The sequence below is a fragment of the Psychrobacter sp. AT9 genome (assembly GCF_047272965.1).
In the GTDB taxonomy this organism is placed as follows: domain Bacteria; phylum Pseudomonadota; class Gammaproteobacteria; order Pseudomonadales; family Moraxellaceae; genus Psychrobacter; species Psychrobacter glaciei.
Map to the genome: position 1 here is coordinate 2,652,347 of NZ_JBKOTW010000001.1, position 57,671 is coordinate 2,710,017.

A 57,671-nucleotide genomic window follows, 5' to 3' on the forward strand; every position below is an offset into this window, starting at 1 on the left:
ACGGCGCGCTTGACCTACCTTGCCAGAATCACCAAAGACAAGCTAACGGTCTATCCAAGCATTGGCTTTGAGTATTATGATGCTGACTATAATGAATACTATTATGGCGTCAGTGAAGAAGAATCAGCAGAAACGGGCGTTGCTGCTTATAAATCTAATTCGAGCTTAAATCCTTATATCAATATTAGTGCCAACTACGATTTCAATGAGCGTTGGGCAGGATTCGCCAGTCAAAGCCTAAGTTATCTGCCGACTGAGCAATACGACAGCCCAATGGTAGACTCACGTACTGAAGCCGCGACGACGCTTGGTTTGCTTTATAAGTTCTAATTGAGATTAGATTTTGGACAATAAAAAGACCTTGTCGCGTAATGCGATAAGGTCTTTTTACTGCTATATATAATAAAGCCTATATAAATAATACAACTCAGTTGAGTTTACAATCAATCAAAAACTTCCGTTGAAACAATAGAATCGATTAGTGAACTTACAACAGGAACAGATACACTATTTCCAATTAGCTTCATCCATCTTGAACGACTTTCTGGCAGCTTAAAATTTCTTGGGAAACCTTGTATTAGGCAGGCTTCTTCCTTAGTTATTTTTCTATACTGTTTAGTGAAATAAACTTCCTCTAGGAACTTTTTCTTATAACTTTCATTCGTTTCTCTATCTACGTGTTTGAGCGCGACGAAATCATTCGTGTCACTAGCCACAAGAGTTGGGAAGACATCTGAAGTAGGTAAAAATATACGGTTAATACCATCTATTCCACTGCTAATCTTTGTATTTTTAAACTCATATCTTTCCTCAATACAACTAACCACTTCTTTATTGATTAAAGAAGAAAGCAACCCTGAAAGTGATCTACTATTTAATCTTAAGGAATTTTGTGTTTTTAGGATGTCTAATTGCAGTACACCATCATGAGCAAAGTTTAAGAGTTCAGCTTCGCTATCGGTCAAGTCGGTATCACAGCAAGCTAATACTTTAAATCTATAAAGAACTTTCTTTAAAATATCCCTATGAACTAAATCTTCTAGTTCATAAAATTTGATACTAGGATCAATTTTTTGTATTTGTACTAATGAGAGAGGGTTACCATCCAGCAAACCGAACTGTTTCTTTCTTCTATTTTTTAATAACAATAGACATATATCTTTTTCTCTATCAGTCGTATCAAGGATGTCCCATGAATGAATAGTGGTTTCGCCATTCCGTAAATCATTAAATAAAAAGTAATCATTGTAGCCATTTTTACTTGAAAGACTCATTTGTTTGCTTGCTTTTTCACTGAAACCAAATAAGTCCACTTGCTCGTTATCGGTTTCAATTTCAGGGAGATCAAAATCTAGTATATCTGCTAAGACAACTTTTTTCTCGACATTTCGAGGAGGATTAAATTTATCAAAAAACTGTTTTTCACGAAACCCAACAATATAAATACGGACACGGTTTTGTGCTACTCCATAATCATGTGAATTGAGAATATAATAATTCGCATAATAACCAGCTTGCTTAATACGTTTGAGAATGTACTCAAGTGCTGACTTATTTCTGGGATCAACTAATCCTTTTACATTTTCAAAAATAAAAGCTTTAGGTTGCGATTGGTTAAGCAAGTAAATCGTGTCATTCCATAACTGACCACGGTCATCATTGAAGCCAAGGTTTTTTCCTGCAATAGACCAGCTTTGACAAGGAACTCCTGCTGTCAACAAATCATGCTCAGGTAGTTTTTCAATTTTCCGAATATCACCAAAATTCAAGGCTGGACTAACACGATAATTTTCACAGTATGTTTCAATAGCGTCTTTATCAATTTCACTAAAGCCTACACATTCGCCACCATTAGCATTGAGAGCCATCTTGAAGCCACCAATGCCTGCAAACAAGTCTATAAATTTGATTTTTGATGTTCCCATTTTAATGCAGTATATCCTCTTTATAATTTTCAGGCGGTTCGATACCTAAAAACTCACGATAAATTCGCTCTTTATAGTTTTTACCTAACGAATTAATTTCATCAATAAAAAGTTCGTATGTACCCTCTCCGCCAATTAAGTCCCAAAACTCTTCTCCGATTAAGACGGACTCATCATTGTTCATATCAAACCATCTTTTGGGAAACGCCCAATTATAATTTGCTTTTTTGCCATAAGGATTATAAGGCAGGGCAAAAAATGCGAAATCCACTTTTGGAGGTTGCATGGCCAATAACTTAAACATTTTCTCCTTACTAACTTTAGTTTGATCGCTATTAGGAAGAGGTGCTTTAATCTCGAATGCATAAGTTTTTTTTGTTTTTATACTATCAATCACAACATCGCAAACTACTGATATTGGTATCAACTTGCCCCCACCTTCTAGAATGTATTGCAACTCACCCTTCCAGTTAGGTAGACTTCGATCTTTTCCCTTGTGTTCTAGTCCATTCAGTACTTCTTGAATCCTACGTAGCCTTTCTGCTCCTATTTCACCATTAACATGAGTACCTGTCTCGCAATGCCCATGATATTCTCCAGCTACTACTTCAGCTAACCTTTCCCATACACCGCCAAAAGGTGTTACAAAGCGCCTTTCAAAATGAGACCCTTTGAATATTTCATCTGGTACTAAAGCAGCATACAATGGTTTCTTTGAATGATGTTCTTCTTTAATAAATGGGTCTGTACTCAAAACCCTATTCATTACTCTATCCATTAATTCTGTAATGACCTTATTGATACCTTCCTTTACATTGCTATCTGTCATTCATTTATTCCTTTTGAATAACTTCATCATTACAAAAAGACCTCGTCAGTTTGCACAACAAGGTCTTTTTCTATTCTAAAAAGTCTTTAGTAACTTACTTAGGATGTACCATATCAGCAGGAATTACCCACTCATCAAACTGAGCTTCAGTTAGCAATTCTAACTCAACCGCAACTTGCTTCAAGGTTTTGTTTTCTTTATAAGCAGTTTTAGCGATTTTCGCAGCGTTTTCATAACCAACATGACGGTTCAATGCCGTGACAAGCATCAATGAGTTATGCAAGAAGTCATCGATTTTATCTTTTACTGGCTCAATACCAACGGCACAGTTTTCATTGAAGCTGTTGCAGCCATCACCTAATAGTTTGATAGATTGCAACAAGTTAAACGCGATAACTGGCTTATACACGTTTAGCTCAAAGTTACCTGATGCGCCAGCCATGCTGATCGTCACATCGTTACCCATGACTTGAGCAACAACCATCGTCAATGCTTCTGACTGAGTTGGGTTTACTTTACCCGGCATGATAGAAGAGCCTGGCTCATTTTCAGGAATCGTCAATTCGCCTAGACCACAACGAGGACCTGATGCCAACCAACGTACGTCATTAGCGATTTTGTTCAAGCTAGCTGCTAGCGTTTTTAGTGCGCCTGAGGCAAATACTTCAGCATCACGAGCTGCTAGTGCTTCAAATTTGTTCGGTGAGGTGACAAACGGTAAGCCAGTCAAAGTCGCTAGTTGCTCAGCTGATTTTACTGCATAATCAGGATGGGCGTTTAGACCCGTACCAACTGCAGTACCACCTAGTGGCAATTCATATAGGCCTTGTAACGCATTATCAATACGTACCAATGAGTGATCAAGTTGGCTGACATAGCCGCTGAACTCTTGACCTAACGTCAAAGGCGTCGCGTCTTGTAAATGGGTACGACCGATTTTTACGATGCTATCGAATTCTTTGGCCTTAGCCGCTAATGTGTCGCGTAGTGCTTTTACCGCAGGAATCAACAAGCTGTTGATTTGACGAGCAGCAGCCACACGAATCGCTGTTGGGAAGCTGTCGTTGGTAGACTGTGCATGGTTTACATGGTCATTTGGGTGAATTGGTGTGTAGCTACCGCGCTCAGAACCAGCGATTTCGTTGGCACGGTTGGCCAATACTTCGTTCATGTTCATGTTTGACTGCGTACCAGAACCCGTCTGCCATACAACCAATGGGAACTGATCCGTTAGACCACCGTTGATGATTTCGTCAGCAGCTTGTACGATTAAATCACGCTTGTCATCTTCGATACGCTCAAGGCTAGCGTTGGTAATCGCAGCGGCTTTTTTGACCAATGCCATTGCTTCAATCATTGGACGTGGCAAAGTCTCGCCACCGATTTTGAAGTTTTCGCGGCTACGCTGGGTTTGTGCACCCCAATAAGCGTCAGCTGGGACTTCTACGTTGCCCATGGTGTCTTTTTCGGTACGAGTTGCCTGATTCTGTGTCGACATAACTACCCTCTTTGCTGGTTCGTTAACGGATGCGGTATCCGTAAAAAGTGCAACAGACGCTGCACATAAGGAAAATAGGAGGTAATGCGTCATTATGATAGCATGAGTTATGATAAATTTCTCATTTGCCATAAGGACTACAGATGTCCAACAATCAAATATCAGCAGCAGTCAAAACAGCTGTAACGCATGCAAGGCAGGACTTAGCAAGTAAGCAGCCCGCGCAAAAAATCAGTAGTGCTATAAATGTTACTGAAAATATGATAACCAGTATCACTGATAATGATAGCTCTAATACCAGTATTGCTGAGTCAATAAAACCCGTTAGCAATCCTCCAAGACGTTACTTTACCCGTCAGCGTCGACAGTTGACTAGCAATCAGCGCCAAAGACTTGCCCGCGATGCTAGTTTGCATCTGCTCAAATTGCAACAGCGTTTGCCTACCAATGCGCGAATCGGCCTCTATTACGATGGCTTTGGTGAGCTGCCAACACAACCAGTATTGGATTGGTGTTTGCGCTTAAATTATCAGCCCTATTTGCCCGTAGTTGGCTCCCTAGGTCGTAATAAAAAGGGCAAGGATGATAAGACTTTGCGCTTTGTGCCTATTTATCATAATAGATTAATGAACGTACCAACCCATCTCCATAGCTTAGGCATGAAACAAAATCATCATCGTCAGTTATTATGGGCGCGAGAATTGGATGTGATTGTCTGTCCTTTGACGGCAGTCGATAAGCAAGGTAATCGCATGGGAATGGGCGGCGGATTTTATGATACAACGCTCGGTAAAAGCTATCGGTCGGGCGCTAAAAAGCCATTAAAAATTGGCTGGTGTTATGACTTTCAAGTGGTTGAGCAATTAGCGCGCCAACCGTGGGATGTGCCATTAGATGGCTTAATTACGCCAAGCGGCATAAGGTGGTTTTGATGAAAAATAACAATAAAAAATTTGAAAAAGACTCTAGCGCTGCTGATTCCAGTGCAGACAGTGTGGATGAATATTTGCAAACATTAGGCAATGAGGACGCTAGGGAGCTGCGTTACTACAGTCAAGAGCAACCCTTTAGCTCTGATGAGATGACAAGGCTTGTCAATGAAGAACGCTTAAATGAGTTGCTCGCGCAAAGTGATGCATTTTTGAGTACTTTGAATGGTGAGATTAGAGATTTTGATGAATAACACATATATAACTGATAGAGCACAATTTGAAGAAACGCGGTTATAGAGTGGTTTGATTTGATCGACGCTTGCTTTTTATTGCCAGACTATTGTTTCTACATGGCCTATAAACTATACTTATCGCAAATAATTATCATTACAGTATAGGTCGTTGATCGTGGACAAAGTAAAAAAAGAGTTTATGTCGCCCGCTTCGCTACAAGTTTGTTTTTATCTGTTCGTGCTATTACTCTTGGCCACGCCTGCGGCTTATATTTATGATTACAACGGCTTTGATTTTGCTGAACTAAGAACCTTTTTGCTAGCGCTTGCAGCATTTTATACCTTCGCGCTTAGCACCCATATTGAAATACGTCATATAAAGCCCTCTAGCAGCACATCTTTTCTACGTTTTTTGGTTCCTATATCTCAATGCTTTTCTTTTATTCTGCTGTCTTTGTTTGCGTTGGCTATTGTTGAATACATCAATGGCGATTTGAGACTAGATCGTGTTTATGACCCCTTCATTATGCTGTTTTTCGTATACCTGTTGCGCAAAAATATAGAAAGTATAAAGCAAGATATCGCTACTTAAGATAACCGTCTAACTTAATTATTCTAACAGTCCTATAACTAATGCAAAAAAAAAGACGCTTACCGATAAGCGTCTTTTTTGTTGGGTACTTGGATTGAGTTAAAGGGCTGACCAAATCACCTACAGCACCATCGCCGCAATCCAACCAAAGGCCAGTAGCGGAATATTATAGTGAATAAAGGTTGGCACCACACTGTCTTTGATATGGTCATGCTGTCCATCAATGTTTAGACCAGACGTTGGCCCCAACGTTGAGTCTGACGCAGGCGAACCCGCATCACCCAGCGCGCCAGCCGTACCGATAATAGCAACGGTTGCCAAAGGCGAAAAACCTAAAGAGATACACAGCGGCACATAAATCGCAGCGATAATCGGAATGGTTGAGAACGACGAGCCGATACCCATCGTTACGACCAAACCAATTCCAAGCATGACAAAAGCGGCAATGGCTTTATTACCAGCAAACAAGTTGGTTGCCCCATCAATCAGTGGCGCAATCTCACCCGTCGCTTTCATGACTTCTGCAAAACCCTGCGCAGTAATCATAATAAAGCCAATCATCGCCATCAATTTGATACCGTCATTAAAGACGCCATCAGCATCACGCCACTTCACCACGCCGGTCGCCATAAACACACCAAAGCCAAACATCGAACCCAGCAATAGCGAATCGGTATAAAGTTGTACGACAAAAGCAGTCACGATAGCAGCTAGCGCAACCAGCGTTTTTAGTTTGCTTTGCGACTGTGCGCCAGCCGCAGTTTTACTCAATGCATCGCCTTCTACTACGGCATCATGTGCTTGCTGATCTATCGCAATCTGCTGATATACGCGCGGCTTACGATAGCTGATAAATACGGCGACTAGCAAACCAATTAGCATCCCCAGTGCGGGAATCGCCATGGCCTTGACCACAGAGATATTAGCGATATCAATGCCCGCCTCACCGACGTTTTTTAGCATGATTTGATTGAGGTAGATATCACCAAAGCCATATGGGATAAACATATAGGTGGTGACCAAACCAAAGGTCAACAGACAAGCGATCAGACGTCTATCAATATGCATTCGATTAAATGCTAACAATAATGGCGGTACAAGTAGCGGAATAAAGGCAATATGAATAGGGATTAAGTTTTGGCTAAAGCAGCTCATGGTAATCAAGCCTGCAAACAGCATGTACTTAATCATGCCACTCGTGCCCGCTGAGTCAATACGCCTAATCACCGCGCCTGCTAGTGATTGCGGCAAGCCCGAATGAGCAATGGCGACCGCAAACGCTCCAAGTAACGCATATGACAGTGCAATTTGTGCACCATTACGGATACCTTCTTGAAACGCATTGAGCGTATCAGTAATACCAAGACCCGCTATTAATCCACCAGCCAGCGCACCAATTAATAAACTGAGCACCACGTGCACTCGCGCAAGTGACAGCCCCAACATGATGATGACTGCCAGCAGTACCGCATTGATTGCCATGTGTTGCCTCGTATTCTATTTGCTTTGGTTCAATTTAAACTTATTGATATCTCATAATGTATGGATATCGCCATCGTCTTACAAACGCTTTTTCTCGAATGTGTCTATAAAGCGTTCTACGCTAAAACACACCGTTTAAGACGCGCGACAGTTTACCTTATTTTGCCTATAAAACCTATGCGTAGACCCCAATAGATATTTGATAGATGCTATTTATAAGTGATCTATAAGCATCTGTTATGACTGCTTTCTATGATTCTTGTATGGTTACTTCCTATATACAGATTCTCACCAATGACGCATAAAGCTCATAACCGTATGCCGATCTATATTCAGTTAGATATAAATATTTTGCACAGTTAAGCAGGTGAGTTTGAGTACAAGCCTTGCAATTTTATCTGGGAGCACCATTTATCTAAACATGAACCACGAACTTGACTTTACAAGTCTGGTGAACGAGGAAAAATATATGAGTGAACATAAAATAGCCCAAGACAATATCGACATAGATGTCGACGTTTCATCTACTGTTGCTGATGATAGCCAGCCAGACACTTTGTCTAGTCATGCGTCAGAAAGCGAGTTAGAGACAGCGTCTGACAATACTGAAACCACTGCCAAAGATGACGATAGTGAAAACAGTACCAGTGAAGACGACGATGCTAAAGACAGCGTTGAAGACGACACCTACTTACCGTTATTGGCACTGCGTGATGTGGTCGTCTATCCACATATGCAGATTGCCTTGTTCGTAGGTCGTGCGCCATCGGTTAAAGCGGTCGAGCTGGCACAGGCTGAGTACGGCAATAAAGTACTAGTCGTGGCGCAAAAAGACTCGCTGACCGAAGACATCGATCAAGACAACTTGTATCAATACGGTACTGTGTGCCGCATCGTCAGTACCATGCCGCACGATAGCGATGAAAATTGTATCAAGGTATTGATCGAAGGTCAGTATCGTGCGCGCGTTGACAATATAGAAGATCGCGACACGTTATTGATGGCGAAATTTGAACGTGCTGACCTCGATGTCAGTATGGATGAAAGCCAGCAAAAAAACACCATTCAAGCGCTGACCACGCTGTTTGAAAGCTATGCTGATGCGCGTCTGCGTAATGCGCGTGAGCTAACGCGTGTGGCGAAACGCATCGATGACTTACTTGAGTTGGTCTACTTTATCTCAACTCGTGTGTCGATGGATCTTGATATCAAGCAGTCGTTCTTAGAAAAAGACGATATAAAGACACATATCAATACCTTGACCGAATACTTGGTCAAACAAAGTGCTGAGCAAAATATCGAACAAGATATCCAAGAAGCTGTCCGTCAGCAAATGGAAGAAAATCAGCGCGAGTACTTCTTAAACGAAAAAATGAAAGCTATCAAAAACGAGCTGTCAGATATGAATGACGGCGCGTTCGATGGTGATGATGATGTGGCTGAGCTAGAGCAGCGCTTAGAAGATGCTGACCTGCCAGAAGATGTACGCAAAAAAGCAGAGCAAGAGTTTAAAAAGCTCAAAATGATGCCGCCTGCATCGAGTGAATCGTCAGTCGTACGCAACTATATTGAATGGATTTTGGACACGCCGTGGAATGCGACGACCAAAGTTTCGATCAATTTAGACAAAGCTAAAACGGTACTAGACGAAGATCATTACGGATTACAAGATGTAAAAGACCGCATCTTAGAATACCTCGCCGTGCAATCACGTGTGAAAAAGCTTCGTGGTCCGATTCTATGTCTCGTCGGTCCTCCTGGTGTGGGTAAAACTTCACTAGGTGAGTCGATTGCGCGTGCTACGGGTCGTAAGTTCGTGCGTATGGCGCTTGGCGGCGTACGTGATGAAGCGGAAATTCGTGGTCATCGCCGTACCTATATCGGTGCAATGCCGGGTAAAATTGTTCAGTCGCTTGCGAAGGTAGAAGTCAAAAACCCGCTATTCTTATTAGATGAAATCGATAAGATGGCGCAAGACTTCCGCGGTGATCCAGCATCAGCCTTGCTTGAAGTGTTAGATCCTTCACAGAACGATACGTTTAACGACCATTATTTAGATATGGACTTAGACTTGTCGCAAGTGATGTTTATCTGTACGGCTAACAGCATGGATATTCCAGCTGCGCTTCTTGATCGGATGGAAGTTATTCGCTTACCGGGTTATACCGAAGAAGAAAAAGTAAATATCGCACAGAAGTATCTAGTGCCAAAAGCGATTAAAAATAACGGCCTCAAAGAAGGTGAGATTGAGATTGTTGAAGCAGCGCTGCACAGTATCGTTCGTAGCTATACGCGTGAAGCTGGTGTCCGTAATCTCGAGCGTGAAGTGAATAAAATCTGCCGCAAAGTCGTTCGCGGTTCAGTCGAAACACATGGCGCACGTGCTCCGAAAAAAGCAGAACGTGAGCTAATCGTGGTTGATGACAAAAACATCGATGACTATCTCGGTGTCCATCAATATGACTATGGTCTGGCTGAAGAAGAGCCTGAGATTGGTCGTATCACAGGTCTAGCTTGGACACAAGTCGGTGGTGAATTACTCACTATCGAAGCAGTCGCCATGAAAGGCAAAGGCGAGCTTAGCTTTACAGGGTCACTTGGCGATGTCATGAAAGAGTCGATTCGTGCCGCCATGAGTGTGGTTCGTGCTCGCGGTGACAGCTTAGGGATTGATTACGAGACGTTCAAAACCACGGATGTCCACGTGCATATGCCTGAAGGCGCCACGCCGAAAGATGGCCCATCAGCTGGTGGTGCACTGACAACAGCACTAGTCTCTGCGTTAACTGGCATTGCCATTCGCCCAGATATTGCGATGACAGGTGAAATTACTTTACGCGGTAAAATCCTGCGTATCGGTGGTCTCAAAGAGAAGCTGCTCGCGGCACATCGTGGCGGTATCAAGCACGTATTGATTCCAGCGACCAATGAGCGTGATTTGGCCGATATTCCTGATAACGTGAAAGAAGGCTTAACCATTCAGCCAGTCGCGACGATTGAAGAAATCTTAAAGGTTGCTTTGGTGAGTATGCCAGTACCGCTTAAACCTGCTAAAGTGACGGTTGATAAAACCTCAAGCAAAGCACTGCATAGCTAATCTGATTAGTTACTAATCCAGTCTTACAAATTAAAGAGCCGCTCATCATATGATGGGCGGCTTTTTTTTGGCAAAAATAAACAACAATCTCTCTAAAACCCTGTGCTATATTTTATACAAATGTTTGTTAATTAGGAAAGTACAATGTTAAATCACTTAAGGGTGCCTCTAGTTGTAATAAGCACATTACTACCCCTCGCTTTGTTAGGCTGCCAAACCAACAGCCTTAATCATTCAGCACAAACCAGTACCGTTATCGACGATAAAAACTGGTCAGCGACCACACTAAAACCCAGACTGTTTCAAACGATCACCAACTACGACTGGCAATTAACGCATCTCAGTGATGGTGATGATAAACTCATAGGTCTCACTCTTCAGCCACCCCTAACTATGCACGTTCGCCCAGACCTATTAACCTTCGATGACGGCTGTTACCGATATCTCGTGACTTTTGATATGTGGTTGCCCTTACCTTATCCTTATACAGATGCATCAGTACAAGATACAGCTAAATCACCAGTCACGGCTGCTGACTGCACTTCGATATATCAAGCAACCACCCAAGACTGGCGTGGTGACACAATCATCCCTAGCGATACAGCATATCTACTAAATATGACTTTTGGGCGCTACGCAGGAACAAATTTTATATTTAATCCCGCGATAATTCAGTCCATACAGGTTAATAAAACCGTAGAAAAACAGCTCGCTTTAAAGACCAGTAAGGGGAAAACCCTTATCTTTTCGGGCACGCCCAAACCTGAACACCCCGTAGCTGGCATACCACTCACCAATGATTTATTAGAGCGCTATCGCTGGCAGCTGGTACGAGTGACGGACAAAGCAGGCGCAGTCTTGAGCGAATTTACGCAAATAAAAGAGCCTATTATGCTTTCCTATGGTTTGGATAACTATGGTGGCGATGAGGGTGACGAACAAAATGGCTTTGAGTCAGGTATATATGGTCAAAGCTTTGGTATCTCTATTGGCTGCAACGGCATTAGTGGACCTTACGCCCTCTCTATCAATCAAAGTTTACTAACTGGCAGCTTTCCTTCTACTATGATGAGCTGTGGCGATGCTCTTGATGATGTCGAATCACGGCTTCGACGTATGATGACCCATAGTAAGAGTCGACTGATCTTAACGCACGCAAATAATAAGGCAAAGACAACTACAGAGCAGTCAGAGCCAAACTACTTACTCACCCAAACGCTAGATTCTGGCGAAACACTGATATGGAAAAGTAAAGCAAAGAAAATACCCTAGCTCTCTATTTATGTTTATCTATTTTGACAAAGGATTAACTTAATGTTTTTACTCAATAAAGCTCGTCCATTGATTCTTACCAGCCTATTTGCAGCCTTCGGTGTAGTAGGTTGTCAGTCCACGGCTACCACATCCACCCTTCAAACGGATAAAAATGAAGATATTAACCACTTAATTTCTGCAGGCTCAGCCAAACCATTAGCATCTCCCACTGGATTACCCATCAATAGCGAGTTATTGGAGCGCTTCGATTGGCAACTGGTCAGCGCGGTACGCAATACTTTTAATGATAAAGGGCAAATAGTATCTAGACAGCCTATTAGTGATTTTTATTTTCCTAACCACCCTATCTCACTCGAATTTAGAACTAGTCCAGACAGTCCATATATTGCTTTCAACTCAGGCTGCAATGGTTCTAGTGCGCCTTACTTTTTATTAAGGGATAATACTTTAAAAGTTAGTAACATCCTCAGTAGCGCGATGAACTGCGGTAAAACAGGTGATAGAATTGAGACCAATCTATTTGATTTAATGCGTAATAGCAATAGCCAACTAACTTTGAGTTTGCAACTTTCACAATCAATACCATCAATAGCAGATAATCAGACTGATATGCCTCGCTATAATTTATTGCAAACGATGGCAACAGGCGAAACCTTGGTCTGGCAAAACGAGGCAAAGAAAATACCTTAATACACTTTCAAACCCATACGATACTTACATTTATTAACCGATTGTTGCGCTTTTAATGAATATCTATGACAAGCCCTTGGCTATACTGATTGCGACATCAACGAATGTTGTAACAAAACCAGTAACGATTATAAATATAAACATTTGAAAGACTATTTAAATAAACGGAGAAGACGATGAAAAAAGTAATTCTTGCAAGCGCTCTATTATGTGGTTCTGCTCTAGCTATGACTGGTTGCCAAAGTACAGAAGGTCAATTAAAGACTGGCAATCCACTGAATCAACCTGTGTTGAAATCAGCGCTTAAAACAACAGACGCGAATAAAACGGAAGTTGGCCAAGTATTCTTACGTCCAGTCGATGGTGGTGTACAGGTCTACGGTAAGCTAATGAACCTGACACCTGGTCAGACTGTTGCCCTACATATTCATGAAACTGGTAGCTGTGATGTTATGGGTAAAGCGGCAGGTGGTCACTTTAATCCGGACAACAAGCCACATTCTAATCCTGATGATATGAATGGTCATGCAGGTGATTTGCCAAACCTAACGGCAAATGAAAATGGTGTTGCTACTATTAATTATGTGAACAAAAAAATCGCGGCAACAGAAGCAGGTAAATACAGCGTTAATCGCCTAGCCTTTATCGTTCATGGTGGTACTGATGACTATACTAGTCAGCCAGCAGGTAATGCAGGCGACCGTATCGCTTGTGGTATCATCGAAAAGAACTAATGACATTTAGAGTTTATTGACAGCATAAAAAAACCTCTTAGATTATCTAAGAGGTTTTTTTATGACTTAAAATATTACGATGGCAAGATGGAGGTACAAAGCCTAAAGGTAAAAAAGGATTACTCTTCTACCCACTCGCCTTTGCGCCAGTACACACCCCAACGCGTGGCTTTGCCGTTTTTCTCAGAGCCTATATACTGCTCTTTTTTCTTACGTGACCAACGTAGAATCGTTGCATTACCCTCAGGATCTTCGTCTGGACCTTCGAACAGATACTGGAACTTGTCTTCCATTTTGTCTTTGATTTCTCTTAGCTCAGCGAGCTTTGGTGCACGTGTCTCCCTTACTTTCGGGAACTTAGATGCTGCCAAGAACATCCCAGCTGCGCCTTCACGCAAAATGAAGTAATCCTCATGCTTGACCGATTTTAGCTCTGGCAAGTGAATCGGATCCATACGCGGTGGTGCTGCTTCGCCTGTTTTTAGCACTTTACGAGTATTGTCACATTTCTGACAAGCGAAGTATGGACCAAAACGTCCCGTCTTCAGCTCCATCTGCCCATCACATTTATTACAATCGATGGTCGGCGCATCTGAACCCGGTACTTCGAACTTACCTTCTTCTAGAATATAGCCATCGCAATCAGGGTTGTTACCGCAGATGTGTAGCTTAAGACCACCATCCACGATATAGCCGTTCATTGCAGTGCCACATTTCGGGCAGCGTTTTTTCTCCATCAAATCTTTGACTTCAGCTGCTTCGTCTTCCTCACCTTCGGCATCATCAAGATTAGCAAAAGCTTCGACTGGCATTAAGTTCTTGGTGCCTTTACAGCGCTCTTTCGGTGGTAAATTGTAACCCGTACAACCTAAGAAGACACCCGTAGAACCTGTACGTAATTGCATCGGACGATCGCAAATATCGCAGTGGACGTCTGGTACATCGGTCGGATCATTTGGACGCATGCCGTCTTTTTCTTTAGCACGATCCAGAGTCGTTTTGAAGTCACCGTAAAAATTATCGAGGACATCTTTCCAGTCTGTATCGCCTTCTGCCACATGATCAAGCTTGTCTTCAAGCGCGGCGGTAAAGGTATAATCCATCAAATCTGGGAAACTTGCCGTCAGTCTGTCAGTGACGATATCGCCCATTTTTTCGGCAAATAAACGCTTGTTTTCAAGCTTCACATAACCACGATCTTGAATGGTTGAGATGATAGAAGCATAAGTCGATGGACGACCGATGCCTTTTTTCTCAAGCTCTTTGACTAAGCTTGCCTCGGTATAGCGCGGTGCAGGCTTGGTAAAGTGTTGGCTTGGATCAAGCTTGTCTAGCGTTAACTTATCGCCTTTTTTGACATCAGGTAACAAGGTATCATCGGTCTTCGCCGGCGGCATGACTTTGGTATAGCCGTCAAACACTAACGTACGACCACGAGCTTTTAGCTCGACATCATCAGCACCAACAAACAAGTTCACTGACAGATACTTTGCTGGCAGCATTTGGCAGGCGACAAACTGACGCCAAATCAGCTCATACAGACGTATCGCATCACGTTCAACGCCTTTCAGCTGTGTCGATTTCATATTGACATTAGACGGACGAATCGCCTCATGCGCCTCTTGTGCGCCTTGCTTATTACCGTAGAAGTTAGGCTTTTCTGGTACATACTTCGCGCCATAGCTGTCTTCGATATAGCCACGGACAGCGGCAAGTGCATCGCCAGATAAAAAGGTCGAGTCGGTACGCATATAGGTAATATGACCAGCTTCGTATAAACGCTGCGCCAAAATCATGGTTTTCTTAACCGAAAATCCCAATCGCGTACTGGCTGCTTGTTGCAATGTCGAGGTAATAAATGGCGCACTCGGACGTGATTGTGTTGGCTTTTCTTCACGCTCTTTAACGATAAAGTCGTTGGCGTTAAGCACTTCTAAGACTTTATCCGTCTGCTCTTTATTGACGAGCTTTAGCGTTTTGCCACCTTGCTTGGTTGCCTCTAAACGAATGGCAATTTGTTCAGCGTCTTTTTTACTGCTAGCGACGTGAGTATCAGCATGAATCTGCCAGTACTCTTCTGGGATAAAGGCGCGAATTTCATGCTCACGCTCGACCACCAAACGCATGGCGACCGACTGTACACGCCCTGCTGACAGACCGCGTGCAACCTTTTGCCACAATAATGGCGATATCATAAAACCAACGACGCGATCCAAAAAGCGGCGTGCTTGCTGGGCATTGACGCGGTCGATATCGAGTTTGGAGGGTTGTTTAAAGGCATTTTGAATGGCGGTTTTGGTAATCTCGTTAAAGACCACGCGCTCATACTTGCTATCAGCGCCACCGATGACTTCTTTGAGATGCCAAGCGATGGCTTCCCCTTCTCTATCCATATCCGTTGCCAGATAGATTTTGTCAGCGTCTTTGGCTAAGGCTTTGAGCTCTTTAATGACTTTGGTTTTGTTTGGCAGTACTTCGTACACTGCTGCCCAGTCATGTTCAGGGTCGATACCCATGCGACGTACCAATGCTTGCTGCGCTTTTTCTTCTTTGCTCAGACTGTCATCTTTTTTGCTAGTCGCTGGCTTCTTCGCACTTTTACTCGCACCGACGGGTAAATCGCGTACATGTCCGATACTCGAGCGAACAACGAAGTCATTGCCGAGGTATTTATTGATCGTTTTTGCCTTGGCTGGTGACTCGACAATCACCAAAGACTTACCTTTGGAGCTGTCAGAGACAGGAGCTGGACTTTTTTTAGTTGTGGTTTTTGCCATATTTGACGACACCATAATATAAGTAGTTTAAAAGTAAGGTTAAATTCAGCAGCATGGCAATTTATGGAAGCTGATCATCATAGATCAACGATTTATTGTAATAATAGCTGCCGATATAAAAGGGTATAAAGCAAGCAACGACGCCGATACGAGTCATAAAACAGCAATAAAGATACAAAGACGTTACACTGCTAGGCGCTGAGCTGTCAACTGTAAATAACTGGGGCATCGCAAAACTGCTTGCCTATTGCTCATTAATGGAGACTAAAAAACGATTTACTAGTTCTTGCGATTTTTTTGCATCTGTAACGCCCACGCTTCAAGCTGTGCTTTCAGTACTAGTAAGTCTGCCTCAATCATTTTTTGCTGATAATTAGGATTTGTTACTGGGCGCACATAGGCGATATCTTCCCAGTAAATAACAATGCTATTGGACTTGATTAACAAGGCTTTTACAAACGGCTCAATACTGGCTGGCAATGCTAGCGGCACTTTGTCCAAGCTAAAATTAGTTTGAGGTGGCGTATTGCCATTACTACTGCCACTCGCATTTTTGTCTGCAGGGTTTGCGTTGCTGTTTGCATTGCTATCTGGTCGCCAGCACCCATCGATGACCTGATAACGGGTTAGTGGCAGTTTAACATTATCTAGCACCAAGCCATACTGACCAAGCATCCCGCGACCATATTCATTGTCTTTGCCCCTGATCCAATCCGGACAAGCGATCAGTTTTGGGTTCAACTGTAAGCGACGGGCGGTCATGCGTAAATGATCCAAGCGCTGATCGATACCGCTCGGTTTGAGCGCCATCATACTCCCTAGTACGAATAGTACAATGGCGATGACAATCCATATTCCCATAACAACCTGACCTTTAGCTGAATTAAAATACTGCTGAGGCGATACATTTGACCTGATCTATCATAAAACCTATTAACGAGTAACTGACTGACCAGTGATTTGTCGTACCCGTCCTTATAATAAGCACGAACCATAAAAAATCAAGCAGGGCTCATAAAGGGATTAGTCGATAATCAGGTGATTGCCATTTGATTGGCACTTGATTGGCAAATGCATTTCACCCAGCAATCCTACTATTTATACTGGCATATCAATCAGTTAGTACGAAAAAAAATAAGTTTAATAACAAGATACAAAAAGTTGTACGCAGCAAAAAGTGCTATGATAAACCATAATTTTAGACGCGCGCAGGTTTATTATGAATTATCTTATTGAGTCAAACTCATCAACCGCTCTTTTAGCCAGCAAACTGACGAATAAATTCATGAGTAAAACCAGTATCGTCTTTTCGCTGATGAGCGCCGCATTATTCACCCTGTCAGGCTGTGCCACGACCCAAAGTCTCACACCGCAGCAGTGCCAAAGCAGCAATTGGCAAGAAGTCGGCTACACCGATGGCATCCGTGGACGCTCGGGCGCATACTTTGGTCAATATACCAATCAATGCGCCAGCGTCGGCGGTGCTAGCCCCAACCGCATTCAATGGGAACAAGGTCGACAGCAAGGTCTAAAAAATTACTGCACTGAGCTTAATGCTTACAAGATTGGTCGCGAAGGCTATGACTGGCAGCCTGTCTGTCCCCTTGAGGGCATCGAGAAGTTGGAAGAAGCTTACTCTCAAGGACGCTACTATTATATTCGCCAGCGTGATCTTGATTACCTACGCACGCCCTATCCATTTGCCTACGGACCTGCTGGTCGTTATGGTTATAGTCCGTTTGTCTATGGCTGGTAATCTAGGGCGTGTCATCAATTAGCACATTTATATATTTAGTGGTTTTAAAATGGCTAAATTTTGCTAAACATCGTTATCCTTGCTAACCATATGAAGCTTCTTATCCCTTCAAAAAACCATATCGAAATCAAGTTAGCGATAATTGAATGAGATATTGTGGCAAACGGTACAGTCTATTAAACAAATCTTGCATTAAAGGAAACCTCGCAAGGTTACCCTAGCGAGGTTGAAAAAAGTTTATTATTTTAATTATTCTTATTATTATCTTGGGGTCTGTTGAACATTCAAATATTAGGACTGCTGATCGCTAAAATCGCATCAAACTAGGCGTAAACCGACGATAATGTCGAGACCTTAGCTAGGTTTATATCGCTCAGCGTGCTAATTTTACTGATAAGCTTCTTAATATAAGCACGGCATTAGGCACGGCAAATTACTTTATTCGTTAACAAAAGCTATTTTACTAAGACCAGCCTGACTGGCAGCGGCGAGCACTTGAGCGACAGTGTCGTACTTACTGTCTTTGTCAGCACGCAATTGTACAGAAGGATCTTTACCCGCAGCACTTTGCTGTTGTAACCGTGCCTCTAGCTCCTCCATGCTAATCGCATCGCTGTCCCAAAATATCCCTGCGTCTTTATCGATGCTAATTTGAATAGCCTCTGGCGGTGTTTCATTGATCTCGGCACTGGTCTTCGGCAACTCTAATGGCACCGTCGGATTTAATACGGTCGCCGTCAATAGAAATATAATCATCAATACCAGCATGATGTCGATAAGCGGAATGAGGTTCATCTCATTCATACTTTGACTATCATCATCGCCCAATTGAAATGCCATAATCACTCTCAATACATTTGGTTATTCGCAATACAGCTCGCTTGGCTCTCGCCTAACGGACTGTTTCATCAATGGATAATTGTTAAGGCTGCGACGCGGCTGAACTCTGATAATGCGTCACTTGCTGAGCATCTGCTGCGTTTGAGTGCATACTTTTTGCCAATGGATCTTGGGCAACGGTAGACTTGCTGTCTATTGAAGGTTGCTGTGTGACTACCATCTCGGCAGAATGTGCCAATAAGTCATGCGCTCTATCGTTGGCGTGATACATCACACAGCGGTTGATACGCACTGCAAGGTTATAAAACACCACTGCTGGAATCGCTACGGCAATCCCCAAACCTGTCATAATAAGCGCCTCACCAACTGGTCCTGCCACTTGTCCCAAGCCCGCTTGCCCACTCATACCAATATTATGCAGTGCATGGAAAATACCCCATACTGTCCCAAACAAGCCAATAAACGGCGCAATCGCTGCCGTCGTCCCAAGGATAGGCAATCCACGCTCGCTGGCAAAGCGATAACGACCAATATGCTTGAGTAAGGTCTGCTCAGTAACCACACGGCGAGTAGAGGTATCTGCGGCTATCATCTCGCCCTGTTTTATCTGAATCTGTTGACTCAAATCATCTGCAACCGTCGCCGCCAACTTGCGGCTTTGTAGCACACGAATAATGCCAGTCACCCAAGAGAGGATAGATAAAGCCAGCAACAAAAAGAACAAAGTTTTTGTCACCATGTCGCTGATTTGCCAGTATTGCATAAAGTCCATATTAGACTCCTTAGAGTATTGTTTTATTATCTAGTCTCACTGCAGCTAATAAATCTATGCAGATGACAGCGACGATATTAGTGCCATATATAAATAATGAGTCAAAATTCTTATGGTCAAGGAACGACATATTCAATCGGCAAGGTCACGTTGCCTACCACTGGCACACCAGCTTCGGTAAAGGGCTTAAACTTGCCAGAGTCAGCTTGTTTTTGTGCAGCTTGGTCTAGTAATCTATTACCAGAAGATTGAGCAACGCGTACATTATCAATCCCGCCCTGCTTATTTACTCGCAACACTAAAACGACAGTCAATTTATCACCTGACCTAGCTCTACGTGCAGCACTAGTCGGAAAACTAAAATTCGGTCGTGACGCCCAATTGGCATTGGTCGCTGTGAAGTTCACAGGAGTATTACTTGCGGCGGCGGCGGCCTGTGCTTTTGCACGAGCAGCGGCTTCTGCGGCTGCTTTTTTGGCATCCGCTTCGGCTTGAGCCTCTCGGGCAGCTTTGGCATCTGCTAATTGTTGAGCTTCTTGCGCGGCTTTTTCAGCTTGTGCTGCCAATATCTTACGTTTGTTATCAGCAGCTAAAGCATCTGCTTGAGCTGTTAATATCGACTCTTGCCGTTTTACTTCATGTTTAAAAGGTTCGTTTTCCACAGCCTTTGTTGTATCAGGTTGCGCCTTCGTTTTAGGCTTCAAATTAGGCTTTTCTGATGTTACCACTGGTTTGACAGCTGGTTTAGTCTTCGCTAGCGGCTGAGATTCTTTCACTATTTCAGGTTTAGTGGTAGTGACAGACCTAGGCTGTGGCTGTATAGGTTTTACAGGCTCAGCAGTATCCATCGCAACCTCTGGCTCTTTCGTTTCAGCCGGTAACGTCACCATCTCGATCTCGATAGGTGGCGTGTCTTTTTCTGGTTCAACTTTTATCTCAGGGGTCTTGATCGCCACTAATGCGACTGCTGTCAGCACGTGCAAGCCCACCACTATAATAATAGCCGCGAGTATCAATTTGAGTGGTGGCGCGTCTAAATCCGTTGAACTCATAACACCCTAATATTAATTAACCGAGGTAGAATGGCGTAGATAATAATGCAAACGATAACTATTATCAATAATAAATTTATAATGATTTGCTTATCAGGTAAATGCTGAACCAATAATTTGCATTATTTGAAAAGAAAAATCTGCTTAGTCATTCGGCTATCCTATCTCGAATATCGCTATCGAAACTTATTGTGTTGAGGCAGTCAAAATCAATAAACACAGAAACGTTAATAAAACTCATTATCATTTGTATTGATAATGAGTCTCAATTAATTTATCATAGCCACTGATTGATTGCCCATCTTATAATATAAAAATTTTCAAGATATTAGGGCTTGTCTTAATAATATAAGCGTCTCTATATTTAAGCGTAAAAAACAATCAATAAAAAAACATGACTTTTAAAGTAATACCGTCGAGCATTGTATAGCGTGGAGCATCACGCTAGATAAGCTCTTTTTCTTTTCATATGGCCAATCATTTTATTTACACGTTGTCCAACCAGCTAATATACCGAGTTATTTATGTCTATCGCTTTATTGTCTAACCGCTCTCCTAGCACCTTTTTTAAACGCCCATTACTGACTGCTATGACGACCGCACTCGTTGCTAGTATCAGTGTGGCAGGCTGTAGCTCACCAGAATCAACGGACTCTGAGCCAACAGATACCACGACTGAAAATCAAACTGCTGACAACAGCGCTGCTAGCACTATCACAGTGGATACCGTAAAAGGAGACGTCGAGTTAGCAGTAAACCCATCGCCAATCGTGGTGTATGACATGACATTGATGCAGGATTTGGCAGCGCTTGATGTGGCTATTGATGGCGCGCCAGCCACAACACCTCTAGATAACTTACAAGCCAAAAATCAACCAGCACCTGCAGGCGTCGGTACGGTATTTGAGCCAGATCTTGAGGCATTGAATGCTATGCAGCCGCAAGCTATCTTAGTTGGCTCACGTATGGCTGAAAAATATGACGAGCTCTCTAGCATTGCCCCAACACTAGACATGTCTATTGATACGGCCAATATTTATGAGTCAAGCAAACGCCGCTTGGCCGATTTAGGCGCATTGTTTGGCAAAAGTGAACAAGCCGCTAGATTACAACAAGATATTGACGGTTTGATTGAAGAAACCAAAGCCGTCACCAAAGACAGCGGTACTGGCCTAGTGGTCATGGTCAATGGCAATAAAATGTCTGTATATGGTGCTGAATCACGCTACGGCTTTATTCATAATGTCGTAAACGTACCCATCGCTGATGATCAAATCAAAGAAGGTCGTCATGGTCAGCCAATATCTTTTGAGTACTTACAAAAGACAAATCCAGACTGGTTATTTGTGATTGATCGTAGTGCGGCTATCGGCGAAGACAGTGTCGGTGCAAAAGCGGTATTAGACAATCCACTAGTGGCACAAACCACTGCATGGAAAAAAGACCAAGTGGTTTATCTAAGCCCAGATTCTTACCTTGCATTTGGCGGCTATTATCAGTGGATGCAAGATTTGACGACCATCAAAGATGCCTTTACTAACGCTAAGTAAACGCCATCATTGCTTAATTAACTGTTGTTAATGGCCGTTTTTAATGACCGTTTTTATACCTCATCTGTATGCCAGTAGCCGTTATGTCGTTATTTTCACATCGTGCACAGCCCAGCGTTAAAACCAGTACTTCTTCGCCAGCCGCATCAGCGAGTTGGAAAAGAAGTACTGGCAACAGTCTAAATGCTAAACATCGCCGTGCCGCCATGCCACCATGGTTAATCAACACGGGAAGCCTCATTATTATGGGGCTTTTGGTGTTATTGAGCTTATCTATTGGCGTGGCTGACTTTTCATGGTCCGGTTTTCTACGCAGCCTTATCAATCATAGCGCCAATTCCGATAGCTCGCTATTTTTAGTCAGCCGACTACCCCGCACTATTGCGATTATCTTGACCGGTATCTCGATGGCAGTTGCAGGGATGATTATCCAAGTAGTGCTAAAAAACCGCTTTGTTGAACCCTCAATGGTTGGTGCCACTCAGAGTGCAGCGCTTGGATTATTGGTAGTTAGCCTGCTGTTTCCAGCCAGCGCACTCATTATCAAGATGGGTGTGGCGACCGTCGCAGCCGTATTTGGCATGATGCTGTTTATGCTGCTTATTCATCGGATTCCACCGACAGATTTTTTGATGATTCCACTTATTGGTATTGTCTTTGGTGGCATTCTCGAAGCAGTGACAACTTTTATCGCTTATCAGACTGAGTCATTGCAGATGCTCAGCGTTTGGCAGTTTGGTGATTTTTCTGGTGTGCTAGCCGGACGGTATGAGTTGCTATGGCTGACCGGAGGTCTGTGTGTATTGGCCTACATCATTGCTGATAAGCTCACCATCGTAGGATTGAGCGATAATATCGCACTGAACTTAGGCATCAGTAAACGGCAGGTCACTTGGCTTGGCGTCGGCATGGTAGCGATGATGAGTGCTGTCGTCGTGGTCACGGTTGGGATGATTCCTTTTATCGGTTTAGTCGTGCCCAATATTGTCAGCCGATTGATGGGAGATAAGTTACGTCGTAGCCTGCCAGCAGTCGCATTACTCGGTGCATCCGCTGTCCTACTCTGCGATATCATTGGTCGCTCTATCCGCTATCCATTTGAAGTGCCCGTCGCAACGGTATTTGGCGTGGTCGGTACGGTGCTATTTTTGTGGCTACTATTGCGCGCTCCGGCTGATCGATAAGCCTGATATTTATGCTTGATACTACAGGATTCGCGTATGTTTTCACCGTCTACGCCTCGCTATAAAAAGACCGCTATGGCTAAAACTAATACGATAAGAGACAGCTCGATAGAAAGCGGTGCCTTGGAAGATAGTATTTTGGAAAACAGTACTTTAGAAAATAGTGCTTTGGAAAACAGTGCTACTGCCACAGCTTGGCAGAGTCGTCTGGCACAACTTTGGGCATGGATCGTCAATCATCCAAAGTCGATTGCCTCCGCTATCTTGGTCGTCTCGATGCTGCTATTTTTGACACTCAATGTTAATGGACATTGGGACTTTGCTCTACCATTACGTGGCAAAAAACTGCTGGCACTGATGGTGGTCGGCTATGCTATCGGAGTGTCGACACTACTGTTTCAAACCTTGACGCACAACCCGATTCTCACCCCCTCCCTACTCGGGTTTGATTCGCTCTATGTTCTATTGCAAAGCCTGTTGGTTTTCTTTTTGGGTGCGATTAGCTTTACCAGTATCGACCCTCTTGCCAAATTCACACTTGAAATTGTCTTGATGTTTGGCGCGTCATTATTGTTATTTAAGCTGCTATTTTCAAAAAGCAGTCAGGATTTGACACGCTTGATATTGGTGGGCGTTATCTTTGGTGTGTTATTTCGCAGCTTGTCTGCACTCATTGCACGACTGATTAACCCCGATGATTTTGTGGTCGTACAGTCCGCCAGTTACGCACAGTTCAACACAGTCAACCCTCAGCTACTGAGTATCAGCTTATTTATCTGTGCTATCACTGCGATATTTGTATGGCGCTGGCGTTATCAGTGTGATGTGTTGATGCTCGGTAAGTCCCAAGCTATTAACCTTGGTATCCATTATCAACGTCTCGCATTTGGCCTATTAACGGTCATTGCGGTTTTGGTCGCTACAGCCACCGCGTTGGTCGGTCCAGTGACCTTCTTTGGCTTGCTAGTTTGTGCGCTAACCAATCGTATTGCGCGTCATATGTATCATAGCGAACGACTGATATTGGTCAGTCTAGTCGCCATGATTTGCTTAGTACTGGGTCAGACTATCTTTGAGCAAGTGCTAGATATGGCAGGCGTATTGTCAGTAGTGATAGAGCTAGCTGGCGGTTTAATGTTTTTGGCATTGATCTTTATGTCTCAGCGCCGTTCGTTATAACCACTTAGCTGACACTATTAATTTAGATACACATAAAAAATTTTAAGATAAGACTCATTATGATTCAACTCAATAATATCTCGCACCATATCGGCAAGCAACAAATCTTGCATGACATTACGCTGTCCTTGCCAAGCGCACAGATTATTGCTCTGATTGGCCCCAATGGGGCGGGTAAATCCACCTTGTTTTCAGTTATGTCACGCCTGCAACCGCTACAGTCGGGACAAGTCCGTTTCGGCGCGCATGATATTGTTAGCTGTCATGCGCGAACATTGTCCAAAACGGTGGCAATGCTTGGACAAGATAACCAAGTGCAAGGGCGACTGCGTGTGCATGAGCTGCTGATGTTTGGGCGCTACCCTTATCATCAAGGGCAGCCGACGGCTGATGATCAGCAGAAGGTACAAGAGATTATCGAGCGCTTTGAGCTTGAGCTGTTGGCCGACCGTTTCTTATCGACCTTATCAGGTGGACAGCGCCAGCGCGTACTGATTGCTATGATTGTCTGCCAAGATACACCCTATCTATTGCTCGATGAGCCGCTGAATAATTTGGACATGTATCACGCTGGTCGCCTAATGCGTGAGCTACGAGAGCTGAGCCACAGTCAGCAGAAGACCGTCGTCATCGTCTTACATGATATCAATCAAGCCGCACAATTCGCCGATACGGTGGTCACGATGAAAGAAGGACAAGTGATGGCTGTTGGTCAGCCAGTAGATGTCATTACGCAAGAAACGATGAAACAGTTATACAATGTCGATGTGACCGTGCTAAACCATCAAGGTCGTCCAGTGATTGTTGATGCGGTTTAAGTACAAAATTTTGCAAACGAAAAAAGGAATTGTCGATGCATAAAGCTTTATTGAATAATCGATGGATAAACTATAAAAATCTATCTATATTAATTTTAGTGATTAGCTTTTGCCTGTTCATTTATTATGCTGTGAATAAAGAGATATCAAACACCTTTATTTGGCTAGGAATCACTTTATATGCTCTAAGATTGGTGGTTATTCCTATGGATTTTACTCAAGACATCTCTTCAGTAGATTATACAAAAAACTATGATGAAAATAATAGTTTGCATAAATGGGTCATGCTAGGTGAGAGATTTTCTTCCTTTATTTTTACTGTCTTGATAGCATACAGCATATTTTTGCAATTAAAATGATAACTAGGGCATGCCTTTTTGTAACGCTTTAAGCCGTTGCTGTCGACCTTTCCACCATAGATAAACACCAGTCCCCGATAATACTGCTACAGCCAGTCCAAGCATCGCCAAAAATACTTGATACAATCGATGACTCCACCCTTGACCGATCTGCCCCATATGTAAGGTTGACAACCATTGATCAGCTTTGCTACCAAATGATGAGCTTTGATAACCAAAATTGACGCGCTCGACGTTACCTGTTGCAGCATCGACAGTAATAGATGACGCGCCACCGTGCGTACCGATATCTTTATCCGTTTTAAAGCGCATCTGCCATTGCTTGTCTTCTTCGACCCAGCGAATACCTAGCAGCTGCTGCACAGACACGCCGTTCTGTTGCGCTGCACTATCGGCTTGTGCGCTTAAATAGGCAATGCTATTGGTCTTATTCACCACATGAGTGATTACATCCACATCGTTTGAGCGATTATTGACCCCCGTATTTGAATGTGCACTCCCATCTGCACGACTATTTTGTTCTGCTGTTTTATTCGGCTCAGGTTTGGCAGTTGGTCGCCCTTCTCTTGGGGTCAGTCCGACAACAGCTTGCATCACTGGCTGATAGACGGATTTCAGATTAAATCCGACACTTGACCACGCAATGACGAATAGCATAACCCAAAGCCATAAACCAAAAGCATGATGTAAATCATAGTTGAGTTTAAAGGTATTGGTTTTGCGGCGAATTTTCCATGCCGGTAACCAACGTTTAAAAAGCGAGGTGCGCTTTTTGTTAGAAGCTTGCTTTGTTTTATTCGACTTGCCCGCTCGCGGAAAGGTTAAATAAAAACCAATAAAGCAATTAATAGTCCAGACCAGTGAGACAATGCCTAAGACCCATTTGCCAATGTCGCCAAGCAATAGATCACGGTGTAGCCAAAATACTTTCCACATGGTATTACGCCATACCCACTCATCTCTATCACGAGTACCGATGATATTACCGTCATAGGGGTTCACATACACTTCTTGAAACGGTGCTTTCGGTTGATTTTCGGCGGTCTTACCTCGGACTCTATCTACCGAAAATACTGCCGACCTGTCCATCGCTATCGACGTCGGCATGCTAGAAAAGGTATGTTCTGGATAGGCACTGATGACTCTATCATGAAGCGTGGCGATAGGCAGTTGCGGTGTCTCTTGGACGTCGACCTGAGCCAGTTTATGATTGAACACATCGTCCAGCTCGTCATGAAAAGCTAATAGTGCACCAGTGATACTGGCGATAATTAAAAATGCTGCCATGGCAAGCCCCGTATAACGGTGAATCCAAAGGCAGCTGAGGCGAAGATTGAATGACATAAATAAATCTGCTGTTATATTGTGATAGTTATTGATTAAAGAATCTACTTAAAGAGGCTTGCTTAAATAAGCTCATTTAAAGAAAGTTACTGACAACACAAAAGGTCTGAACCAATAGCTCAGACCTTTTTTAATCGAACAAACCCTGTATCTACCTGTTAAAAATCAACACTAACGTCAAATACATAAGTACGACCAGGTTCGTTAAACGTACGTGCACCCGCATTCGTAGCGGTACCTTCTCGATAAACACCCTTATCAAACAAGTTTTTGACACCTGCACCAACGGTAATCGCTTTTGTCAGATCATAGCGAGTACTTACATTGGCAATGGCATACGGATCACGGTCGAGCGACAGTGTATCGAGTGCATCATCTGTGGTCACTGAACGCTTGGGAGCTTCAATCGTGCCATAGTAGCTCACATCAAAGTCAGCATTCCAGCGAGGCGTAATGTCCCAATCGACACCCGTGTTCACAGTGAACTTAGGAATAAGTGATAGCGGCTCGCCATTGTCTTTGCGCTCTGAGCGAAGAATACCTGTTACGTTAGAAGACCATGACACCGTATCGGTAACAGGCACTTTTACAAACCCTTCTAAACCTTCAATAACAGCTTCGCCTTGGTTCTCCCATACGAAGATCGAGCGACCTGTCGCTGTATCTAATGCCACACGGTCAACTCCAGCACCGATACGGTTGTCATAGGCGTTATGGTAGTAAGTCAAGCCAGCATTTAGCCCAGTGCCATCATCATAAGTAAAGGTTATCTCTTTGTTCCACGAGGTCTCATTTTCTAGGTCAGGATTACCCAGCACATGACAACCTCTTTCGTCAGTAGGTACCCAAGACGGGCAGCCATTACCACCAGTATAGTAAATATAATTTGGATCAAGTTGATATAACGAGGGTGCCTTGAAGGCACGGCTGACACCGCCTTTCACTGACCAATCAGGACTAAAGTGCCAAGTGCTGTTGATACTAGGCGACCAGTTACTGCCCGCCTCGCTATGATAATCAAAGCGTAGACCTGGAGTAATATACCAGTCAGGTGTAATCTCATAATTGTCTTCTAAATAAGCACCGATGAGGTAGGCATCAGAGGTTGGATCACGCTTCTCAGGGTCGGTCTCTACATCACCAAAATCAAAACCATCTGCAAATGTCAAGTCAGAGACCACAGGGTTATCCAGCTTTTCACCGCGGAACTCGGCACCCGCAGTCAAGGTATGACGGTCAAAATAAACATCCCACTCTGATTTGGCATTTAACGTATCGTAAGTAGCTTCTATCCACTCAAACTCCTCTCCGTCATCAGGTATCTGAATTTGTCCTTCACCACCGCCAGCACTGCCTTCACCTAGACGCTCATTAACTGTCCGAGTGTACTCTATGAAACTGTTACTACTAGCGTCATCATACTCACCGCGATGCGTGATTGCCGCACCATAACGCTGCATTTTGCTCGTTGTTTCACCTTCTAACTCATCTAACAAATTTTGGTTCACGGTTTGGAACAATGAATCACCTGCCCAGCGATTATCTTGACGGCTATAACTAACCTCAACACCGACCGTATTCATCGCATCCATCGCGTATTCGAACAATTGGCGTACATCAATATTTTCGACACCTTCAGTACCTGCCGCTACCGAGGCAGCCGGACCACTGCGCCCATCAACAATCTGTGCATCTTTGGCATTGATATAAGGATCATCGCCTTCACTATCGTGGTAACCAAGAGTGGTACGCGAGGATAGCTTATCAGTCAATGGACCAGACATATTGACGTTGGTACGCCAGCTGCTACCTTCTAGATTGTTTTCTGGTGCCTCGTAATGACCAGTAACAGAAAACTCTGTTTCAGTCGGACGCTTGGTGATGATATTTACCACACCGCCCATACTACCAGATCCATAACGAGCGGCTGCTGGACCACGCAATACTTCGATGCTCTCAATCGCACTTGGCGGCACCCACTGCGAGTCACCACGCGTGTCTTGCTCGCTGCCACGGCTAGGACGTGAGGAATTACGAGAAGTGACAGGACGACCGTCGATTAAGATAAGCGTGTTGTTCGGACCCATGCCACGCAAATCAATTTGACGCTGGTTACCACGTTGACCCGACGTCGATGAACCCGATAGATTCACACCTGGCATTTTACGTACAATCTCTGAGATATCATTAGAAAGTGAGGCTTTTTCGATGGCCTCTTTATTAATAACAGACAGCCCCGCCGCTTGTTCTAATTCCTCTCTGGCCGCTCGTACCACAATCGTGTCTAGTGTAGTCGTAGGCACTGCTTCCTGCTCAGTCGCCGCTTGTTTCTCATCGCCTTCAGCAGCAACAGCCGTGCTACTAAGCATAGAGGCCACAGCGATACTGAGCAGAACTTTGCCCGTCACTAAGCGTTGAGAGTTCTTTGGAGAAGTGAGGTATGAATGATCAGAGCGACCTGATTGGTTTAACATAAATAACGTTCCTTGAAGCACTTAGGCTCATTAGTACCTTGCAACTGCACTGACAGCGAATATTTTTAGCCACTTTGCATGCAATGCTTATCATGTATCCACATTCTCAACACATATACTAGACACACGACTGCGGAACGATACAAGTATGTTATGAAGTACGCGTATCGTAAAAATGTGACTAAAGCATGGGCAAAGGGCTTAAATATCGAGATAAGGCAAATTAGTAAAGATAGGTAATGAATAGGGTTAAAAGTTTGGTGACGCTACAACTGACATAGGCCAGCTGTTTAAAATATGGATCACAAGAAGTTCTCTAAAATAGATAAGGCAAAGAACCCTTAACTATTCTGCAATGAACGAAACACACTTTAACGGAATAGAAATAATAATGCAAACATTAATGATAATTATTCTCATTTATTTTTGAACACGTCGCTTAATCGTCTGTAATGAATGCAAAACCCGTGCTCAACGTGACGATAGAGATACCTCACGATGCCGTCTGTATAACCTCAGTACATCCAAAATTTCTCAGTGCATACAAGCTTTCTCATTACATACAAACCCTCAGTGATAGCTTGCCCAGTTATAAACGCTACAAATCAGATTCTGCATCTTGACGTTTAGTCACTTTATATTCATCTTTGCTTCTATCGAGCTTCCAATAGCGAAAAATATACCGTTGGGCTCTAATCCTATTCCAGTCTTGTCTAAAGCATTTATGAAGTTGAATCGTGCTCTATACTACTTTTAAACCTCTATCTACAATAAAAAGCCAGCTCTCTATTCAGACAGCTGGCTTTTTGCTATAAGACTTATCATCGTAAAATTAGAACTGGTAGGTTAAAGACGTTTTGATATTACGTCCCATGTCAAAATCAGTAGAAGCATCACTGGTCGCACTTAGTCGAGATGAGTGGCTAGCATACGTTTCATCAAAAATGTTATACACACCTAGCGTCGCTTGAACACCTTCGATCTGAGTTGGCGTATAGGTCATAAAGATATCGTGAACATCGTAGTTGGGTTTGGTATCTTGATTATTATCTGTAACCGATGCCACATAAGTACTGCGCCAACCTAGATCAACGATGTCAGTTGGTGCATAATTTAAGTTCACCATGTAGCGATCGCCCGAGTCAGCCGTGCCGCCACTTACCGAAGGAATACTGTCACCTGTTTCATCACCTTCACTACGTGCTCGTGAATAGCTTAGACCCATACCAAAGTTGCGAGTCGTATAATTGGCTGCCAGTTCGACCCCTTTGATTTCATAGTCTTCGTCGCTGTTTATTGTACCTTGGCAATCTTGTAAGTTGCCCGATGAACCGCGCGCACCAGTGTCGCAGTTGAGACCATATCGACCCGCGCGATCACCTGTTCTGATGAACTGCTGATAGTTTTCAATGTCAGTGACGAAGTACTTACCACTCAATTGCAGAGCATCATCAGCGATCGTTAAACCACGCAATGTCGTCGCAATACCAACCTCAGCGTTAGAACCTTCTTCCGCTTTTAGATCGTTATTAGCATAAGTCCCTGCTCCGCCATCATTAAAAACAGTTTGGCTTAAGTCTGGACCGTTAAATAGCTGCGTATAGCTCGCAAATACTTGGGTGCGTGGGGCTATCTCATAACTGGCAGCCAGTGCACCGACGACGTTGTCATACGTTTTGCCACCAGAGACAAACTCTGGAGATTCGTAGCGATCATAGCGCACACCTGGCGTTAAGGACAGTTTACCCATTTGCCATTGGTCTTCTAAATATACAGAAGTATTGGTTGCCTCATCACTGCCTGCCGCAGTGCCGTCACGAACCATTTCTGATTCTTTCTTATAGTGCTCAACACCTGCAATCAGCTTATGAGTGCCTTTGATACCCTCAATGATATTACTATCAATAACACTGGTATTCTGAATTTTGCCGCCTGTGGTTTGTACTTGAGCATCAAAATCAAAGTTGCCCACATTATCAGAGTCACGCAATATTTGCGTCTCTGTGTGGTAGATGTTGGTATCAACATCTACCAGCTGGTTTACAGGATTATAAGTATGATCAAGTGTATAGGTATCTCGGCTTATTTTCTGCGGTATTGGCTCATCAGACAGACTAGGAAAGTCTGGGCGAAATGGAAAGATACCGTCTTTTTCAGTACGGCTAAAGCTAGCGCCAATGCGGTGGTCATCAGTAATATTAGCACCCGCCTTCAATAAGATGCTTTCGCTTTCACTATCCTCAAAAAGCTCACGACCGCTACCATCTTCACCAGAGCTAGTATCACGCTTACCATAGTAAGCAAGCAGATCAATATTCTCTGTTGGGGCGCCATACACGGTGGCTGAAGTCAATAGTTCATCATTATTACTACCATAACCCAAATTGACTTTAGCACCGATTTTTTGATTAGGTTTGAGCAAGTCTGCCGCATCAACGGTTTCAAACGCAACCGCGCCACCAAGAGCATCATTACCTAGTGTCACCGAGTTATTACCAACAGCAACTTCTGCTTGTTTTAGTAAGTCAGGATCGATAGTGATATCACCCATGTGATAGAACAGCGCACCTTCTTGGCGGGCGCCATCAATCGTTACTTTCAGATTGGTATCATCTAACCCACGTACACGAATACGTTGGTTGACCGATGATGTGCCGCCGACACTCACTCCTGGCACCACATCCAAAAAGTCGTTCAAGTGGCTTGCTTGAGCCGCTGGCGTATAGTCATCTATATAGACAGAATCTTCTTGTACATTGTTACGGACTGAGCTATTAGCCGTCACCGTGATGGTCTGTAGCGTTGTATTTGGCATATCTTCTGCTGTGGCTGCACTGGCCGCTTGTGACCACAATACGGCTGCCACCCCTATAGACAATACGGTCAACTGACTAGATAACTTAATTTCGCGCATAACACACTCACTTTATTTACTATTAGAATTTTTAAAGCCGTCGATAAACGGTCTTTTATAAAACTGCCCTTTAAGCGACTTGTTTGATATATCCAAGCTCGCTACGCGAATAACAGTATTAATGTTAATGATAATGATTAGCATTAATTATTGAGAGGCATAATAACGAAGTATTAACAATTTGGCAATAATTAATATAAAAATTCGCATGAATAATGCTGATCAAGCACGAATATACAATGAGATGCTTTGATAATTACAAATACAAGAGTATGCAGGGCTATAAGCACGGCTGATTTAGCATTGATGAAAGATCAACTAGGGCGTGTCTTGATCAATAATAACGATATGGTCTAGCACTTGTTTTTTTTGTACTACTGTACTAGAATACTGAAACAAGATAGTTCTCAGCGAAAAATTACTCGATGAGCGACTTATCTATTTTCTTTGGCTAAGATTACCTATTATGACTACCGATCCTTATCAGAGCTTAGTGAAACATTTGACGAACTGTACTGATAGCTCAGATATCGACAAGCTGCTCAGTGCACTGCTGACAGATAAAGAGCAGCACGACATCGCCAACCGTATTCGCATTTTTGACTTGCTTGATCGCGGCATCACGCAACGTGATATCTCTGAGCAGCTAGGCGTTGGTATCGCAACTGTCTCTCGCGGTGCCAAGGCTAAGCAAAGCCATGATGTGAGCGCGTTGCTGGCCACTCATAGAAGCCGCTCTTAAGCCACTTATTTCAGCACTATCCACCTTTTTAATTGCTACTCTCTTACTTATTAATCGACACACATTTGATGAATTTCGGACTTTGTTATGACCTCTATTACTCGCATACAGACCAAGCCTGCTCCTATTGATATTCCGAGCAAACCAAAGCGTATTAAGCTCACGCAAGATATTGATTTCTTTGCGTTATTCAAACGCATCGAGAGCGCTTTTGATACCTGCTATTTGCTCGAATCATTAGGCGAAGATAGCCATATCTCACGCCATCATGCGATAGGTTTTGATCCTGTCACGACCATAGCTGCATTAGATCGCACTACGCTTGCCATTACCGATAATAAAACCGCTGAAACCAGCCACTATCAAACTGATAACCCTTATCAACTGCTCCGTACCATCACGCCACAACATGTCATCGCCCGCGATCAAAGCGGCGGTCTGGTCGGCTACTTGGGTTATGACTGCGTGAACTTCTTTGAGCCTAGCCTTAATGCAAAAGCCAGCGAAGATTTTGAGCCCTTTAAGTTTGGCGTGTATTTAGATGGATTGACCCTAGATAAAATGACGGGTGAAATTTTCTATTTTTATTACCCGACCGCTCAGCAAGAAAACCGTATTGAGCAAATAAAAGCCCTACTCGATGAACCAACGCCTAGCTATGAAGCGCCGAAAGTCGAGTTCTTAGGTGATGGCATGAGCCAAGAAGAACATGCCAATGTTGTCATGCAGGTCAAAGAAGACATTATCGCTGGGCGTATCTTTCAGTGTGAAGTAGGCTTTAAGTCTAAGTATCGTATTGCCGGTGACAAGATGCCCATTTATGAAAAGCTGCGTGCTGTCAATCCGTCACCGCACATGTATTTTATGAAATTTGCTCAGCAATGCATTATCGGTGCTTCCCCTGAGCTGCTATTCCGCTTGCGCCAAGGTGAAATGGAAACCTATCCGCTTGCAGGCACTGCCAAGCGCGGCGTCGATGTGATCGAAGACCGCAAGCTTGCCCGCGCACTGCTCAACGATGATAAAGAAATTGCCGAGCACAATATGCTAGTCGACTTACATCGTAACGATATTGGCCGTGTGGCACGATTTGGTACGGTAAAAGTCCGTAGCTTGATGGATATCAAACGCTTCTCACACGTGCAGCATATTTCTTCTGAAATCGTTGGTATCTTGCACCCTGATGAAGATATGTTTAGTGCCCTTGCCAGCAACTTCCCTGCTGGTACATTGTCAGGCGCGCCTAAAGTAGAAGCCATCAAAGTGATTAATGAGCTAGAGCCAGACGGACGCGGTGCTTACGGCGGCGCATTAGGCTCGTTTAATTTCAATGGTGATTGTATCTTTGCCATTCCTATTCGCAGTCTATTCATCAATGGCGAGTCTGCCTATGCCCAAACTTGTGGTGGCAACGTTTATGACTCAAACCCAGCCGATGAATACTTAGAGATTCAGCGTAAACTGTCTGCGATGAAAGTCGTATTAGACAGCTTTATGTAACTGTAATTTGTACCAACCGTAATTCGTACATTGACCATATTTTACCTAGCTATATTTTTACAAAAGAGTTTATGACCTATGAATGTTTTAATTATTGATAACTACGACTCGTTTACCTTCAATCTCTACCAATATGTGGGCGAGATTTTGCAAACCTTAGACAGTGATAAAGAAGCCAGCGTCATCGTTAAACGCAATAACGAAATCACCCTAGCAGATGTGCAAGCGATGAATCTGGATAGAATCATCATCTCACCTGGCCCTGGCTCCCCCGATGATCCAGCGTACTTTGGTATCTGTGCAGAAGTCATCGAGACACTGGGTAAAACTGTGCCATTACTAGGCGTCTGCTTGGGTATGCAAGGTATCGCTCATGTGTTCGGTGGTGATGTGGTGCGTGCCAGCGTACCGATGCATGGTAAAGTCTCATCGATTCGCCATAATGGTTTAGGTATCTATCAAGGCCTGCCGCAAGAGCTTGAGATCATGCGCTATCACTCACTAATCGTAAAAGCCGATACCATACCAAGCTGCCTTACGATTACTTCTGTGGTCGCCAATGACAGCCGTGTGGATTTGAGCTTTGATGAATCCGCATTGACCGGTGATGAGATTATGGGATTGGCGCACAAAGATTATCCAATTCAAGGTGTTCAGTTTCACCCTGAGTCATTTGCGACTGAAGGTGCTAAGCGTCTATTGAGTAATTTTTTAATGCAGGTATAAATCCATTATGTTTGTCATGCCCTTAATTGCATCTTGCTCACTCAGACGTATCACATTGTTCTCTGGCCTAATGATAGCCGCTTCTTTTAGCTCAGCCGTAGCACCTTTGGAAGCAACATTTATATTAGGTATGGACATCCAAGGTCAACGTTTGAACCTCTATGAAGGCTGCGCAGAAGGGCATGTGACTTGCGATGACATGCTATTGGTCGCTCCAGATTTAGGACGGTTATTGCAAACGAAACTGCTCAATGAAAGACTGGATAAATCGCCCTATGCCATTAAGCTTTATCCTGCTAAGACCAAGCATAGTTTATGCAAAGATGGCGTGACTCCTTGTGGATTTCAGGGTTATACTTTTGAGGGGGAAGATTTCAACGGATTTATAGAGCCATCAAATAATGAGCTATACGTAGCCAGTAACTGGACGACAGATAGCGGTACTTTCTCCTACAAAGAAAATGCTACTTATTTGCCGTTAGCGTCACAAGTCGGACTTATTAATGATAGGTATAAAAGCTCTGATCAAGAACTGAATGATAGCTATCGCGGCATTCGAGATGAAGTCAGACGCTTATATGGTAAGAAAATGGAATCCAGCTTAAGACAAGAGCAAGTAGAATGGATAAAACAGCGTTCAAAAGACTGCGGTGCCGACGTCAAACATCAACCAAGAACCCAAGCTGAAAAAGTGTGCTTTATTCAGCAGAATGATACCCGAGAACAAGCGTGGTTTTTGTGGATTGATTAAATTTAGGGTACGCCCTAGTAGCCATTTCTTCTCTTTTAGTGATAGACTAAAAAACAAACAAAAGACAGCCTTTCATCAGGTTGTCTTTTCTTATTTGCGCGACTTTCAGTATGTGCTCGGGCGCTTGACTTGAGTCGCTGGTAATCTTACAAAACCTTGTGTCACTTAGATAATAAGAAGAAAATAATATGGCAAACACCGATAGCGTCATGTCAGCGCGGCAATCATGGATAGGCACTATCCAAATCATTACGGCAGCTGTCTGCTGGGGTACGTTAGGTATATTTTCTACCTACCTTAATCAAATTGGCTTTAGCGGCTGGCAAGTGACGATATTACGCATCGTCACGGCAGCATTTATTATTCTAGCCATGCTACCAAAACTGTGGCCACATCTGATCAAACTACGACCCAAGCAATGGCTCGGACTGGCGCTCCAGTCTTTGATAGGTGTGCTTGGTATGTCGTTATGCTATTTTTTTGCGGTGATTTACGTCGGTGCTGGACCTGCTGTCGCCTTGCTATATACCGCACCCGTTTTTAGCTTATTATTTTCGAAATTCTTGCTTAGTGAGTCCATTACACGCAAATCAGTCTTGCTGGCATTAATGGCAGTGTTTGGTGTCGGCTTAACGATGCTGGGCGAGCAAGCGCAAGTCAACTGGGGTATTTTACTCGGCTTGTCAGCAGGAATGTGCTACTCCTTATATGGCGTATTAGGCAAGCGCGCGATGCACGATGCTCACCCTGCCCCTTTGGTATTCTTTACTTCCATTATCATTAGTGCCGGCGTACTACTATTCTTGCCCGACACCTATAATACCTATGAGCAGCTGCTCACTTTACCTTTACTGACTTGGGGCTATGTTTTAGGGTTGTCATTATTGGGTACCGTGGTGCCTTTCGGGCTATACATGAAAGCGTTAGAAAAATTGCCCGCCACTCGCGCATCAGTCTTTACGATTTTTGAACCGTTGACTGCGATTGCCCTTGCGGTGCTGTTACTACATCAATCCTTGTCTTGGATTCAGTATCTGGGCGTGGCGCTTATTTTGCTCGCGGCTTTATTAAATGCGGTGTTAAACGGTACTGCTACGCGCGTACCTCGTTGGTTAAAACAACGGCAAAAGATATAGGGTCTGTTGAACATTCAAATATTAGGACTGCTGATATCAATTTTTCTTGCTTGCTCATTTAAAATACACTCTATCCGTTTCTATAAAAAAGCCCCAACCATGACATCATAGTTGGGGTTTCTTGGTTTCATCGCTTAAAGACGAACACTTTACAATAAGAAGAGCTAATAGACAGCTTGAATTATCTCAAGCTTACTTTTGATCAATACGCTGTAAAAATGCTTGCGTACGAGGATGCTTTGAGTCCTCAAACAACTGCTTGGCACTGCCTTCTTCGACGACAACACCATCTTCGATTAAAACCACATGATCGGCGACATCGCGAGCAAAATTAATCTCATGCGTGACTACGACCATCGTCCAACCTTCAGACGCCAGTTGTTTCATAGTTTCAAGGACGTCTTGTACCAGCTCTGGATCAAGCGCGGACGTTGGCTCATCGAATAACAGTAATGACGGTTCGATAGCCAGCGCGCGAGCAATACCAATACGCTGCTGCTGACCACCAGATAGCTGAAACGGATACAAATCGGCTTTATCTGACAGACCAACCTTCTCCAGCAAGACCACTGCCTGCTCGCGGGCTTGCGCTTTACTTTGTCCTTGTACCACTGTCGGTCCAAGCATTAAATTCTCAATGGCGGTCTTATGTGGAAACAAATTATAAGACTGAAAAACCATACCTGACTTACGTTGCAGTGCGAGCAAGGTTTTTTTCTTAGGTTTAGTAGCAAAATCGACCGTAAGGCTGTCATCGTCAAAGGCAATCACGCCTTGATCTGGAATTTCCAGCGCATTAAGACAACGTAAAAAAGTCGTTTTACCTGACCCAGATGGTCCTAATATCACGACCACTTTGCCTTTTTCGATGGTCAAATCAATGCCTTTGAGCACTTGATTACTGCCAAAGGCCTTGTGAATATTGGTGACTTGAATCATAAAGGTTCCTGTTGTGCTGATGATGCTGATGATGCTAAAGCTATCCTGCAATAGGTCAGTAAGCAATGTCATACTAACCTATCGCTATCTGGCGCTATTTCGCCACGTAACGATCAAGCCTAGTTTCAAGCTTGCCTTGGATAAAGGTCAAGAATAAACAAATACCCCAATAAATCACCGCTGCCTCTGTGTAGACCAGCATAAACTCATAGTTACGAGCCGTGATAATCTGCGCTTGTTTAAACAGCTCAGTGACGAGCACCAATGATGCAAGCGACGTGTCTTTTACCAAACTGATAAAGGTATTAGATAACGGCGGTACCGACACTCGTAGTGCTTGCGGCAAAATCACATGACGGAAAGTCTGTAGATACGTCAAGCCAACGGTCGATCCTGCTTCCCACTGTCCTTTTGGGATGGACAAAATAGAGGCACGCACCGTCTCTGATGCATAAGCACCAATATTCAGCGAAAAGGCAATAATCGCGGAAGGAAACGGATCAAGCTTCAGTCCAACACTAGGCAGTCCGTAAAAGATGATAAACAACTGTACCAGCATCGGTGTACCGCGAATCGCAGACACATAAATACGAGCAAGCCTGTAGACAATCTCATGGAACCAGCTGGCGCGCGGAATGATACGAATCAGCGCCACTGTCAGCGCAATCGCCATACCAATCGCAAATGAGATCAACGCGAGCGGTATCGAATAATAGATACCGCCTTTGAGCATTGGCCAAAATGAATTGATGACAATCTGCGCCCGATCCGGATCCATGAATGGCAACAATGCCAGCAATTCAGCTATCCATGAGGTTATAGAAGCTAGCATTATTTTTGTTGACTTATATCAGCACCGAAGAAATCTTGACTAAGCTTGGTCAACGTACCATCAGCTTGTAGCTCAGCCATTGCTTCATTTAATTTTGCTACAACAGCATCATCGCCTTTAATCAAGACTAATCCTGAACCAGTCTGCTCGCTAGCAGGAGCAACCAATTTAATCTCAAGCGCGCTGTCTGGGAATTTTTTTAGATAATCTAATATTGCAAGGTTATCATTCATCGTAAAGTCAGCACGGTCCTGTTTGACCAACTGGATTGCTTGTGCCATGCCATCAACAGGAACGATTTCTGCACCGTAACGCTCTGCAAGTTCACCATAGTTACTGCTGAGTGATTGCGCCGTACGTAGACCTTTTAGACCTTCCCACGAGCTATAACGATTATCGTCCGTTGGTGCCAATACAACCGCACCCGACCAGCTATAAGCTTGAGCCTTATCGTACTTAGCTAAGCGCTCAGGCGTCGTCAAGCTGACTTGGTTGGCCACCATATCAAAGCGTTTTGAATCCAAACCTGCCAGCATCGCATCCCACTGGGTTTCTTTGAATTCAACCTCTACGCCCAGTTTTTCCGCCACTGCGCGCGTCACTTCGACATCATAACCCGTGAGTTTGCCACTCTCATCATGATACGTGAACGGAGGATAAGTACCCTCTGTACCGACGTTGATGGTGCCGCCATTATTGATACGCTGTAGCAAATCAGAACCGCCTGTTGCAGCGCTGTCAGTTGCCGTAGTATCGGCTTCGTTGGTAGTAGATTGACCACAAGCGGCAAGGAACATAGTGCTGGCGGCAAGGGCTAAAAGAGTACGACGTTTCATAAGACGTCCTTATAAGAGTGAATGAATAAAGTGAAAACGCATAAAGCTAATAAATAGGGAAAGCCGGCACAAGAGAACAGTATAAACTGTCCTGCAATATTCGGCTTTGACTGCCCAATTTGAGGTTATTTAGGCGATTTTTCAATGCTATTTCTAGTTTATTTTTGAATTTTTAACGCTTGTTCAAATCTTATTACTATTCAATAAATAGTAATTTCTGCTCATTAAATACCAGCTTATGGATATAGTATCTCACTTTAGACAGAAAAAACGTACACAATCAGTTAGTATACGTAAGGTGCTGGCTATAATTCACCTGAAAACTGATAGCGATCACCAGCATGCCACATTTTTACAAAAGTAACGACTTGGCCTGCCGAGTAGGTCTGGCGACGCAATACGAGCGTCGGTGACTGCGGGGCAATTTGTAGTGCACTTGCTACTTCATCAAGTGCCGCTAAGGCCCGAATAGTATAGTTGCCGCGCTCTAGTGGACTTTTGGCAATCAAATAATCACTGGTATTGACCACACTAAAATCCTGCTCAATGAACGCTGGTACTTTATTCGCATCTACCCAGCGCTCTTCGAACTGTATGGGCTGACCATCTGCAAAATGAATGATTTTTACCTCGTATAAAACAGCTACTTCGTGTTCAATACGGTCATCATCCTTATCAATGCCAAATTTACGCCGTAATTCATCGTCCAACATAGCGGCAGTTAGCGTGCGCTTACTTACTACTTGTGCCTGATAATCGCGATTGGCAGATTTTAAATCCTGTGCAATATTACGCACTTCTACAAACGTATGATTGAACTGCTGCTGCGCGACAAACGTTCCCGACCCCTGCCGACGCTCTAATACCCGCTCTTCGCTCAGCTCTTTTAGCGCGCGGTTGACCGTCATTCGCGACACACCAAACTCTGCTGCCAGTGCCATTTCTGTCGAAATCGCGTTACCCGCTTGCCATTTACCAGAATGAATGTTGTCTAATATGGCGTTTTTTATACGTTGATACGCCGGAATCATTTTTGTCATGTTCGCCTTTAACCGTCAGTTTCACCAATGAGAATAGCGTCATAATATCACGAGATACCCTCATGAACGTCAGCAAAACCACATGACACCTACCTATCTACCAAAATGCGCACAAAAATAATTGAGTTATTTATAAAAACTTCTTGCATGAAAAAAGTATCTTTGATAATTTGTATATACAACTTTACAGCAGCATAAACAATCTGCTTTATCTACTCGATATTTTGCTGCGTTTATAGCCTGACTATAAAACACATACTTTGATTACTGTATCGCCCTATTCGCTATCACAAGGATATGATCATGACGACTGACCATGGAACCAACAAAGAGACTAAGCTGACCCGCCGTGACGAAAGCCGCGAAATCGCCGCGCCTACTGGCAGCACCCTACATTGCAAAAGCTGGCTGACCGAAGCGCCTTATCGTATGCTGCAAAACAACTTGCATCCTGATGTGGCGGAAAACCCAAAAAGTCTAGTTGTGTACGGTGGTATTGGACGCGCAGCCCGCAACTGGGAAAGCTACGATCAAATCCTAGAGTCATTAAAAGAATTAGAAGATGACGAGACATTATTGGTGCAGTCTGGCAAACCCGTCGGCGTGTTTCAAACACATGAAAATGCACCGCGCGTGTTGATTGCCAATTCCAACCTTGTACCGCGCTGGGCAACATGGGAGCACTTTAACGAGTTGGATCGCAAAGACTTAATGATGTATGGCCAAATGACAGCCGGTAGCTGGATTTATATTGGCACGCAAGGCATCGTCCAAGGTACTTATGAGACTTTCGTTGAAGCGGGTCGTCAGCATTATGATGGTAGCTGGGCGGGTCGTTGGATTTTGACTGCGGGCCTTGGTGGTATGGGTGGCGCGCAGCCACTAGCTGCAACCTTCGCGGGTGCAACCTCATTGAACATTGAGTGTCAGCAGTCTAGTATCGATTTCCGCTTGCGCACTGGTTATGTCGATAAGCAAGCCGATGACCTTGACCACGCTTATGAATTGATTAAACAACATACTGATGCGGGTGAAGCGGTTTCTATCGCCCTACTTGGTAATGCCGCAGACATCTTACCTGAGATGGTCAAGCGCGCTAACGCTGATGGCATAAAGCCTGACTTGGTGACAGATCAAACCTCAGCGCATGACTTAATCAATGGCTATCTACCAAGCGGCTGGACGGTAGAGGAATGGAAAGCCGCCCAAGAAGATCCAGAGCAACACGCAGCACTGACTAAAGCAGCCGCTCAATCTTGTGCCGTACACGTACAGGCGATGCTAGATCTACAAGCGATGAACATTCCAACGACCGATTATGGCAATAACATCCGTCAGGTCGCTTTTGATGAAGGGGTCAAAGATGCCTTTAACTTCCCAGGTTTTGTCCCTGCGTATATTCGTCCACTGTTCTGCCAAGGCAAAGGCCCATTTCGCTGGGTAGCGTTATCAGGTGATCCAGAAGATATCTATAAGACTGATCAAAAAATCAAAGAGCTATTCCCTGAAAACAAACATATCCATCGCTGGTTAGACATGGCAAAAGAGCGCATTCAATTCCAAGGCTTGCCTGCGCGTATCTGCTGGTTAGGTCTTGGTGAGCGTGACAAAGCAGGTTTGGCATTTAATGAGATGGTCAAAAACGGTGAGCTAAAAGGCCCTATCGTCATTGGTCGTGATCATTTGGATACGGGTTCTGTTGCCAGTCCAAACCGCGAAACAGAAAGCATGAAAGATGGCTCAGACGCCGTATCTGATTGGGCGTTATTAAACGGTATGCTGAATGTGGCTGGCGGCGCGACGTGGGTATCACTACATCATGGCGGCGGCGTTGGCATGGGATACTCGCAGCACTCAGGTATGGTCATCGTCGCGGATGGTACTGACGCCGCAGCCAAAAGATTGTCACGCGTGCTTGTCAATGATTGCGGCTCAGGCGTCATGCGTCATGCCGATGCAGGTTATGAGCTGGCGATTAAAACAGCGAAAGAGTATGGTTTAAACCTGCCAATGATTAAGTAGCCTGTCAAGCACATTTTATCAAGGAGGATAATATGATTGAACAAAATACGACATCCGGTCTGAACGATGAAAATGCAACGACCTCGTCCAAAAAACTGCTATCAACCCCTATTGCATTAATACAGCTTATCGTATTCAGTGCCATCGGTTTGGTGATGTTCTTCGTACCATTTACCATTGGTGAAAAAAGCACGATTTTGTTCGATCATGGCGCGACCTATCTGGTGACTCAGCAGCATACTTTTTCCGTGACGCTATTGTTTTTACTTATGCTCTATGGTGTGAGTAAGCCATTTATCGATGGCTCATGGCGTAAAAACATCACTCACATGGTTATGACTGCTTTTAAAATCATGGGTCTTATATTGGCAGTGATGTATGTGGCTGACGTAGCGCCTGCCTTTATGATGGAAAAGGACATGCTGCCGTTTTTGTTTGAAAAACTGGCCTTACCAGTCGGTATGATTGTACCGATTGGGGCATTGATATTGGCATTCTTGGTTGGTTTTGGCTTACTAGAAATGGTTGGTGTGCTCATGCAGCCGATTATGAAACCTATTTGGAAAACCCCAGGTTCATCAGCGATTGATGCCGTTGCTTCCTTTGTCGGTAGCTACTCCATTGGTTTGCTCATCACCAATCGCGTGTACTTGCAAAAGCAATACTCAGCGCGTGAAGCCATTATCATTGCGACTGGGTTTTCAACCGTGTCAGCGGCGTTCATGGTTATTGTTGCCAAAACGCTTGGATTGATGGAGTTTTGGAATGTGTTCTTTTGGTCTACGCTAGTGATTACCTTTATTGTTACTGCGATTACCGCTCGTATTCCGCCTATCAGCCTCTTTGATGATAGCGTTGAACGTCCCGCTTTAGATCATAAAGGTGGTACACGGTTAGCAGCAGCATTTGATTTGGGTTTGTCTACTTCGCGCCGTGCCACTGACCTCAAACAAATCTTATGGTCTAACTTTCGTGACGGTTTAACGATGGCCGCTGCTATCGTGCCGTCTATCATCGCCGTTGGACTCACTGGTTTATTATTGGCCAAGTACACGCCAGTATTTGACGCTTTAGGTTTACTGCTTTACCCCTTTACCTGGTTGGGCGGTTTGCCAGAGCCGCTCGTCGCTGCCAAAGGAATGTCAGCGGGATTGGCTGAGATGTTCTTGCCAGCATTACTACTAAGTGAAGCAGATATTCTGACACGCTATGTCGCAGGGGTCATTTCCATCAGCAGTGTGCTGTTCTTCTCAGCCATGATTCCGTGTGTGCTTGCGACCGAGATTCCAGTCTCTGTTGGCAAAATGGTCATCATTTGGTTCGAGCGAGTGGTACTCAGTATTTTATTGGCTGCGGCATTCGGACATCTGGCGATGTACTTCAACTGGATTGGCTAAAAATTCAAACTCAATAATAGATATTTCGTTGATTAAAAACCTTTCAACAACTTCATTTTAAAAAAGATACGAATCAAAAATAATATAACCCATACGGCTTACAACACTAGGATTACCCCTATGAACGACATCAAACAACTAACCCTATACCCTCGCCAGCTTAGCTTTAAGATGCTACGTGATATCTATGAGCAGCCTGTCATATTTACACTACCTGAGAGTGCTTATAAGGCAATAGATGCCTCGCACGAAGATGTGCGTACCATCATTGCACGCGACAAAAGCGCTTATGGTATTAATACGGGTTTTGGCCTGTTAGCAAAGACGCGTATCAGTGACGACCAACTTGAGCTACTTCAACGCAACCTGATCGTTTCTCACTCAGTGGGCACTGGTGAAGCGTTGCCAGATAGCGTAGTACGACTGATTATGGTGATGAAAGTCGCCAGTTTGGCGCAAGGTGTCTCTGGTGTACGCCGCGAGGTGGTGGACAGTTTACTAGCCTTAATCAACAATCAAATTACGCCAAATATCCCAGCCAAAGGTTCTGTTGGCGCTTCTGGTGACCTAGCTCCGTTATCACACATGACACTTGCGATGATGGGCGAAGGTGATGTCTTTGTTGCTGGTAAAAAAGTGCCTGCCGCTGATGCCCTAGCCCAGCATGGACTTGAACCTATTACTCTTGCAGCCAAAGAAGGCCTTGCACTTATCAACGGTACGCAGGTATCAACCGCGCTAGCTTTACGGGGTTATTTCTTAGCGCGTGATTTACTTGAGACTGCGACCATCGTTGGCTCGATGTCGATTGATGCTGCCAAAGGCTCCGATTCACCGTTTGATGCGCGTATTCACGAAGTACGTGGCCATCATGGTCAAATCGAAATCGCCAAAGCACACCGTCAATTAATCAAAGGCAGTGCTATTCGTGCCTCACATGACGGCGAGCAAGACGATAGAGTGCAAGATCCTTACTGCTTACGCTGTCAGCCGCAAGTTATGGGTGCCTGTCTTGATATCATCAACCAAGCAGGTAAAACCTTATTAATCGAATCCAATGCCGTAACGGACAATCCACTTATCTTTAATAACGAAGATGGCCCAGTGGCCATATCAGGTGGTAACTTCCATGCTGAGCCAGTCGCTTTTGCCGCTGATATTTTAGCATTGGCAATTGCCGAGATTGGTTCTATGTCTGAGCGCCGTATCGCCTTGCTGATCGATGCGACGCTATCAGGTGGCTTACCGCCATTCTTGGTTGATAACGCTGGGGTAAACTCAGGCTTTATGATTGCGCATGTGACCGCAGCAGCGCTGGCTTCAGAGAACAAATCTATCGCCCATCCTGGTAGCGTCGATAGTATCCCGACTTCTGCCAATCAAGAAGACCATGTGTCTATGGCAACTTATTGCGCACGTCGCCTATACGAGATGGCACAAAACACTGCGACTATCATCGGTATTGAACTATTAGCTGCTGGTCAAGGTATCGATTTCCATCGCGGATTAGACACCTCAGAGCCGTTGACAGTCGCACATCAAAAACTACGTGAGCAAGTGACTTTCTATGATAAAGATCGCTACCTCGCCCCTGATATTGAAGCAGCTAAGCAGTTGGTATTAAACGGTACGCTTGCTGAACATTGGCAGTCACTACGCAGCGATTGGTACGAATCTAAATAAAGATCGATAAGCGGAGAACGGCGATGACAATAGCGAGAACAGCAACGACTACCACACGCATTAGCCATACCCCTGCTGATATGATCCAATGGACAGGACGCGCAGAGCCGTTTGAGACTGCGCGCGCCCGTTATTGGTATCAGCTTGCTCAGCCTTACGAGGATCAAAATATTGGGCTAATTGGCTTTGCATGTGATCAAGGCGTCAGACGTAATCAAGGCCGCGTGGGTGCTAGAGCTGCCCCACCATTGATTCGTCGAGCTTTTGCTACGCTGCCAGTCATCGCTGATTTGCAACAACGTTTTGATGGTCAATTATCAACCTTATTGGGTGATGCTGGCGACATTCATTGTGATGATAATGATGGCTTTGCCGAGAGCATCCTTGAGCAAGCTCAGATCAAATATGCCGATGCAGTGAGCACTATCGTCAAACAAGGTGGACTCCCCATCGGGCTTGGCGGTGGTCATGCCATTGCTTACGGTAGCTTTTTAGGATTATGGCAGGCCTTAGAAAATACGAAAAATGCCAATGTCACACCTACTATCGGGATTATTAATTTTGATGCCCATCTTGATATTCGTCAGTCGGATGTAGCGACCTCTGGGACACCATTTCGCCAGATTGCCGAGCATCTTGATGCACATGGTCAGCCTTTTCACTATTGCTGTATCGGCGTTAGTCGGTTCTCTAATACGGCAGCGCTTTTCGATCGCGCTGAACAATTGGGCGTACAGGTTATTAGCGATGAAGACTGTCACTATCAGCCTTGGAATACTCTTGCTGAGCAAGTCAAAAACTTTATAGATCAGGTCGATATCGTGTATCTGACCATCGATATGGACTGCTTGCCATCTAGTGTCGTCCCAGGTGTGAGTGCACCTGCCGCCTTTGGCATTGAGCTTGGTTTCGTTGAGCGTATGGTCAAAACCATCATGGCATCAGGCAAAGTGAAAATGGCAGACATTGCTGAGATTAACCCTACTTTTGATATTGACAGTCGTAGCTGCAAAGTCGCTGCTCGCTTACTGGCCACTATTGTAGAGCAGCATTTAATTGTCACTTAAACACATTAGCCTCCCAATAATTTAGGAGCATATTATGAATGAATCAAAGAACTCCGTATTGAAAAATCCTACAGAACAGACGCTCGACGAGTCTACTATGAAATCATTTGACCATGTCATTATTAACGCCAATATTGCGACGTTTTCAGAGCAACACAGGTTTGATATTTATGCCGACAATCAAGCTGATAGTAATCCATACGGTCAGCTGCATAATGCGGCCATCGGTATTAAAAATGGCAAAGTCGCTTGGATTGGCACACACGATCAAATCACTGCTCATTTACCTAAATATCAAGCTAGCCAAATCACAGACGTGGATGGTAAATGGATAACCCCGGGACTTATCGACTGTCATACGCATATCGTCTATGCTGGCAACCGTAGCAATGAGTTCGAAGCGCGATTGCAGGGCGTTAGTTATCAAGACATTGCTGCACAAGGCGGCGGTATTGTCGCAACGGTCAGTGCTACCCGCGCCGCCAATATTGAATCGCTATTTGCACAAAGCGAAAAACGCTTAGTCGCACTTATGAAAGAAGGCGTTACCAGTATCGAAATCAAATCTGGTTATGGCTTGGACTTAGACACTGAACGCAAAATGCTCACGGTCGCCCGTCAGCTAGGAAAGAAATACGATATCCATGTGAGCACCACTTACCTAGCGGCGCATGCCCTACCCACTGAGTACAAAGACCATGCGGACGACTATATTGAGCAAGTTTGCGAGTGGCTGCCGATTCTACATGCAGAAGGTTTAGTCGATGCAGTCGATGGTTTCTGTGAAAATATCGCCTTTGGTACTGAGCAAATCAGACGAGTGTTTGAAGTGGCTCGCTCATTGGATCTACCAGTCAAACTGCACTCTGAGCAGCTGTCTGATATAGGCGGTAGTGCCTTAGTTGCTGAATATAAAGGCCTATCGAGCGACCATCTAGAGCATTTGTCAGAAGAAGACATCAAAAAAATGGCGGCTAGCAATACCGTTGCCGTGATACTTCCAGGGGCGTTTTATACGCTACGTGACACTAAGCTGCCACCAATTGACGCACTGCGTAAACATCACGTTCCTATGGCTATTTCAACCGATTGTAACCCTGGCACCTCACCGTTAACGTCGCTGTTGTTGACGATGAATATGGGATGTACGTTATTTTACCTGACGCCCGAAGAAGTATTGGCAGGCTCGACCGTTTATGCAGCACAAGCGTTAGGATTACCTAATAAAGGCAGAATAGAAGTGGGCTGTGATGCTGATTTAGCGCTATGGGATATCGCTCGTCCTGCTGACTTGGCCTATCAGATGGGGTTGAACCCTATCCAAGGTATCATGGTTCAAGGAAAATGGCGCGAAATGGTATAGCTATAGTGAGTTTACTTTAAAATAGAGACAGTGCGACTGGGATGAATTTTTCGTAGCCTCTGTGATAGCAGCAAGCAAGGAAAATTTATACCAGTCGCACCTATAGTCGGTGAACTACTAAACCGCTACGGCGTTACCCTCCTTAGATGTACTACTTGTACAATCTACAGTCGGCTGCCTTGTACCCATTTTAGAGTTCTTTGACTATAAGTAATATATCGATTTTATTCTGAACTGACTATAATTCATTTTTATTGGTCATCATAAGAAAAGCCCCAATCATTCAGTGATTGGGGCTTCGCTATTTGTCCATATGAACCAACTATTAAGGCTTGTTTAACCCATATAAGTAAGACTAGTTCAAAATACCAAAAGCGACCAACGCATCAGCCACACGTTTGAAACCAACCATATTGGCACCAGCCATATAGTCGACATAACCATTGTCAGTTTGACCATATTGTTCTGAAGCGTTCGCAGCACTGTCGTGGATATCTTTCATAATACCTTTTAGACGCTCATCGACTTGCTCAAAGGTTTGATATTGACGGACAGAGTTTTGCGACATTTCAAGCGCAGATACTGCTACCCCGCCAGCATTAGCAGCTTTACCAGGTGCATAATGGACTCGGTGCAAACGGATATAGTCAATCGCTTCAGCAGTGAGTGGCATATTAGCGCCTTCGACCACGTACTTCACGCCATTTTCGACGAACAGTTTGGCATCAGCTTCATTGACTTCATTTTGAGTAGCACATGGAATCGCAATATCAGCCTTAAACTGCCATGGTTTTTGCTTGGCAAGCCACTCTCCACCATGAACACCAACATAATCTGCTAACGGCTTGTTCTGCTGTTTTTGTTCTTTGAGCCAATCGATTTTTTCTTGATTAAGACCCTTTTCATCATGCAAAGTTCCTTGCGAGTCAGAGACCGTTATTGCCATACCACCAAGTGCATTCACTTTTTCGGCAGCATGTAATGAGACATTACCTGCCCCTGATATCAGCACCTTTTTACCTTTGAGCGTGTCATTTTGGGCAAGAAGCATATTTTCTAAGAAATATACCGCACCATAGCCAGTCGCTTCTGTACGCATCAAGCTGCCACCGAAGCCCACACCTTTTCCAGTGATAACACCTGTTGATTCGCGTGTTAAATTCTTATACATCGCAAACATGTAGCTGACTTCTCGACCACCGACGCCGATGTCACCGGCAGGCACATCCATATCTTTGCTCACATAATGATGTAGCTCACGCATGAAAGCGTAGCAAAAACGGCGAATCTCACTGTCTGTTTTACCTTTAGGGTCGAAATCTGACCCGCCTTTACCGCCACCAATAGGCAAGCCAGTTAGGGCATTTTTAAAGATTTGCTCAAAGCCTAAGAACTTTAGTACCGACTGATTGACGGTAGGATGGAATCTAAGACCCCCTTTATAAGGTCCCAAAGCATTACAGAACTGCACACGCCAGCCACGATTGACTTGTACGTCGCCTTTATCATCCTCCCAATTAACACGAAAACCAAATACCCGATCAGGCTCCACCAAACGCTCAAATACTTTCAATGCACTATATTCAGGATGAGCATCGTATAAAGGTTGAATCGTAATCGCCACCTCTTTTACTGCTTGAATAAACTCTGGCTGATGCGCATAACGTGCTTCGATTTTTTCGATGGCCTGACTGATACTCATACGTCTCTTCCTTAGGATAAAACTGGGGATCATATTTACTTACGTCAGCGTCACGTCATATCACAACGGATAATGAGATTGCGAACGTTGATGTAAAACTAAAATCGTCCCTACAACACGTTAGCGTTTGTAGAGACAGATGGGATTAAGAAAGCTGACTGAATTCATATATCTATAGAAAATAGATAAGTGTCAACATTTTTCGTCTTATAACTATATACCATCTTTAAGACTGATAAGTCTAGTAAATATCTCCATCATAAATCTCTATAAGCAATTTTTGTTGGCTAAATTTTAGCTGTCACGTTTAACCGCTCATCGACTAGACATAATAGAAAAATGTCATTTCTCTCTAAAAAATAAAGACAAAAGGAAAATATTTGATGATAAACGGTAAAAAATACCAAAAAACTCGCTTTTTATTGAGCAAATGTATATCAATATTATTAGTAAGGAATTATAATACCTTTCTTATAACAAGGATATTTCTGGCTAATTCAGCTAGTTCATAAATACAAACCAATCACCAGTACAGAGAAAGCGATATGCGTACCGATTCATTTCAACAGATACTAGAAGACCTAAACAGCTCATCAGCAGATGTTGAAGCATCTGCCCTAATCTCTAACGATGGTCTGATGATTGCTTCAGCTCTGCCAACTGGCGTCGACGAAGACCGTGTGGGTGCTATGTCAGCAGCATTATTATCGTTGGGTGATCGTGCAGGTCGTGAATTGGCACGTGGCAGTATCGATCGTATTATGATTCAGGGTGAAAAAGGCTACGTTATTATGACGTCATCGGGAGATGAGGCGGTACTCACTATTATGGCAAAACCAAATGCCAAGCTTGGTTTGATATTCTTAGATATCAAACGTGCCTCAGAAGCCCTTGCAAAGCTCATTTGATTGGCGACTGCTTATCGAATTTATTCGCTTTTTAATTACTATAAACATAGTCGGTTCAATATAATTTGGATACAAGGAAGCCGGGTGAAAGTACTACAAATAGTAGACTAAGCAAGGCTGACACCGTATCCAATTTATGCAGGATTGACTACATAACGACCAATGAAGGAGATGACCATGGGTTCTCCAATCCCTGATGCACACAAGCCTGATATGCCTGCCGAACAGATTACCCTGACTTACCACGATGGCACGTCGCGTACTGTCTATGACACGGGCATCGAACGCCCTTATCCAGATGGAAAATTGATTGTATCGCGTACCGATTTGGATGGCATACTCACACACGTCAACGATGCTTTTGTTGAGATTAGCGGTTACCATGTCGATGAATTGATTGGCCAGCAGCATTATATTTTGCGCCATCCTGACATGCCAAAAGCAGCTTATAAAGACCTGTGGGACACTGCTGAGTCTGGAAAAAAATGGCATGGCTATGTCAAAAACTTATGCAAAGATGGTAGTCATTATTGGGTCTATGCAACCGTCGTCCCTAACGTTCGTCATGGCGAAACCGTAGGCTATACATCCGTACGACGCAAGCCATCACGCAGCAAAATCGAAGCGGCAATGGCGCAATATGCCCAAATGAAACAAAACGAGGAAGGCTAAATCATGACGACACACAATATGTTAATCGCCCCAGATTTTTCACCTGAGCGTTTTGCAGGCTGGCACATGTTCAATACGTTGATTCAAAAACGTGCCAATTTAAATATGCACTTGAACATCCCTGCATCACATGCTGAGCAAGAGCAAGTCATTAATGCGGGTGACATTCAGGTCATTTACGCCAACCCTTTTGATGCCGCAACCCTAATCCGTGAGCAAGGCTACCGTGCCGTTGCCCGCCCTATCGGAAAGTCTGATGAAATGGTCATTGCCGCTGCTGCAAATAGCGACATTAACCACTTAGAAGACATTCAGGCTGGCGCTACCATCGCCATGGCAGACAACCGAGATGTCAAACTGATTGGCTTACGATTGCTAGAAGCGGTTGATATCGAAGAATCTGATCTGACATGGGATGTCACTGAAACCTATCAGGCAGCTGCCCGCAAAGTCATTAAAGGGGATGCCCAAGCCGCGTTCTTTTTGGCAGAGATTTTTCATAGCTTTTCGCGGTTGACCAAGACCCAGCTATCCGTACTTATCGAAAGTGACTTGGCTGACATCAGCCACGTGCTACTTATCAAAGACGGCTTCCCTGATGCACAAATATTTATAGAAGCCATTCTCAATCTGCACAACGATGATGATGGTAAAAAAGCCTTGGCCGAGCTTGGTATGCCGCAAGGGTTTGAGGCGATGAACGAAGAAGACGCCGAATTTATGATAGATTTGATGCAGACCTTGCTGGACTGAGGAACACCATTATGTCTGATGTAGACCTTATCAAAGAGAATGAGAAAGTCGCGCACCGAGCATTTCGGTTTTACTCGCGCAAAGTATTTTTGGCACCCAACAACCGTCACTTTCATGAACAACGTATCAATGCGGCGCTACTATTGACTGAAAGAGAACCGCTGCAAGGTGCTGTTGCAGACTTCTTTTATGGCTGTTGGTATGACATTCCTTACGATGTAAACAACTTGTTTATTCGTGTCAAAGATCGCCTGTACCCTCATATTCAACAAGGGTTCCGCGACTGTATCGATAAGAAAAGATATATTCAACGCAATAGTATGCTCGCGACCCGCTGGAGCGTATTGATATCACCTTCTCTAAATGAGCAAAAACAACGGTTACGTATCAGTAGCGATGATGCCAAAGAAATCGCTAAAGACATCACGACGGAGCTGATGCAAGCGCGTGATGACAAAGATTGGGGCACGATTGAGCAAATCGAAAATGAGTTTTTTGCCCACTGTATCGCGCGCAATGATCGTTTGGCGTTTTCCTTAGTATGGTTTCGCTTGGGCAAAAGTGATTGGCAATTCGATATGCGTTGGGATAATTGCCAACAGCACCTTGATCAAACTATAGCCAAATCCATATAAATCCGCTACATCGTCATCCTCGCTAAGCATACTAATGTATAACTTGCGCTCGGTTTCCTTGTATCGAAATTATTTGAATTCAACGAGATGAAAGCCTAATTTGTCACTTATTAATCACTTTCATCATAATGGTAGTTACTATGTCTTCTTATTTAAATGCTGCTAAAACATATTTGACTCTGACCCCAGCCGGTATTTTTGAAGCATTTTCACAAAACGAACCGACTGCTGAGCAGCTGGCATTACAGGATTTATTGTCTTATGATCAGACATTGCTCGCTGCTGATTGGCTCCAGCGTTATTCTGATGAATGGCTACAGAGCTTTATAGAACATGGCTGGATTGAAAAACTGTCTCTCCTATTGCCAGCACCCAATCTGCCATTAGATCAGTTTTTGCCCTATGTGGTTGCCAGCTTATCGGGCAAACGCCGTGCTGCCATTGGCTCTGATGAAGGATTTTGCTTGGCACGTATTGGCTACAGCCAAGAAGAAGCAGATATGCTCAGTGTCGCGGCAGCTGATTTTTCAGGATTTATGCTACGACAAAAGCAACGTGGGTGGGCAGTAGAAAGCCAAGCTATCTCATTCTTTCAGCAAGTTGACCTGCTCATTCCTGAGACCAGCTTTGTGTTTTTATGGATAGATAATGCTGGCTACGTTCTCATCATCGATGGCGAACCTTTGACCAATAGCCGTGCCTTTGTAGAGCTGGTATGGGCGCTAAAAACCTCTGGACTAAGATTTCTGAATTAATTCAGTTGAACCAATTGATATACTGCTCAACATCGATCTTTCACACTATAATAATACTCAGTGCGCTTATATAAAATCAAGCGCACTGCCGTCCCTTACACCAACTCCTCTCATGCCATTCATTTTTATACGGCTTTCTAATTCTAGTCAATTTCACACAGTAATAAGAATACCCTCAGAATTAACAACAACTTGTCAACGTTTAGGTCATACTCCTCTCATGCATGTAAGATGTTTTCTTACCGCTGTTTAAGTTTCTATAAAACCCTAGTTTCTACAAAATATAAAGCCTCCAAGATTTAAATCACCTCGTCCAACGTCCTACCTTACTGAAAGTGGCAACCTCTGCCAAACTTTGCATTCTTGCTTATTTTTAGGACAGTTTATGACTTCGCTGACCACTGTGCGCGTGCGTTATCAAACGATTGAAATTGGCAACACCGATATCCATATTTGCACCTTACGTGACAACCAACAATTTAGTGACCCTGACGATGAAGCGTTGAATTTGGGCATTTGCTCGGCTTCTTGGCCGATGTTTGGGGTGATATGGCCGTCAAGCTTGGTACTGGCCAATCACATGCTCGATTACGATATCGCAGGCAAACGTATTTTGGAAGTTGGCTGCGGTATGGCGCTCTCTAGTCTGCTACTCAATCATAGACATGCGGACATCACAGCGACCGACTATCATCCAACGGTTGAGTATTTCCTTGATAGAAATACCACGCTGAATAATAACAAAGAGATCAATTTTGAGCGTTTAGACTGGGCAGAAGACAATAGCCATCTTGGCAAGTTTGATATGATTATCGGCAGCGACTTGCTCTACGAAGACCAGCATATTGATATACTGGCTGAGTTCATTGACCGTCATGCTATGCCAACCTGCGAGGTCATCGTGGTCGATCCTGGTCGTGGTCGCAAAAACAAACTGACTAATAAGATGGCTGAGTTTGGTTTTAGCAGCAAGCACGTCAAGCCCGAGAATACTACTTACTTAGATTTACCTTTTAAGGGGCATATTTTGACATTTTCGCGGATTGAGACTGGTCAAAATTGATAAAAAATACAGAGCCCTTTTACAGTAAGTTTTCTATATATTTTCCCACTGCTGACGAGATATCTTGTACAACACATGCTCAGCAAGCGGATGAGTTGATTTGAGCGCAGGATGATAGAAATTGTCTTGCGTATCTGTCATACCAATGCGCTGCATGATCAGTTGCGAGCGCTTATTAATGACCGCCGTAAATGAAACCACTTCATCAAGCCCCAGCTCGGTAAAGGCAAAATTCAAAGACGCACGGGCAGCTTCAGTAGCATACCCTTGTCCCCAATAGTCACTATGTAACCGCCATGCAATCTCAACCGCAGGGGCAAACGACATATCTGCGTGCGTGTCATTCAAGCCTACAAACCCGATAAAGCCACCGCTATTTTCTTCATCACCTTTTAGGCTAACTGCCCAAAGCCCCCAGCCATTATCTGCAATAAGCTGCTGGCACTTATTGGCGATGATATCGCTTACTCTAGGGGTTAATAGCTTAGGAAAGTATTGCATTACTTCTGGATCAGCATTCATGTCGGCAAAGGTCGCAAAGTCGCTTGCTTGCCATTGTCTGAGGTAGAGGCGTTCAGTTTCTATCGTATTTATGATTTTATTCTCTCGCATCTCATGATTTAAAATAAATTATATTCGTAAAGCTAACCATCGAGCCAGCCTTGTTGTTTTGCATATGCTAGCTGCTCAGGCGTATCAATGTCATAGCTAAGTTGATCATTATCGACCTTACCTATTTGATCGGCAGGCAATCCTCTGATTAGGTTACGAAGCCCTTTATCGCCTATCAATGCTGACTGCCACTGTCTAAGCAATTTATAGTTAATTGCTAAAGGTAAACCTATGATATCAGATGCACCTTTATGCAGACTTTGGTGTTTTTCTAAAGGTTGCCAATGGTGATAGTTACTCGCAACCACAGCCTGCTTGCCAGCGAGCAAAGCCGTCAAATGCAACTCGTCTAGTAACACTTGATCCACTCCCATGATGAGCACTCGATTGATTGATTGATTTTCAAAACTAGCGATGGTCTCAATACCCAAACTTAAACTATGCGCCATACCTGTGTCAGGTTGTGGATTCACCACTATTTGAACCGATGGATGCTGCAGAGTTAACTCTGTAATCGCACTGGTAATCAAACGACGATTATCAGGAATAACGACAACGATAGCTTGCGGGTTATTCCCCAATGCCAGTCGAGTCATGCAGGCAATTAACGGCTCGCCATCCTTAAAAAGTATCTGTTTTGGTTGACCGAGACGCCGACTGAGTCCACTTGCCAAGATAATGACCGCATGATTTTGTCTCTGTCGCTCAGTACCTTCTGTAAATGTACTCTTGCTCATACGATACTCGATACAATATCCGTATCGCTACTCATCGCTGGGATATTTGAAGAATTATTGTACGAGCCGCCTTCTATTGGGATTTGATTGTGCATGACCGCATTTATCTCTGCCATGATACCGAGCGCGAGCGCCTCAGGGCCATCTCCACCAAGCTTGTAGCCAATCGGATAATGCAATTTATGAATACCAGCTTCTAACATAGTAGGATTACTAAGGTTTATGCTAATCTCATTGATTAACCGTTCGGTCCGGTAGCGCGGCCCCAACTGTCCTAAGTATTTATAATTGTCTGGATGCTCTAATAGTATCGCTAAACGAGCACGATCTTGGGTCAAGCTGTGTGACATCAGAGCGACTGCTGCGTTATGGCTCAGCTGAAGCAAAGTCTCACTGTCATCTAAAGATAGCGACATCACCGCATCCGCTTGAGGAAAACGTATGCGCGTCGCATATTGCGCGCGACTATCTATAACTGTCACATGCCAGTCCTGTAGCTTGGCCATGGTCACCAGTGGCATCACATCGTTACCTGCCCCGCAAATCAATAGACGCAATTGTGGTTGCAGGCGTTGCACGAGCCACTCTGTTGTTGCCTCACCGTTTTCCACTATCACATATTCGGCATTTTTATCAGACAGCTTATATTTTGCTAATTCTTCTACGGTATTGGTAAGTATGCTTGAAAGAGCTATTTTCCCTTGTTCTGAGATACCTTCGAAACTGCGGTATTCATCTAAATTAATACGCATCCCAATTTGCAAATTATCACTGTTTTGCGATACAGAATCTTGATGCTGCCAATCATTAGTGCGAATTAAAGTAGCCATAGTAATCGGCTGCTGATTACGTCGAACTTGACGAATCTTCTCTAACAGTGGCTCAGCCGTTGCTAATCGCTCAAACAGTACATGCACTCGCCCATTACAGCCCAAGCCGAAATTGAGCTCATCGAAGTCCACGTCATCTAAATCGTCATCTACATCGCTATCTAAGTTATCTTGCTTAGCACCTGCTTGCACTTGGCCATCGTCAGCATATTTAATGTCATCACCCGTCTGATAAACTTGCACATTGGCACCACCACGAGTAAGCCAAAAGGCACGTTTGGTAATATGCGGCTCCAAGCAGCCGCCACTAATCATCCCAACTGAGCGACCATCTTCACAGATTAGCATCATCGCGCCAGCACGGCGATATGCTGAGCCCTCAGTACGTACGACAGTTGCCAATACAGCATCAACGCCTTGCTGCTTAGCCTTACTTGCCAGCTCAAGAATGTCAGCGACTTGATTCATAACACCTCTTATTTGATATTTATTTTTTTGATAATGATGAAATGATACTGCTGATTCAGTTATAAAAACCCGCTCATTAAGCGGGTTCCTGTCGTACATATGGCTTAAAAAAATTACTCTGGCATCTCATAAAGCAGCTTATCGAGGGTAATCGGAAAATCATAAACACGTACGCCAACGGCATTGTAGACAGCGT

Annotated in this window: 51 protein-coding genes (2 of these 51 running past the window's edge); 30 read left to right on the forward strand and 21 right to left on the reverse strand. The window is 44.0% G+C overall.

The window, feature by feature from the left end:
• A protein-coding gene (locus ACMFL8_RS11080) for a MipA/OmpV family protein (RefSeq protein ID WP_210540246.1) crosses the window boundary here: on the forward strand, nucleotides 1-330 show its final stretch. The gene continues 483 nt to the left of window position 1, outside the view; only the last 330 of its 813 coding nucleotides appear in the window; the start codon falls outside the window, past its left edge; its stop codon occupies nucleotides 328-330.
• 113 nt (nucleotides 331-443) lie between these two features.
• Here the strand turns inward: ACMFL8_RS11080 and ACMFL8_RS11085 are convergent, their stop codons facing one another.
• The 3 genes from ACMFL8_RS11085 to fumC all read right to left on the reverse strand — a co-directional run bounded on the left by ACMFL8_RS11085 (nucleotide 444) and on the right by fumC (nucleotide 4,252).
• Nucleotides 444-1,925: a DNA cytosine methyltransferase gene (locus ACMFL8_RS11085; protein ID WP_413191003.1), complete on the reverse strand. Its 1,482-nt coding sequence runs from the start codon at nucleotides 1,923-1,925 to the stop codon at nucleotides 444-446.
• Nucleotide 1,926: 1 nt separating this feature from the next.
• Nucleotides 1,927-2,754 carry a TdeIII family type II restriction endonuclease gene (locus tag ACMFL8_RS11090; protein ID WP_413191004.1) on the reverse strand — a complete coding sequence of 276 codons (828 nt, stop codon included), beginning with the start codon at nucleotides 2,752-2,754 and terminating at the stop codon, nucleotides 1,927-1,929.
• Nucleotides 2,755-2,848: 94 nt separating this feature from the next.
• Entirely contained in the window at nucleotides 2,849-4,252 is a 1,404-nt protein-coding gene (gene fumC, locus ACMFL8_RS11095; protein WP_413191005.1) for a class II fumarate hydratase, read from the reverse strand.
• 143 nt (nucleotides 4,253-4,395) lie between these two features.
• Between fumC and ACMFL8_RS11100 the strand changes: the two genes are divergently transcribed.
• The 3 genes from ACMFL8_RS11100 (at nucleotide 4,396) to ACMFL8_RS11110 (ending at nucleotide 6,009) form a co-directional block, all read left to right on the forward strand.
• Complete coding sequence (locus tag ACMFL8_RS11100; protein WP_413191006.1) at nucleotides 4,396-5,184, forward strand: 5-formyltetrahydrofolate cyclo-ligase; 789 nt, start codon at nucleotides 4,396-4,398, stop codon at nucleotides 5,182-5,184.
• Nucleotides 5,184-5,435: a hypothetical protein gene (locus tag ACMFL8_RS11105; RefSeq protein WP_413191007.1), complete on the forward strand. Its 252-nt coding sequence runs from the start codon at nucleotides 5,184-5,186 to the stop codon at nucleotides 5,433-5,435. Before ACMFL8_RS11100 ends, ACMFL8_RS11105 begins: the two co-directional genes overlap by 1 nt.
• A gap of 157 nt (nucleotides 5,436-5,592) precedes the next feature.
• The gene (locus tag ACMFL8_RS11110; RefSeq protein WP_413191008.1) at nucleotides 5,593-6,009 is read left to right on the forward strand and encodes a hypothetical protein; all 417 of its coding nucleotides are present in this window, start codon (nucleotides 5,593-5,595) and stop codon (nucleotides 6,007-6,009) included.
• A 120-nt stretch (nucleotides 6,010-6,129) separates the two neighbouring features.
• Here the strand turns inward: ACMFL8_RS11110 and ACMFL8_RS11115 are convergent, their stop codons facing one another.
• Complete coding sequence (locus ACMFL8_RS11115; RefSeq protein ID WP_413191009.1) at nucleotides 6,130-7,491, reverse strand: Na+/H+ antiporter family protein; 1,362 nt, start codon at nucleotides 7,489-7,491, stop codon at nucleotides 6,130-6,132.
• 469 nt (nucleotides 7,492-7,960) lie between these two features.
• Here ACMFL8_RS11115 and lon point away from each other — a divergent pair, with 469 nt between their 5' ends.
• The 4 genes from lon to ACMFL8_RS11135 all read left to right on the forward strand — a co-directional run bounded on the left by lon (nucleotide 7,961) and on the right by ACMFL8_RS11135 (nucleotide 13,287).
• Complete coding sequence (lon, locus tag ACMFL8_RS11120) at nucleotides 7,961-10,588, forward strand: endopeptidase La (RefSeq protein WP_413191010.1); 2,628 nt, start codon at nucleotides 7,961-7,963, stop codon at nucleotides 10,586-10,588.
• A 144-nt stretch (nucleotides 10,589-10,732) separates the two neighbouring features.
• Nucleotides 10,733-11,860 carry an META domain-containing protein gene (locus ACMFL8_RS11125; protein WP_413191011.1) on the forward strand — a complete coding sequence of 376 codons (1,128 nt, stop codon included), beginning with the start codon at nucleotides 10,733-10,735 and terminating at the stop codon, nucleotides 11,858-11,860.
• A 42-nt stretch (nucleotides 11,861-11,902) separates the two neighbouring features.
• On the forward strand, nucleotides 11,903-12,553 hold the full coding sequence (locus ACMFL8_RS11130; protein WP_413191012.1) for a hypothetical protein: 651 nt from the start codon (nucleotides 11,903-11,905) through the stop codon (nucleotides 12,551-12,553).
• A 176-nt stretch (nucleotides 12,554-12,729) separates the two neighbouring features.
• Nucleotides 12,730-13,287, forward strand: coding sequence for a superoxide dismutase family protein (locus ACMFL8_RS11135; protein WP_210540262.1), 558 nt, complete (start codon nucleotides 12,730-12,732; stop codon nucleotides 13,285-13,287).
• 119 nt (nucleotides 13,288-13,406) lie between these two features.
• On the opposite strand, the gene topA is transcribed toward ACMFL8_RS11135, so the two are convergent.
• Nucleotides 13,407-16,064, reverse strand: a complete 2,658-nt coding sequence (gene topA, locus ACMFL8_RS11140) for a type I DNA topoisomerase (RefSeq protein ID WP_010196278.1) — start codon at nucleotides 16,062-16,064, stop codon at nucleotides 13,407-13,409.
• Between the two features lie 279 nt (nucleotides 16,065-16,343).
• Nucleotides 16,344-16,925, reverse strand: a complete 582-nt coding sequence (locus ACMFL8_RS11145; RefSeq protein WP_189580033.1) for a hypothetical protein — start codon at nucleotides 16,923-16,925, stop codon at nucleotides 16,344-16,346.
• A 424-nt stretch (nucleotides 16,926-17,349) separates the two neighbouring features.
• Between ACMFL8_RS11145 and ACMFL8_RS11150 the strand changes: the two genes are divergently transcribed.
• A complete protein-coding gene (locus tag ACMFL8_RS11150; protein WP_194619649.1) occupies nucleotides 17,350-17,820 on the forward strand; it encodes a DUF2799 domain-containing protein in 471 nt (156 codons plus the stop codon).
• Between the two features lie 438 nt (nucleotides 17,821-18,258).
• Here the strand turns inward: ACMFL8_RS11150 and ACMFL8_RS11155 are convergent, their stop codons facing one another.
• The 3 genes from ACMFL8_RS11155 to ACMFL8_RS11165 all read right to left on the reverse strand — a co-directional run bounded on the left by ACMFL8_RS11155 (nucleotide 18,259) and on the right by ACMFL8_RS11165 (nucleotide 20,484).
• Entirely contained in the window at nucleotides 18,259-18,660 is a 402-nt protein-coding gene (locus ACMFL8_RS11155; protein WP_240215331.1) for an ExbD/TolR family protein, read from the reverse strand.
• 82 nt (nucleotides 18,661-18,742) lie between these two features.
• On the reverse strand, nucleotides 18,743-19,432 hold the full coding sequence (locus ACMFL8_RS11160; protein ID WP_413191013.1) for a MotA/TolQ/ExbB proton channel family protein: 690 nt from the start codon (nucleotides 19,430-19,432) through the stop codon (nucleotides 18,743-18,745).
• Nucleotides 19,433-19,548: 116 nt separating this feature from the next.
• Nucleotides 19,549-20,484, reverse strand: a complete 936-nt coding sequence (locus ACMFL8_RS11165; protein WP_413191014.1) for a TonB family protein — start codon at nucleotides 20,482-20,484, stop codon at nucleotides 19,549-19,551.
• Nucleotides 20,485-21,008: 524 nt separating this feature from the next.
• Between ACMFL8_RS11165 and ACMFL8_RS11170 the strand changes: the two genes are divergently transcribed.
• The 5 genes from ACMFL8_RS11170 to ACMFL8_RS11190 all read left to right on the forward strand — a co-directional run bounded on the left by ACMFL8_RS11170 (nucleotide 21,009) and on the right by ACMFL8_RS11190 (nucleotide 25,574).
• Nucleotides 21,009-22,034: a siderophore ABC transporter substrate-binding protein gene (locus tag ACMFL8_RS11170; protein WP_413191015.1), complete on the forward strand. Its 1,026-nt coding sequence runs from the start codon at nucleotides 21,009-21,011 to the stop codon at nucleotides 22,032-22,034.
• A gap of 206 nt (nucleotides 22,035-22,240) precedes the next feature.
• Complete coding sequence (locus tag ACMFL8_RS11175) at nucleotides 22,241-23,218, forward strand: ABC transporter permease (protein ID WP_413191396.1); 978 nt, start codon at nucleotides 22,241-22,243, stop codon at nucleotides 23,216-23,218.
• A 75-nt stretch (nucleotides 23,219-23,293) separates the two neighbouring features.
• Nucleotides 23,294-24,397, forward strand: coding sequence for an iron chelate uptake ABC transporter family permease subunit (locus ACMFL8_RS11180; RefSeq protein ID WP_413191016.1), 1,104 nt, complete (start codon nucleotides 23,294-23,296; stop codon nucleotides 24,395-24,397).
• A 59-nt stretch (nucleotides 24,398-24,456) separates the two neighbouring features.
• Nucleotides 24,457-25,215, forward strand: coding sequence for an ABC transporter ATP-binding protein (locus tag ACMFL8_RS11185; protein WP_240215325.1), 759 nt, complete (start codon nucleotides 24,457-24,459; stop codon nucleotides 25,213-25,215).
• A 35-nt stretch (nucleotides 25,216-25,250) separates the two neighbouring features.
• On the forward strand, nucleotides 25,251-25,574 hold the full coding sequence (locus ACMFL8_RS11190; RefSeq protein ID WP_240215324.1) for a hypothetical protein: 324 nt from the start codon (nucleotides 25,251-25,253) through the stop codon (nucleotides 25,572-25,574).
• A gap of 3 nt (nucleotides 25,575-25,577) precedes the next feature.
• On the opposite strand, the gene ACMFL8_RS11195 is transcribed toward ACMFL8_RS11190, so the two are convergent.
• From ACMFL8_RS11195 to ACMFL8_RS11205, 3 genes are all read right to left on the reverse strand, one after another.
• Entirely contained in the window at nucleotides 25,578-26,861 is a 1,284-nt protein-coding gene (locus ACMFL8_RS11195) for a PepSY-associated TM helix domain-containing protein (RefSeq protein WP_413191017.1), read from the reverse strand.
• Between the two features lie 215 nt (nucleotides 26,862-27,076).
• A complete protein-coding gene (locus ACMFL8_RS11200) occupies nucleotides 27,077-29,392 on the reverse strand; it encodes a FepA family TonB-dependent siderophore receptor (RefSeq protein ID WP_413191018.1) in 2,316 nt (771 codons plus the stop codon).
• An 832-nt stretch (nucleotides 29,393-30,224) separates the two neighbouring features.
• Nucleotides 30,225-32,306 (reverse strand): TonB-dependent receptor domain-containing protein, encoded by a 2,082-nt coding sequence (locus tag ACMFL8_RS11205; protein WP_413191019.1) that lies wholly within the window; start codon nucleotides 32,304-32,306, stop codon nucleotides 30,225-30,227.
• A gap of 466 nt (nucleotides 32,307-32,772) precedes the next feature.
• On the opposite strand from ACMFL8_RS11205, the gene ACMFL8_RS11210 reads away from it, so the two are divergent.
• The 5 genes from ACMFL8_RS11210 (at nucleotide 32,773) to ACMFL8_RS11230 (ending at nucleotide 37,161) form a co-directional block, all read left to right on the forward strand.
• Nucleotides 32,773-33,048, forward strand: a complete 276-nt coding sequence (locus ACMFL8_RS11210; protein ID WP_210540290.1) for a Trp family transcriptional regulator — start codon at nucleotides 32,773-32,775, stop codon at nucleotides 33,046-33,048.
• A gap of 87 nt (nucleotides 33,049-33,135) precedes the next feature.
• Nucleotides 33,136-34,548 carry an anthranilate synthase component I family protein gene (locus ACMFL8_RS11215; protein WP_240215320.1) on the forward strand — a complete coding sequence of 471 codons (1,413 nt, stop codon included), beginning with the start codon at nucleotides 33,136-33,138 and terminating at the stop codon, nucleotides 34,546-34,548.
• A gap of 78 nt (nucleotides 34,549-34,626) precedes the next feature.
• On the forward strand, nucleotides 34,627-35,274 hold the full coding sequence (locus ACMFL8_RS11220) for an anthranilate synthase component II (RefSeq protein ID WP_194619195.1): 648 nt from the start codon (nucleotides 34,627-34,629) through the stop codon (nucleotides 35,272-35,274).
• A gap of 16 nt (nucleotides 35,275-35,290) precedes the next feature.
• The gene (locus ACMFL8_RS11225; RefSeq protein ID WP_413191020.1) at nucleotides 35,291-36,025 is read left to right on the forward strand and encodes a lysozyme inhibitor LprI family protein; all 735 of its coding nucleotides are present in this window, start codon (nucleotides 35,291-35,293) and stop codon (nucleotides 36,023-36,025) included.
• A gap of 188 nt (nucleotides 36,026-36,213) precedes the next feature.
• Entirely contained in the window at nucleotides 36,214-37,161 is a 948-nt protein-coding gene (locus ACMFL8_RS11230) for a DMT family transporter (RefSeq protein WP_189579991.1), read from the forward strand.
• Nucleotides 37,162-37,353: 192 nt separating this feature from the next.
• Here ACMFL8_RS11230 and ACMFL8_RS11235 read toward each other — a convergent pair whose 3' ends face one another.
• From ACMFL8_RS11235 to ACMFL8_RS11250, 4 genes are all read right to left on the reverse strand, one after another.
• Nucleotides 37,354-38,100, reverse strand: a complete 747-nt coding sequence (locus tag ACMFL8_RS11235; RefSeq protein WP_010201060.1) for an amino acid ABC transporter ATP-binding protein — start codon at nucleotides 38,098-38,100, stop codon at nucleotides 37,354-37,356.
• 94 nt (nucleotides 38,101-38,194) lie between these two features.
• Complete coding sequence (locus ACMFL8_RS11240) at nucleotides 38,195-38,878, reverse strand: amino acid ABC transporter permease (RefSeq protein ID WP_189582413.1); 684 nt, start codon at nucleotides 38,876-38,878, stop codon at nucleotides 38,195-38,197.
• A gap of 53 nt (nucleotides 38,879-38,931) precedes the next feature.
• The gene (locus tag ACMFL8_RS11245) at nucleotides 38,932-39,768 is read right to left on the reverse strand and encodes an amino acid ABC transporter substrate-binding protein (protein ID WP_010201058.1); all 837 of its coding nucleotides are present in this window, start codon (nucleotides 39,766-39,768) and stop codon (nucleotides 38,932-38,934) included.
• A 305-nt stretch (nucleotides 39,769-40,073) separates the two neighbouring features.
• Nucleotides 40,074-40,799, reverse strand: coding sequence for a UTRA domain-containing protein (locus tag ACMFL8_RS11250; protein ID WP_194619651.1), 726 nt, complete (start codon nucleotides 40,797-40,799; stop codon nucleotides 40,074-40,076).
• A gap of 312 nt (nucleotides 40,800-41,111) precedes the next feature.
• On the opposite strand from ACMFL8_RS11250, the gene hutU reads away from it, so the two are divergent.
• The 5 genes from hutU to hutI all read left to right on the forward strand — a co-directional run bounded on the left by hutU (nucleotide 41,112) and on the right by hutI (nucleotide 48,340).
• On the forward strand, nucleotides 41,112-42,830 hold the full coding sequence (gene hutU / locus ACMFL8_RS11255; RefSeq protein ID WP_194619199.1) for a urocanate hydratase: 1,719 nt from the start codon (nucleotides 41,112-41,114) through the stop codon (nucleotides 42,828-42,830).
• Between the two features lie 32 nt (nucleotides 42,831-42,862).
• Nucleotides 42,863-44,227: a YjiH family protein gene (locus tag ACMFL8_RS11260; RefSeq protein ID WP_413191021.1), complete on the forward strand. Its 1,365-nt coding sequence runs from the start codon at nucleotides 42,863-42,865 to the stop codon at nucleotides 44,225-44,227.
• Between the two features lie 120 nt (nucleotides 44,228-44,347).
• Nucleotides 44,348-45,910, forward strand: a complete 1,563-nt coding sequence (gene hutH, locus ACMFL8_RS11265) for a histidine ammonia-lyase (RefSeq protein WP_413191022.1) — start codon at nucleotides 44,348-44,350, stop codon at nucleotides 45,908-45,910.
• Between the two features lie 23 nt (nucleotides 45,911-45,933).
• Complete coding sequence (gene hutG / locus ACMFL8_RS11270) at nucleotides 45,934-46,977, forward strand: formimidoylglutamase (protein ID WP_413191023.1); 1,044 nt, start codon at nucleotides 45,934-45,936, stop codon at nucleotides 46,975-46,977.
• Between the two features lie 97 nt (nucleotides 46,978-47,074).
• Nucleotides 47,075-48,340: an imidazolonepropionase gene (gene hutI / locus ACMFL8_RS11275; protein WP_413191397.1), complete on the forward strand. Its 1,266-nt coding sequence runs from the start codon at nucleotides 47,075-47,077 to the stop codon at nucleotides 48,338-48,340.
• A gap of 355 nt (nucleotides 48,341-48,695) precedes the next feature.
• Here hutI and gdhA read toward each other — a convergent pair whose 3' ends face one another.
• Nucleotides 48,696-50,042, reverse strand: a complete 1,347-nt coding sequence (gdhA, locus tag ACMFL8_RS11280; protein WP_413191024.1) for an NADP-specific glutamate dehydrogenase — start codon at nucleotides 50,040-50,042, stop codon at nucleotides 48,696-48,698.
• A gap of 545 nt (nucleotides 50,043-50,587) precedes the next feature.
• Between gdhA and ACMFL8_RS11285 the strand changes: the two genes are divergently transcribed.
• From ACMFL8_RS11285 to ACMFL8_RS11310, 6 genes are all read left to right on the forward strand, one after another.
• Entirely contained in the window at nucleotides 50,588-50,950 is a 363-nt protein-coding gene (locus ACMFL8_RS11285; protein ID WP_010201036.1) for a roadblock/LC7 domain-containing protein, read from the forward strand.
• 177 nt (nucleotides 50,951-51,127) lie between these two features.
• Nucleotides 51,128-51,622, forward strand: a complete 495-nt coding sequence (locus ACMFL8_RS11290) for a PAS domain-containing protein (protein WP_413191025.1) — start codon at nucleotides 51,128-51,130, stop codon at nucleotides 51,620-51,622.
• A 3-nt stretch (nucleotides 51,623-51,625) separates the two neighbouring features.
• Nucleotides 51,626-52,375, forward strand: coding sequence for a PhnD/SsuA/transferrin family substrate-binding protein (locus ACMFL8_RS11295; RefSeq protein ID WP_201592333.1), 750 nt, complete (start codon nucleotides 51,626-51,628; stop codon nucleotides 52,373-52,375).
• Between the two features lie 11 nt (nucleotides 52,376-52,386).
• The gene (locus ACMFL8_RS11300; protein ID WP_413191026.1) at nucleotides 52,387-53,010 is read left to right on the forward strand and encodes a hypothetical protein; all 624 of its coding nucleotides are present in this window, start codon (nucleotides 52,387-52,389) and stop codon (nucleotides 53,008-53,010) included.
• Nucleotides 53,011-53,150: 140 nt separating this feature from the next.
• Nucleotides 53,151-53,765 (forward strand): hypothetical protein, encoded by a 615-nt coding sequence (locus ACMFL8_RS11305; protein ID WP_413191027.1) that lies wholly within the window; start codon nucleotides 53,151-53,153, stop codon nucleotides 53,763-53,765.
• 385 nt (nucleotides 53,766-54,150) lie between these two features.
• Nucleotides 54,151-54,828, forward strand: coding sequence for a class I SAM-dependent methyltransferase (locus tag ACMFL8_RS11310; RefSeq protein WP_413191028.1), 678 nt, complete (start codon nucleotides 54,151-54,153; stop codon nucleotides 54,826-54,828).
• Between the two features lie 33 nt (nucleotides 54,829-54,861).
• Here ACMFL8_RS11310 and ACMFL8_RS11315 read toward each other — a convergent pair whose 3' ends face one another.
• The 4 genes from ACMFL8_RS11315 to ACMFL8_RS11330 form a co-directional block, all read right to left on the reverse strand.
• On the reverse strand, nucleotides 54,862-55,440 hold the full coding sequence (locus tag ACMFL8_RS11315; protein ID WP_413191029.1) for a GNAT family N-acetyltransferase: 579 nt from the start codon (nucleotides 55,438-55,440) through the stop codon (nucleotides 54,862-54,864).
• Between the two features lie 32 nt (nucleotides 55,441-55,472).
• Nucleotides 55,473-56,177, reverse strand: a complete 705-nt coding sequence (locus tag ACMFL8_RS11320) for a nucleotidyltransferase family protein (RefSeq protein ID WP_413191030.1) — start codon at nucleotides 56,175-56,177, stop codon at nucleotides 55,473-55,475.
• Nucleotides 56,174-57,475, reverse strand: coding sequence for an XdhC family protein (locus tag ACMFL8_RS11325; protein WP_413191031.1), 1,302 nt, complete (start codon nucleotides 57,473-57,475; stop codon nucleotides 56,174-56,176). The genes ACMFL8_RS11320 and ACMFL8_RS11325 overlap by 4 nt, the downstream gene beginning before the upstream one ends.
• Nucleotides 57,476-57,588: 113 nt before the next feature.
• Nucleotides 57,589-57,671: the 3' end of a molybdopterin cofactor-binding domain-containing protein gene (locus ACMFL8_RS11330; RefSeq protein ID WP_413191032.1), read on the reverse strand. It continues 2,356 nt past the right edge of the window; only the last 83 of its 2,439 coding nucleotides appear in the window; its start codon lies off the right edge, out of view — the gene reads right to left on this strand; its stop codon occupies nucleotides 57,589-57,591.

Excerpts from the sequence above, each read along its gene's own strand:
- ACMFL8_RS11130 (WP_413191012.1), top strand. The coding sequence starts at position 11,903 with ATGTTTTTACTCAATAAAGCTCGTCCATTGATTCTTACCAGCCTATTT.
- hutH (WP_413191022.1), top strand. The coding sequence starts at position 44,348 with ATGAACGACATCAAACAACTAACCCTATACCCTCGCCAGCTTAGCTTT.
- ACMFL8_RS11185 (WP_240215325.1), top strand. The coding sequence starts at position 24,457 with ATGATTCAACTCAATAATATCTCGCACCATATCGGCAAGCAACAAATC.
- ACMFL8_RS11315 (WP_413191029.1), bottom strand. The coding sequence starts at position 55,440 with ATGCGAGAGAATAAAATCATAAATACGATAGAAACTGAACGCCTCTAC.
- ACMFL8_RS11135 (WP_210540262.1), top strand. The coding sequence starts at position 12,730 with ATGAAAAAAGTAATTCTTGCAAGCGCTCTATTATGTGGTTCTGCTCTA.
- ACMFL8_RS11220 (WP_194619195.1), top strand. The coding sequence starts at position 34,627 with ATGAATGTTTTAATTATTGATAACTACGACTCGTTTACCTTCAATCTC.
- ACMFL8_RS11215 (WP_240215320.1), top strand. The coding sequence starts at position 33,136 with ATGACCTCTATTACTCGCATACAGACCAAGCCTGCTCCTATTGATATT.
- lon (WP_413191010.1), top strand. The coding sequence starts at position 7,961 with ATGAGTGAACATAAAATAGCCCAAGACAATATCGACATAGATGTCGAC.
- ACMFL8_RS11165 (WP_413191014.1), bottom strand. The coding sequence starts at position 20,484 with ATGAGTTCAACGGATTTAGACGCGCCACCACTCAAATTGATACTCGCG.
- fumC (WP_413191005.1), bottom strand. The coding sequence starts at position 4,252 with ATGTCGACACAGAATCAGGCAACTCGTACCGAAAAAGACACCATGGGC.
- ACMFL8_RS11125 (WP_413191011.1), top strand. The coding sequence starts at position 10,733 with ATGTTAAATCACTTAAGGGTGCCTCTAGTTGTAATAAGCACATTACTA.
- ACMFL8_RS11205 (WP_413191019.1), bottom strand. The coding sequence starts at position 32,306 with ATGCGCGAAATTAAGTTATCTAGTCAGTTGACCGTATTGTCTATAGGG.
- ACMFL8_RS11310 (WP_413191028.1), top strand. The coding sequence starts at position 54,151 with ATGACTTCGCTGACCACTGTGCGCGTGCGTTATCAAACGATTGAAATT.
- ACMFL8_RS11200 (WP_413191018.1), bottom strand. The coding sequence starts at position 29,392 with ATGTTAAACCAATCAGGTCGCTCTGATCATTCATACCTCACTTCTCCA.
- ACMFL8_RS11305 (WP_413191027.1), top strand. The coding sequence starts at position 53,151 with ATGTCTTCTTATTTAAATGCTGCTAAAACATATTTGACTCTGACCCCA.
- ACMFL8_RS11085 (WP_413191003.1), bottom strand. The coding sequence starts at position 1,925 with ATGGGAACATCAAAAATCAAATTTATAGACTTGTTTGCAGGCATTGGT.
- ACMFL8_RS11160 (WP_413191013.1), bottom strand. The coding sequence starts at position 19,432 with ATGGACTTTATGCAATACTGGCAAATCAGCGACATGGTGACAAAAACT.
- ACMFL8_RS11295 (WP_201592333.1), top strand. The coding sequence starts at position 51,626 with ATGACGACACACAATATGTTAATCGCCCCAGATTTTTCACCTGAGCGT.
- ACMFL8_RS11230 (WP_189579991.1), top strand. The coding sequence starts at position 36,214 with ATGGCAAACACCGATAGCGTCATGTCAGCGCGGCAATCATGGATAGGC.
- ACMFL8_RS11155 (WP_240215331.1), bottom strand. The coding sequence starts at position 18,660 with ATGGCATTTCAATTGGGCGATGATGATAGTCAAAGTATGAATGAGATG.
- hutU (WP_194619199.1), top strand. The coding sequence starts at position 41,112 with ATGACGACTGACCATGGAACCAACAAAGAGACTAAGCTGACCCGCCGT.
- ACMFL8_RS11300 (WP_413191026.1), top strand. The coding sequence starts at position 52,387 with ATGTCTGATGTAGACCTTATCAAAGAGAATGAGAAAGTCGCGCACCGA.
- ACMFL8_RS11210 (WP_210540290.1), top strand. The coding sequence starts at position 32,773 with ATGACTACCGATCCTTATCAGAGCTTAGTGAAACATTTGACGAACTGT.
- ACMFL8_RS11285 (WP_010201036.1), top strand. The coding sequence starts at position 50,588 with ATGCGTACCGATTCATTTCAACAGATACTAGAAGACCTAAACAGCTCA.
- ACMFL8_RS11250 (WP_194619651.1), bottom strand. The coding sequence starts at position 40,799 with ATGATTCCGGCGTATCAACGTATAAAAAACGCCATATTAGACAACATT.
- ACMFL8_RS11175 (WP_413191396.1), top strand. The coding sequence starts at position 22,241 with ATGCCACCATGGTTAATCAACACGGGAAGCCTCATTATTATGGGGCTT.
- ACMFL8_RS11195 (WP_413191017.1), bottom strand. The coding sequence starts at position 26,861 with ATGGCAGCATTTTTAATTATCGCCAGTATCACTGGTGCACTATTAGCT.
- ACMFL8_RS11115 (WP_413191009.1), bottom strand. The coding sequence starts at position 7,491 with ATGGCAATCAATGCGGTACTGCTGGCAGTCATCATCATGTTGGGGCTG.
- gdhA (WP_413191024.1), bottom strand. The coding sequence starts at position 50,042 with ATGAGTATCAGTCAGGCCATCGAAAAAATCGAAGCACGTTATGCGCAT.
- hutI (WP_413191397.1), top strand. The coding sequence starts at position 47,075 with ATGAAATCATTTGACCATGTCATTATTAACGCCAATATTGCGACGTTT.
- ACMFL8_RS11325 (WP_413191031.1), bottom strand. The coding sequence starts at position 57,475 with ATGAATCAAGTCGCTGACATTCTTGAGCTGGCAAGTAAGGCTAAGCAG.
- topA (WP_010196278.1), bottom strand. The coding sequence starts at position 16,064 with ATGGCAAAAACCACAACTAAAAAAAGTCCAGCTCCTGTCTCTGACAGC.
- hutG (WP_413191023.1), top strand. The coding sequence starts at position 45,934 with ATGACAATAGCGAGAACAGCAACGACTACCACACGCATTAGCCATACC.
- ACMFL8_RS11320 (WP_413191030.1), bottom strand. The coding sequence starts at position 56,177 with ATGAGCAAGAGTACATTTACAGAAGGTACTGAGCGACAGAGACAAAAT.
- ACMFL8_RS11100 (WP_413191006.1), top strand. The coding sequence starts at position 4,396 with ATGTCCAACAATCAAATATCAGCAGCAGTCAAAACAGCTGTAACGCAT.
- ACMFL8_RS11225 (WP_413191020.1), top strand. The coding sequence starts at position 35,291 with ATGCCCTTAATTGCATCTTGCTCACTCAGACGTATCACATTGTTCTCT.
- ACMFL8_RS11150 (WP_194619649.1), top strand. The coding sequence starts at position 17,350 with ATGAGTAAAACCAGTATCGTCTTTTCGCTGATGAGCGCCGCATTATTC.
- ACMFL8_RS11180 (WP_413191016.1), top strand. The coding sequence starts at position 23,294 with ATGGCTAAAACTAATACGATAAGAGACAGCTCGATAGAAAGCGGTGCC.
- ACMFL8_RS11235 (WP_010201060.1), bottom strand. The coding sequence starts at position 38,100 with ATGATTCAAGTCACCAATATTCACAAGGCCTTTGGCAGTAATCAAGTG.
- ACMFL8_RS11240 (WP_189582413.1), bottom strand. The coding sequence starts at position 38,878 with ATGGATCCGGATCGGGCGCAGATTGTCATCAATTCATTTTGGCCAATG.
- ACMFL8_RS11190 (WP_240215324.1), top strand. The coding sequence starts at position 25,251 with ATGCATAAAGCTTTATTGAATAATCGATGGATAAACTATAAAAATCTA.
- ACMFL8_RS11105 (WP_413191007.1), top strand. The coding sequence starts at position 5,184 with ATGAAAAATAACAATAAAAAATTTGAAAAAGACTCTAGCGCTGCTGAT.
- ACMFL8_RS11170 (WP_413191015.1), top strand. The coding sequence starts at position 21,009 with ATGTCTATCGCTTTATTGTCTAACCGCTCTCCTAGCACCTTTTTTAAA.
- ACMFL8_RS11245 (WP_010201058.1), bottom strand. The coding sequence starts at position 39,768 with ATGAAACGTCGTACTCTTTTAGCCCTTGCCGCCAGCACTATGTTCCTT.
- ACMFL8_RS11090 (WP_413191004.1), bottom strand. The coding sequence starts at position 2,754 with ATGACAGATAGCAATGTAAAGGAAGGTATCAATAAGGTCATTACAGAA.
- ACMFL8_RS11290 (WP_413191025.1), top strand. The coding sequence starts at position 51,128 with ATGGGTTCTCCAATCCCTGATGCACACAAGCCTGATATGCCTGCCGAA.
- ACMFL8_RS11145 (WP_189580033.1), bottom strand. The coding sequence starts at position 16,925 with ATGGGAATATGGATTGTCATCGCCATTGTACTATTCGTACTAGGGAGT.
- ACMFL8_RS11260 (WP_413191021.1), top strand. The coding sequence starts at position 42,863 with ATGATTGAACAAAATACGACATCCGGTCTGAACGATGAAAATGCAACG.